At 68.4% G+C, this 57,671-nt stretch carries 41 protein-coding genes and 1 tRNA gene (2 of these 42 only partly in view); 15 read left to right on the forward strand and 27 right to left on the reverse strand.

Features of this window, described 5'->3' with window-relative positions; all coding sequences use genetic code 11:
• The 4 genes from ABD115_RS09850 to ABD115_RS09865 all read right to left on the reverse strand — a co-directional run.
• Positions 1 to 910 carry the 5' portion of a branched-chain amino acid ABC transporter ATP-binding protein/permease gene (locus ABD115_RS09850; protein WP_343960549.1) on the reverse strand. 833 nt of this gene lie to the left of the window's left edge, so the window shows 910 of its 1,743 coding nt (coding positions 1-910); it begins with the start codon at positions 908 to 910; the stop codon falls past the left edge of the window.
• Positions 911 to 913: 3 nt separating this feature from the next.
• Positions 914 to 1,789, reverse strand: a complete 876-nt coding sequence (locus tag ABD115_RS09855; protein ID WP_343960550.1) for a branched-chain amino acid ABC transporter permease — start codon at positions 1,787 to 1,789, stop codon at positions 914 to 916.
• A 27-nt stretch (positions 1,790 to 1,816) separates the two neighbouring features.
• Positions 1,817 to 2,995: an ABC transporter substrate-binding protein gene (locus ABD115_RS09860; RefSeq protein ID WP_343960551.1), complete on the reverse strand. Its 1,179-nt coding sequence runs from the start codon at positions 2,993 to 2,995 to the stop codon at positions 1,817 to 1,819.
• A gap of 213 nt (positions 2,996 to 3,208) precedes the next feature.
• Positions 3,209 to 4,774, reverse strand: coding sequence for an ATP-binding cassette domain-containing protein (locus ABD115_RS09865; RefSeq protein WP_343960552.1), 1,566 nt, complete (start codon positions 4,772 to 4,774; stop codon positions 3,209 to 3,211).
• Positions 4,775 to 4,942: 168 nt separating this feature from the next.
• Between ABD115_RS09865 and ABD115_RS09870 the strand changes: the two genes are divergently transcribed.
• The 6 genes from ABD115_RS09870 (at position 4,943) to ABD115_RS09895 (ending at position 10,692) form a co-directional block, all read left to right on the forward strand.
• Positions 4,943 to 5,737, forward strand: a complete 795-nt coding sequence (locus ABD115_RS09870; protein ID WP_343960553.1) for a helix-turn-helix transcriptional regulator — start codon at positions 4,943 to 4,945, stop codon at positions 5,735 to 5,737.
• Positions 5,738 to 5,860: 123 nt separating this feature from the next.
• Positions 5,861 to 6,874: an ABC transporter substrate-binding protein gene (locus ABD115_RS09875; protein ID WP_343960554.1), complete on the forward strand. Its 1,014-nt coding sequence runs from the start codon at positions 5,861 to 5,863 to the stop codon at positions 6,872 to 6,874.
• Positions 6,874 to 7,746 carry a siderophore-interacting protein gene (locus tag ABD115_RS09880; RefSeq protein WP_343960555.1) on the forward strand — a complete coding sequence of 291 codons (873 nt, stop codon included), beginning with the start codon at positions 6,874 to 6,876 and terminating at the stop codon, positions 7,744 to 7,746. Before ABD115_RS09875 ends, ABD115_RS09880 begins: the two co-directional genes overlap by 1 nt.
• Positions 7,743 to 8,744 (forward strand): iron chelate uptake ABC transporter family permease subunit, encoded by a 1,002-nt coding sequence (locus tag ABD115_RS09885; protein ID WP_343960556.1) that lies wholly within the window; start codon positions 7,743 to 7,745, stop codon positions 8,742 to 8,744. The genes ABD115_RS09880 and ABD115_RS09885 overlap by 4 nt, the downstream gene beginning before the upstream one ends.
• Positions 8,741 to 9,817 (forward strand): FecCD family ABC transporter permease, encoded by a 1,077-nt coding sequence (locus ABD115_RS09890; RefSeq protein ID WP_343960557.1) that lies wholly within the window; start codon positions 8,741 to 8,743, stop codon positions 9,815 to 9,817. The genes ABD115_RS09885 and ABD115_RS09890 overlap by 4 nt, the downstream gene beginning before the upstream one ends.
• A 26-nt stretch (positions 9,818 to 9,843) precedes the next feature.
• A complete protein-coding gene (locus ABD115_RS09895; RefSeq protein WP_343960559.1) occupies positions 9,844 to 10,692 on the forward strand; it encodes an ABC transporter ATP-binding protein in 849 nt (282 codons plus the stop codon).
• Here the strand turns inward: ABD115_RS09895 and ABD115_RS09900 are convergent.
• The 5 genes from ABD115_RS09900 to ABD115_RS09920 form a co-directional block, all read right to left on the reverse strand.
• Entirely contained in the window at positions 10,689 to 11,702 is a 1,014-nt protein-coding gene (locus tag ABD115_RS09900) for an aldo/keto reductase family protein (RefSeq protein ID WP_343960560.1), read from the reverse strand. The genes ABD115_RS09895 and ABD115_RS09900 overlap by 4 nt on opposite strands.
• A gap of 37 nt (positions 11,703 to 11,739) precedes the next feature.
• A complete protein-coding gene (locus ABD115_RS09905) occupies positions 11,740 to 12,570 on the reverse strand; it encodes an SDR family oxidoreductase (RefSeq protein ID WP_343960561.1) in 831 nt (276 codons plus the stop codon).
• Positions 12,571 to 12,820: 250 nt separating this feature from the next.
• Positions 12,821 to 14,716 (reverse strand): DUF5979 domain-containing protein, encoded by a 1,896-nt coding sequence (locus tag ABD115_RS09910; RefSeq protein ID WP_343960562.1) that lies wholly within the window; start codon positions 14,714 to 14,716, stop codon positions 12,821 to 12,823.
• 199 nt (positions 14,717 to 14,915) lie between these two features.
• Positions 14,916 to 15,932: a helix-turn-helix transcriptional regulator gene (locus tag ABD115_RS09915; RefSeq protein WP_343960690.1), complete on the reverse strand. Its 1,017-nt coding sequence runs from the start codon at positions 15,930 to 15,932 to the stop codon at positions 14,916 to 14,918.
• A gap of 119 nt (positions 15,933 to 16,051) precedes the next feature.
• Positions 16,052 to 17,311, reverse strand: a complete 1,260-nt coding sequence (locus ABD115_RS09920; protein ID WP_343960563.1) for a benzoate/H(+) symporter BenE family transporter — start codon at positions 17,309 to 17,311, stop codon at positions 16,052 to 16,054.
• Between the two features lie 81 nt (positions 17,312 to 17,392).
• On the opposite strand from ABD115_RS09920, the gene ABD115_RS09925 reads away from it, so the two are divergent.
• A complete protein-coding gene (locus ABD115_RS09925) occupies positions 17,393 to 18,781 on the forward strand; it encodes an aminotransferase-like domain-containing protein (protein WP_343960564.1) in 1,389 nt (462 codons plus the stop codon).
• 53 nt (positions 18,782 to 18,834) lie between these two features.
• Here the strand turns inward: ABD115_RS09925 and ABD115_RS09930 are convergent, their stop codons facing one another.
• Complete coding sequence (locus ABD115_RS09930) at positions 18,835 to 20,466, reverse strand: amidohydrolase (RefSeq protein WP_343960565.1); 1,632 nt, start codon at positions 20,464 to 20,466, stop codon at positions 18,835 to 18,837.
• 33 nt (positions 20,467 to 20,499) lie between these two features.
• Entirely contained in the window at positions 20,500 to 21,858 is a 1,359-nt protein-coding gene (locus tag ABD115_RS09935) for an MFS transporter (RefSeq protein ID WP_343960566.1), read from the reverse strand.
• Positions 21,859 to 21,980: 122 nt separating this feature from the next.
• On the opposite strand from ABD115_RS09935, the gene ABD115_RS09940 reads away from it, so the two are divergent.
• Together ABD115_RS09940 and ABD115_RS09945 are read left to right on the forward strand one after the other, a co-directional pair.
• A complete protein-coding gene (locus ABD115_RS09940) occupies positions 21,981 to 22,886 on the forward strand; it encodes a LysR family transcriptional regulator (RefSeq protein ID WP_343960567.1) in 906 nt (301 codons plus the stop codon).
• A 97-nt stretch (positions 22,887 to 22,983) separates the two neighbouring features.
• Complete coding sequence (locus ABD115_RS09945) at positions 22,984 to 24,693, forward strand: thiamine pyrophosphate-dependent enzyme (RefSeq protein ID WP_343960568.1); 1,710 nt, start codon at positions 22,984 to 22,986, stop codon at positions 24,691 to 24,693.
• Between the two features lie 8 nt (positions 24,694 to 24,701).
• Here the strand turns inward: ABD115_RS09945 and ABD115_RS09950 are convergent, their stop codons facing one another.
• From ABD115_RS09950 to ABD115_RS09960, 3 genes are all read right to left on the reverse strand, one after another.
• A complete protein-coding gene (locus tag ABD115_RS09950; protein WP_343960569.1) occupies positions 24,702 to 26,195 on the reverse strand; it encodes an L-lactate permease in 1,494 nt (497 codons plus the stop codon).
• Entirely contained in the window at positions 26,192 to 26,860 is a 669-nt protein-coding gene (locus ABD115_RS09955; RefSeq protein WP_343960570.1) for a non-canonical purine NTP pyrophosphatase, read from the reverse strand. Before ABD115_RS09955 ends, ABD115_RS09950 begins: the two co-directional genes overlap by 4 nt.
• A gap of 51 nt (positions 26,861 to 26,911) precedes the next feature.
• Positions 26,912 to 26,982, reverse strand: a tRNA-Cys gene (locus ABD115_RS09960).
• 53 nt (positions 26,983 to 27,035) lie between these two features.
• Between ABD115_RS09960 and ABD115_RS09965 the strand changes: the two genes are divergently transcribed.
• Both ABD115_RS09965 and ABD115_RS09970 read left to right on the forward strand, forming a co-directional pair.
• Entirely contained in the window at positions 27,036 to 27,890 is an 855-nt protein-coding gene (locus ABD115_RS09965; protein ID WP_343960571.1) for a glutamine amidotransferase, read from the forward strand.
• Positions 27,887 to 28,729 (forward strand): hypothetical protein, encoded by an 843-nt coding sequence (locus ABD115_RS09970; protein WP_343960572.1) that lies wholly within the window; start codon positions 27,887 to 27,889, stop codon positions 28,727 to 28,729. Before ABD115_RS09965 ends, ABD115_RS09970 begins: the two co-directional genes overlap by 4 nt.
• Before the next feature lie 61 nt (positions 28,730 to 28,790).
• Here the strand turns inward: ABD115_RS09970 and ABD115_RS09975 are convergent, their stop codons facing one another.
• Both ABD115_RS09975 and ABD115_RS09980 read right to left on the reverse strand, forming a co-directional pair.
• Complete coding sequence (locus ABD115_RS09975) at positions 28,791 to 30,719, reverse strand: VWA domain-containing protein (RefSeq protein WP_343960573.1); 1,929 nt, start codon at positions 30,717 to 30,719, stop codon at positions 28,791 to 28,793.
• Complete coding sequence (locus tag ABD115_RS09980) at positions 30,716 to 32,506, reverse strand: AAA family ATPase (protein ID WP_343960574.1); 1,791 nt, start codon at positions 32,504 to 32,506, stop codon at positions 30,716 to 30,718. The genes ABD115_RS09975 and ABD115_RS09980 overlap by 4 nt, the downstream gene beginning before the upstream one ends.
• A gap of 131 nt (positions 32,507 to 32,637) precedes the next feature.
• Between ABD115_RS09980 and serC the strand changes: the two genes are divergently transcribed.
• Positions 32,638 to 33,792 carry a phosphoserine transaminase gene (gene serC / locus ABD115_RS09985; RefSeq protein WP_382389413.1) on the forward strand — a complete coding sequence of 385 codons (1,155 nt, stop codon included), beginning with the start codon at positions 32,638 to 32,640 and terminating at the stop codon, positions 33,790 to 33,792.
• 18 nt (positions 33,793 to 33,810) lie between these two features.
• Here serC and ABD115_RS09990 read toward each other — a convergent pair whose 3' ends face one another.
• Entirely contained in the window at positions 33,811 to 35,664 is a 1,854-nt protein-coding gene (locus ABD115_RS09990; RefSeq protein ID WP_343960576.1) for an ABC-F family ATP-binding cassette domain-containing protein, read from the reverse strand.
• Between the two features lie 181 nt (positions 35,665 to 35,845).
• On the opposite strand from ABD115_RS09990, the gene ABD115_RS09995 reads away from it, so the two are divergent.
• Both ABD115_RS09995 and ABD115_RS10000 read left to right on the forward strand, forming a co-directional pair.
• Entirely contained in the window at positions 35,846 to 36,298 is a 453-nt protein-coding gene (locus tag ABD115_RS09995; protein ID WP_343960577.1) for a hypothetical protein, read from the forward strand.
• A gap of 82 nt (positions 36,299 to 36,380) precedes the next feature.
• Positions 36,381 to 38,153, forward strand: coding sequence for a lipase family protein (locus tag ABD115_RS10000; RefSeq protein ID WP_343960578.1), 1,773 nt, complete (start codon positions 36,381 to 36,383; stop codon positions 38,151 to 38,153).
• A gap of 227 nt (positions 38,154 to 38,380) precedes the next feature.
• Here the strand turns inward: ABD115_RS10000 and ABD115_RS10005 are convergent, their stop codons facing one another.
• The 10 genes from ABD115_RS10005 to ABD115_RS10050 all read right to left on the reverse strand — a co-directional run bounded on the left by ABD115_RS10005 (position 38,381) and on the right by ABD115_RS10050 (position 54,029).
• Positions 38,381 to 39,514, reverse strand: a complete 1,134-nt coding sequence (locus ABD115_RS10005; RefSeq protein ID WP_343960579.1) for a hypothetical protein — start codon at positions 39,512 to 39,514, stop codon at positions 38,381 to 38,383.
• Positions 39,511 to 41,013 (reverse strand): Ig-like domain-containing protein, encoded by a 1,503-nt coding sequence (locus ABD115_RS10010; RefSeq protein WP_343960580.1) that lies wholly within the window; start codon positions 41,011 to 41,013, stop codon positions 39,511 to 39,513. Before ABD115_RS10010 ends, ABD115_RS10005 begins: the two co-directional genes overlap by 4 nt.
• Positions 41,014 to 41,087: 74 nt before the next feature.
• Entirely contained in the window at positions 41,088 to 41,468 is a 381-nt protein-coding gene (locus tag ABD115_RS10015; RefSeq protein WP_343960581.1) for a hypothetical protein, read from the reverse strand.
• Positions 41,465 to 42,181, reverse strand: a complete 717-nt coding sequence (locus ABD115_RS10020; RefSeq protein ID WP_343960582.1) for a biliverdin-producing heme oxygenase — start codon at positions 42,179 to 42,181, stop codon at positions 41,465 to 41,467. The genes ABD115_RS10015 and ABD115_RS10020 overlap by 4 nt, the downstream gene beginning before the upstream one ends.
• Before the next feature lie 93 nt (positions 42,182 to 42,274).
• Positions 42,275 to 47,506, reverse strand: coding sequence for an Ig-like domain repeat protein (locus tag ABD115_RS10025; protein WP_343960583.1), 5,232 nt, complete (start codon positions 47,504 to 47,506; stop codon positions 42,275 to 42,277).
• Positions 47,507 to 47,559: 53 nt separating this feature from the next.
• Complete coding sequence (locus ABD115_RS10030) at positions 47,560 to 49,980, reverse strand: HtaA domain-containing protein (protein ID WP_343960584.1); 2,421 nt, start codon at positions 49,978 to 49,980, stop codon at positions 47,560 to 47,562.
• 14 nt (positions 49,981 to 49,994) lie between these two features.
• A complete protein-coding gene (locus tag ABD115_RS10035) occupies positions 49,995 to 50,894 on the reverse strand; it encodes a hypothetical protein (RefSeq protein WP_343960585.1) in 900 nt (299 codons plus the stop codon).
• A complete protein-coding gene (locus ABD115_RS10040; protein WP_343960586.1) occupies positions 50,891 to 51,784 on the reverse strand; it encodes a heme ABC transporter ATP-binding protein in 894 nt (297 codons plus the stop codon). The genes ABD115_RS10035 and ABD115_RS10040 overlap by 4 nt, the downstream gene beginning before the upstream one ends.
• Positions 51,781 to 52,983, reverse strand: coding sequence for a FecCD family ABC transporter permease (locus ABD115_RS10045; protein WP_343960588.1), 1,203 nt, complete (start codon positions 52,981 to 52,983; stop codon positions 51,781 to 51,783). The genes ABD115_RS10040 and ABD115_RS10045 overlap by 4 nt, the downstream gene beginning before the upstream one ends.
• Complete coding sequence (locus ABD115_RS10050) at positions 52,980 to 54,029, reverse strand: heme/hemin ABC transporter substrate-binding protein (RefSeq protein ID WP_343960589.1); 1,050 nt, start codon at positions 54,027 to 54,029, stop codon at positions 52,980 to 52,982. Before ABD115_RS10050 ends, ABD115_RS10045 begins: the two co-directional genes overlap by 4 nt.
• 308 nt (positions 54,030 to 54,337) lie before the next feature.
• Here ABD115_RS10050 and ABD115_RS10055 point away from each other — a divergent pair, with 308 nt between their 5' ends.
• Positions 54,338 to 57,671, forward strand: partial view of a S8 family serine peptidase gene (locus ABD115_RS10055; protein ID WP_343960590.1) — the 5' portion only. It continues 203 nt past the right edge of the window; only the first 3,334 of its 3,537 coding nucleotides appear in the window; it begins with the start codon at positions 54,338 to 54,340; its stop codon lies beyond the right edge, outside the window.

Genomic DNA, 57,671 nt, shown 5'->3' on the forward strand with positions numbered 1-57,671 from the left:
CCTTTGCCGGGTGCTCGCGCATCGCGACCGACTCGCCCGAGGCTTCGGCAAGGCCGAGCGCCGCGACGTCGATCTTCTGCTTGCGCCTCGGCACGAGGCTCGCGATGCCGCCTGGCAAGTACAGAATAACGATGAGTAGCAGCAGGCCCGAGATGAACGGGCGCAGCCAGCCGGCCTCGATGCCAACGGCACGCTGAATCTCGGGCAGCATGGTCTGGAAGCCGCTACCGAGAATCGGGCCGAAGAAGTTTGTCGACCCGCCAACGACCGCGGTCACCAGGCCGTCGATCGCGGTTGAGAAGCTGAAGTCTTCTGGCGCGATAATGCGCATGAAGTACGCCCAGAGCACGCCGTAGAGGCCAGCAATCGCACCCGCAGAGACAAATGCCGTCAGGCGGTGGCGGCCGACATCGATGCCGATCGAGCGCGCGGCGAGCTCGTCTTCGCGAATGGCTTCAAGGGCACGCCCGTAGCGCGAGCGCCCCTGGCGCCAGAACCAGTACGCGACAACAATGAGCAGCACCCAGGCGATCTCGGGCCCGACAATCTTCGGCACAGACATGCCCTGCGCGCCGCCGGTCCACGACTGGTTGAGAATAAAGATGCGGATGCCCTCGGCGAAGCCGAGCGTCGCGATCGCGAGGAACACGCCGCGCAGTCGCATCGTCGGCAGGCCGAGAATCACGGCGGCGAGCGAACCGACCACCATGCCGATGACGATCGCGACGATGAGCGTAGGGATCGGGCCCCAGTCGGTAGGGGTGGGCGCGAGGGTCGCCGCGACGAAGGCGGCAATGCCAGCGAAGCCCGCCTGGCCGAGGCTGAGCTGCCCGGCAACGAGCACGGCGTAGAACGAGTACGCGAAGATGCCGTTGAGGGCGATAAAGACGAGAACTGATTCGGTAAACATGGGTTAGACCTCACGCACCTTCCGCTTGCCGAAGATGCCCTGTGGCATGAGGAGCAGAATCACAAACAGCAGGGCGAACGCGATGAAGTCGCGCCAGCTCGAGCCGATGTATTGGATCGCGAACACCTCGGCGATGCCGAGAATGAGGCCGCCAACGAGCGCCCCTGGCAGTGAGCCCATGCCGCCAACAATGATCACCGCGAGGCCCTTCAGCTCGATGGCTGTGCCCATGCCGAGCTGAGCGCTGTTCACGTTCAACGCGAACAGCACGCCGGCAACGGCGCCGAGCGCCGAAGAGATCGAGAATGTCATCGCGGTGACGCGATCGACGTTGATGCCGAGCACGCGCGCCGCCGTCGGGTTTTCGGCGACGGCGCGCATGGAGCGGCCGAGCGAGGAGCGCTGCACGAGCACGTTGAGGGCGATCACCAGGCCGATGCAAATAACAACGATTGCGAGCTGCACGTAGGTCGCGCTCGCACCCAAGATCTCGACCTTGCCCTCGGGCGCGGTGCCCTCTGGGAAGCGCCGGGTCTGGGGGCCGAAGAAGGCCTGCAGCACCGCAACGATCATTCCGGCCATCGCGATCGACGCGATGAGGCCGGCGAAGTGGGCGTCGGGGCGGTTCTTGAGCGGGCGGAACGCCACCCGCTCAATCACCAGGCCGAGCACGGCCCCGAACAGAAATACCAGAACGAGAATCACCCAGATCGACAGTTCGAAGGCTTCGGCCAGGCCGATGCCGACAAAAGCCGACGCTGCGAACACGGCGGGGTGCGCCAGGTTCAGGCGATCAAGAATGCCAAATACGAGCGTAAAGCCGATGGCGAAGAGCGCGTAGATCGAGCCTATGAATAGGCCGTTAAGCAGTTGCTGCATGGGTGATCCTCGTTCGGGTGATGCGGGTTAGCGCAGAACGGCGAACTTGCCGTCCTTGACGATCTGCACGACCGCGGGGTGCTCTGCGTCGCGGTCTGCGTTGATGCTGACCGCGCCGAGCGGCGTTGCAACGTCTTTCAGCGAACCGATCGACTCGCGCAGGTCAGCGCGCTCTGCCGAGCAGTCGGAGCGCACGGCGCTGTCGATGAGGTAGAGCGCGGCGTATGCCTGAGCTGCGAACTGGTCGGGCTGCGCGCCGAACTTTGCCTCGTAGGCCGTGAGGAACGCCTGGTTTTCGGCGTTGTCTGACGCCGAGTTCCACGCTGCGCCAACGACGACGCCCTCTGCGGCGTCACCGGCGTCGGCCATGAGCTTCGGGTTGTTGAACCCGTTGCCACCGACGATCGGCTGCTCGATGCCGAGCTCGCGCGCCTGCGTAACGAGCGGGATGGCGGCCTCGATGAGCGCCGAAACGACGATCGCATCTGGGTTCTTGTCTTTCGCGGCGGTGAGGAGGCTGCGGAAGTCGGTGTCTGCCTTCGAGAAGGTGAGCGTGTCGAGCACCTCAACGTTGGTGCCCTCGAGGGTCTCTGCCATCACCTCGTAGCCCGACTCGGTGAACGCGTCGTCGTTCGAGTACATCACGACAACCTTTTTCAGGTCGTACTCATCGATCACGGCGTCGATGGTCTGCGGAATGACCTGCGCCTCGGTGAGCGAGTCGCGGAAGACGAACTCGCCGATATCGGTGATGCCACCGGCGGTCGTCGAAATGCCCATCACGGGCATGCTCGCCTCGTTGGCGATGGGCATCGCCGCGACGGCAGTGTTCGACAGCGTCGGGCCGAGCACGATGCTCGTGCCGTCGCCCGCGAAGGTCTCCATCACGCTGATGCCCTGGCGAGGCTCCGATGCGTCGTCTTCGATGCTGAGCTTGTACTCGATGCCGTCGGCAGCGTTGAGCTCTTCGAGCGCGAGCTCGAGGCCCTGCTGCTGCGACGCGCCGTAGCTGCCGGCGCCGCCGGTGAGGCTGAGCGCCGCACCGATCTTCACGGGGCTCTCGATGACGCAGCTGGCGCCGGTGCCGGTGCCGACAAGGCCACCGGTGCCACCGCCGGAGTCTCCCCCGTCACCCGTGCCACTGCATCCGGCAAGTAGCAGGGCCGATGCTGACACAACGGCGGCAGCGCGAAGCTTCATCTTCATTGAATTCTCCAAGCGGTGAGGGCACGCAAAGCGTGGACAGATTGACAGTTAGGTATCGGATAACGCTGGCACAGCGTGGAGGCGTTTGTCACGGACTCGCCGAGTCGCCCACCAAGATGTACCGAAATCGCAACATACGCAGTCTAGTGGGGTGCAGTCAGCAGCCGCAGCGCGGCACGCGTGCCACGGGGCAGCCGCGGCGCGGCCGACCCCCTACGCGGCGCAGCGCTCGGCGAGCGCGTCGGAGTCCCGCAGCTCGAGCCCCGCGTGCGGGTCGAGGTAAAGTTCCCTGCCGCAGTGCTCACGCGCGAGCCCAGCGTCGCTCGTGACCAGCAGCGTGGCGACCCCTGCCTCAGAGCGCACACGCTCGAACAGCGTCAGCGGCCCCTCGGCCCCCGGCTCGCCGCCGAGCCCCTCCCAGACGAGCACCCCCGGGTCGTGCGCCAGGGCCCGCGCGAGCGCGAGCCGCCTCGACTGCTCTGGGCTGAGCTCGCACAGGCGCATCAGCAGGAGCCCCGTGCTGAGTTCGACGAGCCCGAGCAACTCGGTGACCCTCGCACCAACGGCGCTCGACGTCGCGTGTGGGCGTGCCCGCCGAATCGCGCGCCGCAACTGGGTGCGCACCGTATGGGTCTCGCTCGAGGAGCGTTCGGCTCCGTAGCTCACGAGCTGGATCGCGCGGCGCTGTTCGGGGGTGCGTGCTGCCGCGCGCGGCGCCTGTTGCACCCCCCGCACAAACAGCCCCCCGGTGATGCGGAGTGCTGATCGAGGCGGGAGCCCACCGACCAGCGCGCGGGCGAGCATGCTCTTGCCGCTGCCGCTTGGGCCGGTGATTGCCAGCGCGCCGCCCGGTTCGACTGCGACGGAGATGGGTGGCGTCGCCTGGCCACCGTCGGGGAGCAGCACCGAGAAATCGCGCAGTTCAAGGGCCGCCGGTAGCCGCTCTGCGCCACCGGTTCGCTGGCGGTGTTGGGCCGCGGGGTCGCGGCGCGTCTGCCTGTGGAGCTGCGCCCGGGATTCGGCCCGGGCTGCTCGTCGCAGTGAGGGGCGGGGTTGCCCAAAAGACCGCTCCGGGCTGAACGTCTCGATGAGCTGCCCGCCCTCGAGCACCGAAATTTCATCAGCGAAACGCTGCGCGAGCTCGAGATCGCGCGTCAGCACGATGACGGTCGAGCGGAGCGCGCGCCGCATGCCCTGAAGTGCGGAGATCACCTCTGTCGCGACGCTCCGCTCAAGCCCATCAAACGGTTCGTCGAGCACCACCAGCTGCGGCGCCGGCGCGCCTGACGGTCGAACCAGCGCCTGAGCGAGCGCGACGCGCCTGCGCAGCGATGCGGGGAGCGTCAGCGGATCCTCCCCCAGCACCCGCGCATCGTTCACCCCGAGGCGCGCGAGCGCAGCACAGAGCGTGAGGTCGTCTGCTGGCGCTCCGGGAAACTCCGCCTCGAGGGCAGCGGCGAGCGCCGCCCGCACCGTCGGTTCTTGGAACAGACGTGACTCACAGTCGTGCCCGAGCCACGCCACGTGGCGGGCCGCCTCGTGCGGTGCGGCTGAGGCGCCCAACGGGTTGAATTCACCGACACGCACGCTGCCGGCTCGGCACAGCAACCCCTCACCGAGGGCCCCACGGAGCGCGGTGGCGAGCACGGTTTTCCCCGCCCCAGCACCGCCAACGACGGCGCGAACCCGCCCGTGTTCAATCCGGGCCGACACACCGCGCAGCACAGGGGCCCCGGGGCCAGAGGCCCTCCCAATGGTGAGTCGCTCACACGTGATCATGTTTCTCCCTTGATCGGCAGTACGCTGCCAAAAACCTCCCGACGCGAACCGAAGTTGCGCGGCGACCGAATTCATCTGATGATTGGTATAGGCCAGATGGTAGCACTCTTCTTAGGCCACCCTCACTCACATCTGATGTGATCCACCGAATCCGCAGAAAGCGACAGCGTGCCGCCGCCAGAAACGATGATCGTGCCCCGAGTCCCTCCCGGGTTCTTGCTCACGACGATCGACTACAACGTGTCAAACTCGACACAGTGGGAGGAGCACGCGCACCGGCAGCACGAGCTGCTGTGGTCAGAGGGCGGCATTGTCACGCTCGAGGCGGGCGGCAGGGTCTGGTCGATCCCGCCGGCGCTCGGCGTCTGGGTGCCGGCAGACGTGCCACACACTGCCTCGACGATTGGCGCGGCGCGGGTACGCGCCACATACTTCAGTGAGATCGATGAGCACCTCGGCCTGCTCCCAGCCGAGGTGACCGGCATCGCCATCAGCGACGCGCTGCGCGTCTTGCTCATGCACAACCTGCAGGCAAACATCGCCGCCGCCGCTCGGCTTCGCCTGCAGCGCGTCATTCTCGACCTGCTTGCACCGGCCCCGACCACCTCGTTCGATCTCAGCATGCCCGCGAGCACCCACCTACGAGTCATCGCCGACGAGGTGCTCGCCGACCCGGCCGACAAACGCACCACCGCCTCGTGGGCGAGCGCCCTCGGCATGCACGAACGCACACTCGCCCGGCAGTTCGAGTCAGAGACCGGCATCACGTTCACGCAGTGGCGCATCCTCGCTCGGCTACAGGTCGCGATTCGCGAGCTCATCAACGGCGAGCCCGTGGTGTCAATTTCCCGACGCCTTGGGTATCGCAACCCCTCGACGTTCATCGAGCACTTTCGAACACTCACCGGTCAGACGCCAGCGGAGTATGCGCGCGGTCGCCCGCCAGTGAGCGAGTGCGCGTAAGTACGAAAAACAGTACAACTTGTCGCCAAATGAGAGTCGCTTCGCCAGTACGGTTGCTTAGGTCAACCTAACCATCGTCCGATGTGGCCGTGACCAGGCCCGTCACTGTCTCCCAGGAGCCCCATGTTTTCCCTTCCCGCTGCCCGAACCACAGGCAGGGTCTTCGCCGCCGCCATCGCAGCAACCGCCGCGCTCGCCCTCACAGCGTGCGGCGCAACCACAAGCGCCACGGATGAGAAGTCGGGCACGCGGGTCTATGAGAGCGACTTCGGCGACGTCACCCTCCCAGAGAAGATCGAGCGCATCGTCTCCGTCGATTTCTACACCCCGGCCGCGCTCATGGACGTCGGCGTCATGCCCGTGGGCGTGGTGAACAGCTACTTCACCGACACGACCGGCGACGCCATTCCGCTCCAGTACAGCGAGCAGGTGCGCGAGGCCGACGTGGAGTCGATCGGCGAGTACTACGAACTCAACCTCGAAGCCATCGTGCAGGCGAAGCCCGATCTGGTCGTCGCGACCCAGGATTTCTTGCCGCTCGATTCCCCCATGCGCACCGAGATCGAAAAGATCGCCCCCATCGTGACCTTTAACGCGCGAGACGGTGAGGCCTGGCGCACGCGCTCGATCGAGCTGGCGAAGATCATGGGCAAGGAGGATCTTGTCGCGCCGCTCGAGGAGAAGTACAACACGCGCCGCGATGAGCTCAAGACGAAGTACGCCGATCTACTCGCCGAGAACTCGTTCACGCTGCTGTCGCCGATGGAAAAGGAGTGGGGCACCTACTCAGACAAGCACTTCATGACGCCGATTCTGCGCGACCTCGGCGCGACGTTCCGCGAGCAGCAGAGTGACGAGGTGACGAAAGACGGCTTCCCCGAGTGGTTCTCGTACGAGGAGCTCGGCCGTCTATCGAACGCCGACGTCGTGATGCTGCTCGTCAACACCCCGCAGGAGCAGCGTGACGCGCTCGAGCAGAACACACTCTGGCAGAACCTGCCCGCGGTGAAGAACGGCATGGTCGTCGACTACATCAACCTCGGCCCGACGGGCTCGTTTGGGTGGGCGATGCAGAATCTCGAGGGCCTCGACGCGGTGCTTGGTGAGGTTCAGGCAAAGATCGACGCGAAGGCGTGATGAGCGACCTCTTTCTTGCCGAGGTGATGCGCACTTCCCGGCTCACCCCCGGGATGGTGCGCGTCACCTTTGGTGGCGCGGGCCTGAGCGAGTTCACGACGACCGGTGTCGGCGACGAGTTCGTGCGCGTGCGGTTCCCTGGGCCGGACGGCGAGCTCCACCTGCCCACCCTCGACGAAGCCGGCAACTGGCGCGAGCCAGCACACGATTCACACATCGAGCCATACACGATTCGCAAGCACGACCGTGAGGCCGGCGAGGTGACGATCGACTTCGTCGTGCACGGACACGGCAAGGCCGGGGCCTGGGCGGCCAACGCGCTGCCCGGCGAGCGCGTCTCGTTCCACGCGCCGCGCGGGCTGTACGAGCCGCCGGCGAACGCGACCACCCAGCTGTTCGTCACCGACGCGACGGGCATTCCCGCGCTCGCACGGCTCGCCGAGCAGCTGCCCGCCTCCGTGCACGCGGTGGCCGCGGTCGAGGTCGCCGAGGAATCGCATCGCATCGATCTTGGCAGCGATCGCCTGCAGGTGAAGTGGATCGTCGGCCGCGGCAACGGCGTCGGCCCGAGCGCGATGACCGAGGCGCTGCGCGCGATGCCGATCTCGAACGACTGCTATGTCTGGGTCGCCGGCGAGGCCGGAGAACTCCGCGAGGCGAGACGCTACCTGCGGCACGAACGGGGGCTCAACGCGAAGCAGTACGCGGTAATTGGGTACTGGCGCGACAAGCAGGAGGAGTGGCTCGAACACTATGAGGCGCTTGGCGACGACACGCTCGCCGCGCTCGCAGCGATCTGGGATGCGGCGGGCGATGACGACGAGCTCAAGCGCGACCGCTACGACCTGAAACTCCAAGAGCTCGGCCTGTGAGCCAGGGAGCCCGCCGCTGGCTGTTCTTGTTCGCGCTCATCGCGCTCACCGGGCTGACGCTCGCGCTGAGCATGTGGGTGGGAGCGCGCACCATCGATCTCTCCGAGGTGTGGCGTGTCATGCGGCACCCCGACGGGAGCGAGGAGGCGTACATCGTCACCGAGATGCGCGCGCCGCGTGCGCTGCTCGCGTTGCTCGTCGGCGCAGCCCTGGGTGTCGCGGGCGCGCTCATTCAGGCGCTCACCCGCAACCCGCTCGCCGATACCGGAATTCTCGGCGTCGGCGCTGGCAGCAGTTTCGCCGTCGTCGTCGGCGTCGCATTCTTCGGCATGAACTCGCTGTCGCAGTACCTCTGGTTCAGCTTTACCGGCGCCGTCACCGTGACGGTGGTCGTCTACGCGCTCGGCTCGGTTGGATCGCTCGGAGCGACGCCCGTGAGACTCACGCTCGTCGGCGTTGCGCTCGGCGCGCTGCTTGCCGGGTTTACCTCAGCGATCACGATGCTGCACCCGAACTCGTTCGACGACCTCCTGCGTTGGAGCGCTGGCTCGCTCGCTGGCCGCGGCTGGTCGACGCTCGAGGTGGTGTGGATCCCGATCGCCGTGGGCCTCGCGCTCGCGCTCGTCGCGGGCCGCCCCCTCAACGCGGTCGCCCTCGGCGACGATGTGGCGAAGTCGCTCGGCGCGGGCGTCGTGCGCACCCGCGTGCTGGTGATCGTCGCGGTCACCCTGCTCGCCGGCACCGCTGCCGCCGCCGCGGGCCCGATCGGGTTCGTCGGCCTCATGGTGCCGCACGTCGTGCGCTGGTTCACGGGCCCCGATCAGCGGTGGATCATTCCGTTCTCGGCCCTCGGCGCAGCCCTGCTACTGCTCGCATCAGACGTCGTCGGTCGCGTCGTGCTCGCCCCGAAAGAACTCGAGGTCGGGATCGTCACCGCGTTCATCGGCGCACCCGTGCTCATTGCGCTCGCGCGCCGGAAGAATGTGAGCGCACTGTGACGCACCCACCGTCTCGTTCAGCAGCCACCAGCCCGGTAGATTTCGGGTACCCGGGCCTCGCCGTGCAGCACCCCAGGGTGTCGTTGCACGCATCGCGCCGGGCCATCACGGTCGTCGGAGTCGTCGCCGCGCTGACGCTCGCCATGGTGACCCTCTCCGTCGCAACGGGCACCTACACGCTCTCGCTTGCGGAGGTGTTCGGCGGGCTCCTCGGCACCGCCGACGAGGGGACCGTGCTCGTCGTGCGCGAGTGGCGGCTCCCCCGCGCCATGCTCGCAGCGATGTTCAGCATCGCCCTCGGCATGAGCGGCGCGATCTTCCAGTCGCTCACCCGCAACCCACTCGGCTCCCCCGACGTCATCGGGTTTGCCTCGGGCTCCTACACCGGCGCCCTCGTCGTCATGCTCGTCACCGGCGGCGGCTACTTCGCGGTCGCAGGCGGCGCGCTCGCCGGCGGCATCATCACGGCGTTCATCGTGTTCGCGCTCTCCTACCGCCGCGGCGTGCAGGGGTTTCGGCTCATCATCGTGGGCATCGGCGTCTCGGCGATGCTCGCCGCGGTGAACACCTACCTCATGCTCAGAGCGAGCGCGGGCGAGCAGCTCACTGCGGCGGTGTGGGGCAGCGGGTCACTCAACGGCCTCACGATCGCGACCCTCGGGCCTGCGGCAATCGTCTTCCTCGCGCTCCTCATCCCTGCGCTCGCGCTCTCCCCCGCGCTCAGGGTGCTCGAACTCGGCGACGACGCGGCGGGTTCCCTCGGCGCCCGACCCGACACGGTGCGGCTCGCAGCGATCCTCATCGGCGTCGCGCTCGTCGCGCTCGTCACCGCATCGGCGGGCCCCATCGCGTTTATCGCGCTCGTCGCCCCGCAGATCGCGCGCAGGCTCACCCGATCCGCGGGCGTCGGTGTCATCGCCGCTGGCGCGACCGGGGCGCTGCTCCTCGTCGTCAGCGATTTCATCGGCCAGCGGCTGTTCGCCCCGATGCAGTTGCCGGTCGGCATCATCACGGTCTCGGTCGGCGGCCTGTACTTCGTCTGGCTGCTCGTGCGCGAAACCCGCAGGCGCTAACCCCACCGCTTCAGCAGAAAGAACCTATGCCCTCCCCACAGCCCACCACAGTTCCCGACGCGGCGCCCAGCGCGGTGCCGGGCGCAGACGCCGCACGCCTGCACGCGACCAACCTCACACTCGGCTACGACAACCGGGTCATCTCCGAGCACCTCAGCGTGCAAATCCCCGATGACTCGTTCACGGTGATCGTCGGGCCGAATGCGTGCGGCAAGTCAACGCTCTTGCGCGCGCTCGCCAGGCTCCTGAAGCCCGCCGCGGGAGCGGTCGTGCTCGACGGGCGCGCGATCCACGATCGCAAGGCGAAGGCATTCGCCCGCGAGGTGGGCCTCCTCCCCCAGACCTCGCTCGCGCCCGACGGTATCGTCGTCGCTGACCTCGTCTCGCGCGGACGCTACCCGCACCAGGGCCTCGTACGGCAGTGGTCGAAAGACGACGCCCGCGCCGTCTCCGACGCGCTCGCGGCGACGAGCACCACCGGCCTCTCCACCCGGCTTGTCGACGAGCTCTCGGGCGGCCAGCGGCAGCGCGTCTGGGTGGCGATGGCGCTCGCGCAGGAGACGCCGATTCTGCTGCTCGACGAACCGACGACCTTCCTCGACATCGCCCATCAGATCGGGCTGCTCGAACTCTTCCGCACCCTCCACGCGAGCGGGCGAACCCTCGTCGCCGTGCTCCACGATCTCAACCACGCCGCGCGCTACGCGACCCACATCATCGCGATGAAAGACGGCAGGGTTGTCGCCGAGGGGCCTCCCCGCGACATCATCACCCCGGAGCTCGTGCGCGAGGTCTTCGACCTCGAGTGCGTGGTGATCGCAGACCCGGTGACCGGGAGCCCGCTGGTCGTGCCGCTCGGCACGGCGACCGTCTAGCTCAGGCGCGTCTTCGGGGAGACCGTATAGGTGTGCTCGGGGTCTCGGTTCACGGTGTCAGCGAGCGCGGCATCGATCGCGGCGAGAGTGTCGGCGTCGAGCGTCACACCCGAGGCCTTCACCGTGTCCGCGAGCTGCTCGGGCCGCGATGCGCCAACGAGCGCCGCGGCGACGTTGGGGTTCTGCAGCACCCAAGCAATCGCGAGCTGCGGCATGGTCAGACCGGCGTCAGCGGCGATGGGCTTCAGCCGCTGCACCGCCGTCAGCAGATCGTCGCGCAGGAAGTCTTGGATGAACCGGGCACCGCTGCGCTGATCGGTCGCGCGCGACCCCTCGGGCACGGGCTGCCCAGGCAGGTACTTCCCGGTGAGCACGCCCTGCGCCATCGGCGACCACACGATCTGCGAGATTCCCAGCTCCTCCGAGGTCGGCACAACCCGCTCCTCAATCACGCGCCAGAGCATCGAATACTGCGGTTGGTTCGAGATGAGCTGCACGCCGAGGTCTTGTGCGAGCGCGTGCCCCGCACGCAGCTGCTCCGCTGTCCACTCCGAAACCCCGATATAGAGCGCCTTGCCCTGCCGCACAATGTCGGCGAACGCCTGGAACGTCTCCTCGAGCGGTGTCTCGTAGTCGAACCGGTGCGCCTGGTAGAGGTCGACGTAGTCGGTTCCGAGCCGCTTGAGCGACCCGTTGATCGACTCGAAGATGTGTTTGCGGCTGAGACCTGTGTCGTTTGGCCCCTTCGCGCCGACCGGAAAGTAACACTTCGTGAAGATCTCGAGCCCCTCGCGGCGCTGCCCCGAGAGCGCCCGCCCGAGCACGACCTCGGCGGCCTGGTTGGCATAGGTGTCGGCGGTGTCGAACGTCGTGATGCCCGCGTCGAGCGCGGCGTGCACCGTCTGCACCGCTGCGGCATCGTCAACCTGCGAGCCGTGCGTCACCCAGTTGCCATAGGTGATCTCCGAGACCTTCAGGCCGCTGTTTCCGAGGTAGCGATAGTTGACCATGTGCTCACGGTAGTACCGCTACCCCGGAAGCGACACCCTAGTTCAGGAAGATGTCAGGGAAGAGCCGGTCATCTGGGGTGCCGGGCACCGCTGCGTACCCCGAGAAATCGGTGACGCCCTCGGCCGCGAGCACGTCTTCGGCGATCAGCGTGTGCCCGCTAAACGACGCGGCCGGCTTCGTCAGCACAGCGTAGGCCGCGTCGGCGTACACCGCCGGGGTGCGGCTCGCGGCCATCACCTTGTCGCCGCCCAGCAGGTTCTGCACCGCCGCCGTCGCGATTGTGGTTGCGGGCCAGAGCGTGTTTGCCGCGACGCCGGAGTCGGCGAATTCGGCGGCAAGCCCGAGGGTCACCATCGTCATGCCGTACTTGGCGAGCGTGTACCCGGTGTGCGCTCCGAGCCAGTTCGGCGTGATATTCAGCGGCGGCGAGAGCGAGAGAATGTGCGGGTTCTCGGCCTGCTGAAGCAGCGGCAGAGCCGCCCGCGAAAGCATAAACGTGCCGCGCACGTTCACGTCTTGCATGAGGTCGTATTTCTTCGGCTCGAGGTCGAGCGTGCGCGACAGGTCGATCACACTCGCGTTGTTGACGACGATATCGATGCCCCCGAACTCGGCCCGGGTCTGCTCGACGGCCGATGCAATGTCGTCATCGCTGCGCACGTCACCGACGATCGCAAGCGCGTTGCCACCGGCAGCGCGGATCTCCTCCGCCGCGGTGTGGATCGTCCCCTCGAGCTTCGGGTGCGGGGTGTCGGTCTTGGCTAGCATCGCGATGTTCGCGCCGTCTGCTGCCGCGCGCAACGCGATCGCGAGCCCGATGCCGCGGCTGCCGCCCGACATGAGGATCGTCTTTCCTGCCAGTGTCATAGCTACTCCTTTGTGCTGTGGGTTCAGCGCAAGTCTGACACGCGCGCGACACATTCGCGAACGTTGCGTGCAGTCTCGCACGCCGACCCGCCCTAGGGCGAGAATGCCTGTGAATAGCTACAGCTTCGGGCACTACGCACTGCGGCGGGAGTGAGAACAGCCACGGGGGGCGGCGCGCTTCTGCGCCGCCCCCCGTGCGGGCAACGCCACCCCGCAGCCGAGATGGGCGGTATGCCCGGGACGATCGCTGCTAGCGCTCAGCGCCCGCGCGCCGCGCCCCTCGAATCGCGAGGGTCGCACCCGCAGCGATCAGCAGCGCCACGGTCGCGACGCCAAGCGGCTGCAGCGGGCTGCCACCGGTGTGCGCGATGCCCGACTTTGGCGGGCTTACGGGCGGAACGCTCCTCGTGATGGTGTTTGTGACCGAGACGTCGAGCGCCTCACCGCTACCCACGGTCACGGTTGTCGCGCTGAACTGTGGGTCGTGCCAGTGCCCACCAGCGATCGCGGCGGGCTCGGCCTCCGCGAAGGTGACCTTCGCACCAATCGGCAGGAGCTCGGTGGCGACAACCGTGCCATCTGCCGGCAGCGCCACCGACCCCGACCCCGCCGCCCAGTGCTCCCCTGCCGGGTAGCTGTAGTTCAGGGTGTAGCTCGGAATCGCACTGAGGTCGAGCCCATCGGGGTTCTCCACGACCTTCTTCGCGTGAATCGGTGCGGCTACGAGCGTTGCCTCGTTCGTCAGCGTGAAGAAGCTCACCCGCGCGAGGTTGCCTGCGGCACGCGCAAAGGTGATGTCGAGTGTCTCTGTCGGCTGCGCCCCAGGCAGCGGGTTGCCCTGCGCGTCGGTGGCCACAAACTTGGGAGCGCTCCACGCGACGTTCGCGGGCTCGGTGGGAGTGACCTCGGTGAGCACGACGCGGGTGCCCTTGAAGAACTCGGGGCTCGTGAAGGTCTCGCCCGCCCTGATCGTCGCCGACCCCGGAGTGCCCGTCGTGTCGTCATCGCTCGCGTAGGCCACCCAGTTGAGCGTGAACGCCGGCGGGTCGATCAGGTCAGCATTGCCGACAAGTTGCTTGGTGACGGCGAACTTTCCGTGGTTCGTGCCGACAACCGTTCCAGAACCACTCTGGCGCACCACGGTGCCCTGGTGAGTGTGGCTGTCAACACCCTCGATCACCCACTCCGCCTCGTTCGTGTACGTGCCGGCCTCGCCCTCGTCGAGCACCTTGGTTTTCCACTTCACGACGTAGAAGGCGCCGGTGAGCTCTTTGTCGCCCGGGCGCAGCTCCCCGCCAGACACCCCCGCGCGCGAGGTGAACGACACCGAGAGATTGTCGGGGGCAATGGTGACCAGATCGGCCGGCATCTGCTTCCACACGGGCTCTTCACGGTTTGTCTGGGGGTTGACACGCACTGCGCCGGCTTCTTCCACCACGGGGGTGCCGATCACCTCAAAGATCGACAGGTCGAGAAAGTCGGTCACCGTAACGTTCTTCCCCGCGACAAGGCCATTCGGGTCTTCGGCGCGCACCCCGACCGTCCAGTCGATCACGTCGTCGATGTTGTTGTAGTTTCCGTGTTTCCACCCCCACGTGCCCTTGTATTCGCAGTCGCTCTCGCAGACCCCTGGGTTCGGAGTCACGGTGACGGGCGGCGTCGTCACACCACCGACCTCCCACGTGTGCTCCTCGGTTACGGTGTTGTAGACCCGAATATCGACGAGAAACCTGAAGGATCCGCTGATGTTTAGCGGGTTCGCTGCGACGTACTCATCATCGATCGTGCAGGTGATCTTCGTCGGGGTCACCGTGCACTCACCGACCACACTGCCGTCTGCTGCCGTCGCAGGGAATCTGTCGGTGTAGCCGCGTAGCTCTGGTGGGAGATCGATCGACACCGATAGCGGCGGCGTCGGGTTGTTGGCAACGCTCCACGTCACGTTGATCTCTTGCCTACTGCCGCCCGCGAATTCATCGTTCGTGAATTCGACGGAGGTAATGTCTCCGACCGTTGCAGCGGTGGCTGCGCCCGGAAGCGCGATGAGCCCCATCACGCCGAGCACTGCGGCCAGCAGCGCACCGAGCATTCGCCGCACCCCGGCTTGTACCTTCGATTGACTGCCGTGTGGCAGAGCCTTCTCCATCATTTCCCCTCTCACGCAGATCGCCGTTCCCTGGTCAGAGACAGCAATGAGCCGCCCTGCGTGATTGTGTGAATGAATCCAAGACACGGGCGGCTCTACACAAGAGGCTAGAAATATGCAGCGCCGCGCACTGTGATTTGCCAGCAATTCGGGCCGGCCTGTCACAAATGGACGTCACATTGCCGACGAAGGGCTCCCGCTAGGGCTGGGTGTTGCGCTCCGGCTCGGCGCTACCAAGAGTCGCATCGCGGTACTCGGTCGGCGAGACACCGTGCACCTTCTTGAAGCTGCGACGAAACTGGTCGCTCGAACCGAAACCGCTCTCGCGGGCGATCTCGGCGACCGACGCAGCCGTCGAACTCCGCAACCACTCGGCCGCGGTGGCGATGCGGCGCTGCAGCAGCACCTCGCCGACCGTCGACCCGGTGCCCTGAAAGCTCCGGTACAGGTGTCGCCTGCTGACATTGAGGGTCGCCGCCATCGTTTCAATGGTGACGCACGGGTTTCTGTGCTCCCACTCGATGAGCGCCATCGCCTTTTCGCGCAGCGGCGAGGGCGGCCGGGAGCCTGACGGCACGGCCAACAGCTCGCGCATGAGGCGCTCGTCGTGTTCGAGTAGCTCGCGCCCACTGAGCGATTCTACGAGCAAGGCCCGCCCGAGCTCGACGGCGGCGTTCAATCGCGAGATCTCACGTTCGGGCGGCGCGGGGTCGCCGCTGTCTGGAAACGGCAGCGAGACCATGATGGCCGAGAACGTGCCCCAGGTTTGCGCAACGAACGATTGCGTCGTGTCGATGGTGCCGAGCGCTGCGGCGTCTTCAACGCGACGCTCATCGTCGTACTGCACCTGCATCACGCCCGACAGCAATCGATAGACCCTCAGCTCTGTCGTGCCGACGTGGAGCGGCGCGAACCTGTAGCGGGCCGGCGAACCGAGAAAGGCGACAATACGCACGCCGCGCACGTTGACCCGCCAGGTCACAGCCTCGAACGGCTGCGACCCAGAGGGCTCAACGACGAAGCCGCTGCGCGACAACTCATCGGCACCCTCCTCGCCGTAGCGCCGCTGGAGCCGCAGCGATTGCTGTTCATCGGCCAGCAGCGGCCGCCTGGCAACCTCGTTCACCCACCTGGTCACCACAGGCGGGAGCAGCAGCGGCCCGGCGGGCGCCTCGAGGTCTGTGTGGCTGCGACGAACGCGCTCCCCTGGCACCATAGTTGTCACTGCTCCTCCCCACCCGGCCCATCCGAGATATGTGGTGTAAGGGTTGCAGTGGCGCGGGCCTCACTCGCTCAAGCAACGAGACTCACGGCCGAATACGTCTCAATCTGACGTCACACTCGCGCTCCACGACCTTCCCCCTGTGCTGCGGAGCCTACCCGAGGCTGCCTCCCAGCCCCCGCCGGCTCGCGCTCGCGGCGCGGAGCGAGCATGAGATAGACGAGACTCCCGGCGATGAGCGCCCAGAACGCCGAGCCGATGCTGAACAGCACGACTCCCGACATCGTCACGGCGAACGTCGTGAGCGCCGCAAGGCCCGTGCGAGTGTCGCCGCCCATCGCCCCCTTCAGCGCTGTGAGCGCCGAGGCGAGTAGCGCCACGGCGGCGAGCACCGACACGGTCTCGGCTGGAATAGCCTGGAACCCCGCCACGAGGATGCCCCCGAACGACCCGACGACCAGATAGGTCAGCCCGCCTGAGAGGCCAGCGATGTAGCGTTTGCGCGGGTCGTTGTGCGATTCGGGGCCGAGCGCGATCGCGGCGGTAATCGCGCCGAGGTTAATGCCGTGACAGCCAAACGGCGCGAGCACCGCCGAGACCGACGAGATCGTGCCCACGAGCAGCCGGTCATTCGGTCGATAGCCCTGCGACTGCAGCAGCGCCAGCCCGGGGGCGTTTTGCGAGGCCATCGTCACGATGAACAGCGGCAGCGCGATGCTCACGAGGGCCGAAAATGTGAACTCGGGCGCGGTGAACACGGGGCCGCCAAGCGTGAGCGCGGGCCTCACCTCGTGAAACGAACCCGTGAGCCAGGTCACGAGCAGCCCGGCGACCAACGCACCGAGCACCGCGTACCTGTCAAAGAATCGCTTGCCGAGAAAGAACGTGGCGACGATAGTGCCAGCGATGAGCGGCGCGCTGGCGAACGCTCCAGCTGCTGTCACAACGAACGGCACGAGAATTCCGGCGAGCAGCGCCTGAAGCACCGGCGCGGGTACCTTCGCAAGCAGCCACCCGAACAGCCCGGTAAAGCTGACGATGGCCGCGGCGACCGACGCGACGAGGAAGGCTCCGACGGCCTCCGCAAAGCTGAACCCGCCGAGCGAGGCGATAAGCAGCGCGGCGCCCGGGGTTGACCATGCGACGATCACCGGAATTCGGGTGAACAGGCTGAGCGCGATGCTGCACACGCCGTTACCGATAGCCAGCGCCCACACCCACGACGCCGTCTGGGCCTCGTTCAGCCCGAGGGTGCGCGTCGCCTCGAGCACGATGAGAAACGGCCCGGCGAAGTTAATGAGGGCAGACAAAAAGCCCGCAACGATTGCCGAGAGCGATAGGTCACCCCAGACAGACGTTCGCTCGGCGGTCATGAGCTGGCCCCCCACACTCGGCGCGGGCACGAACAGCGTAACGGTGTTGCGAAAAAAAGAGTAACGTTATTGACTAGCTTCATGAACAATAGTAACAGGTCGGCGCGGGTTGCCGCGGCGATCCGCGAGCGCATCGAGGCGCTCCAGCCCGGCGACAGGCTGCCGGGCGTGCGCGATCTTGCCGCAGACTATCGGGCCAGCGCAGCAACGATCTCCGCGGCCCTTGCCGAACTCTCCGCGCTCGGGCTCGTGGTCGCCGAGCCCGGCCGCGGAACGTTTATCGCACGGCGCGAGACAATCGCCGAGCCAGACTACTCGTGGCAGTCGCAGGCGCTCGGCCACACCAGGGTTGACGCCGCGCGCGCCTCGCGGCTCGGCATGTACGGCGACGCCGACAGCATTCGGCTCTCGTGGGGGTACCTCGCCCCCGAGCTCCAGCCGCACGAAGACCTGCGCCGCATCGGGGCGCAGGCCGCGCGCAGCACCAGGGCGTGGGCCATGACCGCTCCAGCTGGCTCGAGTGAGCTGCGGCGTGTCATCGCGGCGGAGTATCGCGCCGACCCCAACGACGTGCTCATCGTCTCGGGCGGTCAGCAGGGCCTCGTGTTCGCGCTGCGCACGCTCGCAGAACCGGGCTCGACGGTCATCACCGAAAGCCCCAGCTACCCCGGCGCGATTCTCGCAGCGCAGAGTGCGGGGCTGAGGCTCGCGGCGGTGCCCGCAGACCGCGGGGGCATCGTTGTCGAGCGCCTCGCCGACGAGCTCGCACGCACGCGGGCACGCGTGGTGTACCTGCAACCGAGCTATGCGAACCCGACGGGGGCCGTGCTCAGCGCGGAGCGCCGTGCCCAGGTCCTCGAACTCGCCCACTCCCACGGAGCGTTCATCATCGAAGATGACTGGGCGCGCCATCTCAGCTTCGACGGCCAGGCCCCGAACCCGCTGTTCAGCGAAGACCCGCACGGCCACGTAGTCTCACTTCTCACGCTTTCGAAGCCAGCCTCTCCCGGGCTGCGGCTCGGCGCGGTCATCGCGCGCGGGCCGGCCGGCGAGCGGCTGCGCACGGCGCGCGTCGCTGACGACCTGTGCGTGTCACCCATCGTGCAAGAGACCGCGCTCGGGCTTCTCACATCACCGGCGTGGCCGCGACACCTCAAACGGCTGCGCGCGGCGCTCGGCGCCCGCCGAGATCTCATGCTCGACACCCTGCGCGCGACGCTCCCGGGAGTGCGCGTGCCCAGCATTCCGCGTGGCGGGCTGCACCTGTGGGCGCGGCTGCCGGCCGGCAGCGATCCCACCGCGATAGCGGCGGCCGCAGCCGCGAACGGCGTCATCGTCGGCGACGGCCAGCACTTCTTCGTCGACGAGCCGCCCGCGCCGTTCCTGCGGTTCTCGTTCGGCTCGGCCACGCAGGCCGAGATGGTCGAGGGGCTCAGACGCCTCGCACCCGCGTGCCCTGAGCTGCAATAGCCGCGATTGCGCGCGCTGCGGCGGCACACCCCAACGCGCGCAACCGACAACGGCTACGAGGCAAACACGAGCTGCCCGCCGATGAACGTCTGAGTGACGGTAATGTCGCGGATCCGCATCGAATCGACCGAAAAAATGTCGTCGCTGAGCGCGACGAAGTCAGCAAGCTGCCCGTCGACGATGCGCCCCCGCTCGTGTTCGGCGTTCACCGCATACGCGGATCCGTAGGTGTACGCAGACACCGCCTCCGCGACACTCACCCGCTCGTGCTGACCGAACGGCCGGCCCCCGCTCGTGACACGGTTCACCAGATCGTGAATCGAGACGAACGGGTTGGCGTCTGACACGGGCGAGTCCGTCGACCCTGGCACGACCATGCCGGCGTCGAGGAACGAGCGCATGCGATACGTACCCGCAGACCTGCCCTCACCGATCGCCGCGAGAATACCGTCGCCGAAATCAGAGATGAACACGCCCTGCGGCACAGGAATCAGCCCGAGCGTCGCCGCGCGCGCGACCTGCTCGTCGCTCGCAATCGCGAAGTGCTCAACCCGGTGGCGCACCTCACGGGGCAGCTCGCGCTGCGCCGCCTCGACGGCGTCAAGCACGTGGTCGATGGCGCGATCACCAATCGCGTGCGTCGCGACCGCCCACCCCGCGCGGTGATAGGCCAAGATCGCCGCGCGTAGCTCCTCGGGGCCGAGCTGGAGTACCCCGAAATTTTCTGGTTCGCCGCAGTAGCAGTCGTGCACGGCGGCAGAGCGGCCGATAAGCGACCCGTCGGAGACGATCTTTACCGGGCCGATGCGCAGCCGTTCGTCGCCAAGCCCCGTGCGAATGCCCCAGTCGAGCGATTTCACTCCCTCAGGGCCCTCGGCAATGGGGTGCAGCGCCGCATGAAACGGCATGACCGTCATGCGAGGCAGAATGGTGCCATCGGCGACCGCCCGCAGGTAATGATCCATCTCGATGGTGCCGGCACCGATCGCGCCGTCGATGGCGACACCCGGCTCGGTAACGCTGGTGAGCCCATAGCTGACGGCCTGCTCGCTCGCGAGCCGCAACGCCTCGGACACGACGCGCGGGTCGCGCGCGGCGACTGCGGCAGCATCGCGAATCGGGTTCATCGCGGTCTCTTGCAGCAGCCCCTCGGCAAGCCCACCGCCGTCGCGAAACACCCTGCCGCCCTCGATATCGGGGTAGCCCGCCCGCCCCGGGTGCCCGGCGTGCGCGAAGGCCGCGGTATTCGCGACGATCATGTGCCCCGAAACGTGCTCGACGATCACGGGGCGACCGCCAGAAACCGCGTCGAGGCCCTGCGCTGTCGGGTGCTCCCCGCCCAAGAAGTTCTGGTCGTACCCGCTCGCGAGCACCCAGGCACCCGCGGGCGACTGCGCGGCCCGCTCGGCGATGCGCTCGTACAGCTCGGCGAGCGAGCGCACCGCCGTCGGCCGAACGTTCACGTTCAACAGCCGGCGACCCGTGAGGCCGAGATGGTGGTGGGCGTCGTGCAGGCCCGGTATGACCCGGCTGCCCCCGAGATCGATACGATGCTCGCTGTCGAGCCCCGTCACGTCGCCGACGCCGACGAAGCGGCCGTGCAGCACCGCAAGTTCAGTCACCTCGGGGCGCCCGGGGTCGCCCGTCCAGATTCGGCAGTTCTCGATAATCGCGTCAACGCGCACGATAGTTTCCTCTCGGTTGTCGGTTGAGTTTTGCTAGTTGCTGCGAGACGGAGCCGCGCCCTCGTTTACCGCTTCGCTGTCAACGGCCTCGGTGTCGACCTCTCCCGTGCGGGCGAAGTAGCGCGCACGGGAGCGAACCGCCCCCCAAATGCCGAGGAGCGTGAGGGCCGAGATCGCCAGGTAGAACGCGGCGACGCCCCACGGGCCCGCTGCGGTGAGAATGGCCTGCGCGATCACCGGGGTTGAGCCGCCGATGAGCACGGCACAGAGCCCGTTCGCGAGCGCGACGCCGGTGTAGCGCACGTTCGGCGGGAACATCGAAGACAGGAAGCTCGCGAGCATCGCGTAGTACGCTGCGCCGCCCATCATGAGTACAAACATCGTGACGACGAGGAACACCATGTTGCCGCTGAGAATCGCGAAGAAGTAGGGAACCGTGACAAGAATCGACAGCAGCACGCCGAGGTACATCACCCGGTTGCGCCCGATCTTGCCGGCGATAAGGGAAGAGATCGGCTGCCACACGAACTGGCCCACCGCCATGATGAACACGAGTAGCAAGATCTGTTGCCGGTCGCCCTGCAGCTCGTTTGTCCACCACGACACCAGGAAGGTGTTCTGGAAGAACGCGGCGGAAATGCCGAGTGAGCTCGCGAGCACCCCGAAGAACACGATCGCCGGGGTCACTCGGAACACCTCGACGAGGGGCACCTTGACGATCTGCTGCTGCTGTTTGGTCTGCGCGAAGTCTTCCGACTCCTCGACGCGGGAGCGGATCACGAGGGCCACGATGAGCAGCACTGCCGACAGCAGGAACGGCACGCGCCAGCCCCAGCTCATGAAGGCGTCGTCGGGCAGCGTTCCGACCGCGAGAAAGACGAGCGTCGCGAGAATTGAGCCGGCTGGCGAGCCCTGTTGCACCCACATTCCGGCGCCTGTGCGCTTGCCACCCTTCGCGCTCTCGGTCGCCATGACCGTCGCCCCAGCCCACTCGCCGCCGACAGCTAGGCCCTGCATCGCGCGGAGCAGAATGAGCAGGATCGGAGCGAGCACGCCGACCTGCGCGTAAGTCGGGAGCAAACCAATGGCAGTCGTGCCGATGCCCATGAGAAACAGGGTCGCGACAAGCACCTTCTTGCGGCCGATTCGGTCGCCGAGGTGCCCGAAGAGCACCCCGCCAATCGGTCGGGCGAGGAACCCGACCCAGAACGTCGCGAAGCTCGCGAGAATTCCGACCGCCGGGTCGGCGACCGGGAAGAACACCGGACCAAACACGAGCGCTGCTGCGGTGCCAAAAATGAAGAAGTCGTACCACTCAATAGCGGTGCCGACGAAGGCACCAACGACTGCTCTGCGTCGTTTCTGGTCTGCGGTGAGCCCTGCTGTACTCATGTGTCCCTCCGTTGGGTCTAGGGTGCTGGCGGCCTCGCCAGTGCTGCAGACCAGAATCCCGCGACGATGCCATACTGTCTACGACCACTTATGCATGCCCGCTATACCGAAATGCGATACCTATGCTGCACCTTCGACGCCTCACCTATTTTCTCGCTGTTATCGACAACGGCACGCTTATGGCCGCCGCCGACGCCCTACACGTGGCACAGCCGGCGCTCAGTCGGCAGATCCGCACACTCGAAGACGAGCTCGGGCTCCACCTCTTCGATCGCGAGCGCGGCAGGCTGCGCCCAACGCCGACCGCGCACCAGCTCGAGGCTATCGCCCGCACACTCCTCGACCAGGCGAGCCTTGCCGAGCGCGCGACCCAGAGCCTCCGCGCTGGCAGTCTCGAGCGCGTCGTGTGCGCGACCACACGCGCGACCGCCGACAGCCTCCTCGCGCCCTTCATCCGATCACTCCCTTCAGCGGCCCCGCTCGTGCTGTGCCGAGAGGTGGCTCACGGGGAGGTCGAGGGCGCGCTGTTCTCGGGAGCCGACCTCGCGATCACCCCTGCGCCACCGTCAGAGCTGGTCGCCTCAGTGCACCTCGGCTCGTTCCCCGTGATCGCTGCGGCCCACCCAGACCACCGCATCGCCGCCGGAAGCCCGAGCACGATTCCGATCTCCGAACTCGCGCGGGAGTTTCTCATTCTGCCGCCACCCACCAGCATGAGCCGGCAAGAGCTCGATCGCGCCTATCGCCGAGATGGCCTGCCGCTCGGGCCCCACGTCGTCGAATCCTCCGACACCACGAGCCGCGCGCTCGCCGCGGCCGGCCGCGGGGTAATTGTCACAACGTCGGTGCTGGATGCGCAGCTGTGGGTAGCCCCGATCACAACTGCCGACGGCGCCGAGCTGCGCATGAGCCTCTATGCGTGCTGGCAGCGCGAGCACTACGCCGCCGAGCAACTCGCTCTGATCGCGGCCGAGCTCTCCCAGTTCATGCGCAATCAGGTGTTTCCATGGCATAACAAAACCGCATAAGAAGGTAACCTTTCTGGTCGTTGTGGATATGGTGGTGGGCTTTTAGGCTCCTCCGTATCAGTGCACTCCGTGCAAGAGAACGACCGAAAGAAGAGCAATGCCGATTTCCGAGCGCAGTGGCGCACCGAGCACACCCGGGGCCGAACACGTCGGCCTGGCAATAGCCCGCTCGCTCGAGCGCCACGGCGTCGACCGCGTCTTTACGGTGCCGGGAGAGAGCTACCTCGCCGTGCTCGACGGGCTCTACGACACAGCGATTCACAACGTCGTGTGCAGGCAAGAGGGCGGCGCGGCGTACATGGCAGACGCATACGGGCGGGCCACCGGCAGCGTTGGTGTCGCCATGGTCACCCGCGGCCCTGGCGCAGCAAACGCCTTCGTTGCCGTGCACACCGCCTGGCAAGACGCCGCTCCGCTCGTGCTCTTCGTGGGCCTCATACCTGCCCCCGACCGCGACCGCGAGGCCTTTCAGGAGTTCGATCCGAGGGCGTGGTTCGGCAGCCAAGCGAAGCGCGTGTTCGTGCTCGACGCCCCCGAGCGAGCGAGCGAGGTCGTCGCTGAGGCATTCCATGCGGCGCGCAGTGGCCGCCAGGGGCCGGTGATCGTTGGCCTGCCGGAAGACATCGTCGCGAGCGGGTTCGCCGGTGCCATTGTCGACCCCTACCCGGTCGCCGAGGGCGCCGTGTCGCCCGATCAGCTCGCGGCGCTCGAGGAGCAGCTCGCACAGGCGCGACGCCCGCTAGTGTTCATGACGGGCGAGGGGTGGGACGCGGAGTCTGTCGCCACGCTACAACTGGCCGCCGAGCGCCTCGAGCTCCCGGTAATGGCCGACTGGCACGCCACCTGGCGTATCGCGACGTCGTCGCCGGCCTACATCGGCCAGAGTGCCTTCGGAGGCCCGCCGCACGCGGTGCGGGCGCTCGGTGAGGCCGACCTCGTCGTGTGCGTCGGCGGCGGCCTCACCGACACCGCAACCGACTCGTACCGCGTCGCCCACGCCCCCGGCTCGCGCACCGTCGTGCTCAGCGGTGACGCTGCGCTGCGCGGCCACCATGGGCGAGTCGACGAGCACCTGCTTGCCACACCCCGGGTCGCGGTGCAGGCACTGGCACAGCTCGCGGCACGCACGACACCGGAGGCGTCGGCACCCGCAGCGGCGCACGATGCCAACGGATCCGCCCCGCGCGCGGCGTGGAGCACCGAGCTCCGCGCCGACTTCCTCGCGAGTCGGGCGGTGCTCGCGCCGAGCGCGCCCGCCGGCGTCGCAAGCATGACACGCCTCACCGCGCGCATCGCCGATCTATTCCCAGACCCCATCATCGCAATGGGTGCGGGCAACCACGGCGCCTGGGGAGCCCTCTTCGACTCCACCAGTTCGCCCTCGGAGCTCGCCCCGCGCAACGGGTCGATGGGGTACTCGATTCCCGGAGCAACCGCCGCCGCGCTCGCTCACCCGCACCGCAACGTGCTCGCCCTCGCGGGTGACGGCGAGTTTCTGATGAACGGCCAAGAACTCGCAACGGCCGTGCAAGAGGGTGCCGCCTTCCTCGCCGTCGTCATGGACAACGGGCAGTTCGGCACCATTCGCATTCACCAGGAGCGCGAATACCCCGGCCGCGTCTCTGGCACTCAGGTCACCAACCCAAGCTTCGCCGGGTTGGCTGCTGCCTACGGTGCGCACGCAGAGGAGGTTTCGAGCGATGACGAAATTGAGGGGGCGGTGACCCGAGCGCTCGCCGCGGTCGCCTCAGGGCAGGTCGCGCTCGTGCACGTGCACGTCGACCCGGCGGTGCTGCTCCCCGAGTAGCGCCGCGGCTACAGCACGCCGAGCGCGAGCAGCGCAAAGCTCAGCGCGGCGATTCCGACGCAGCTCGCCCCGACGGTAGCGAGCATCGTCGCCATCACCCGGTTCCGCTCGCCGGGCACGCGGGCGAGCTGGGCGGCAAGCTCGATGCGCGCGGGGGCAACCATCACCGAGGCCGACGCCGCGGCGTTGTGCGCCCCCATCGCGAGCGAGACATCGAGCGCGAGCGCCCGGGCCACCTCCGCCTGCGACGCTGCGGCGAGCGCGTTCGCTCCCGTATTCGAGCCCGCGATAAAGCCACTGCACGCCGCGAGAAACGGGAGCACCGCGAGGTAGCCGATGCCGAGCGAGGCCAGGCCAACCGCGATCGCGTGCGAGAGACCGGCGGTGCTCATAAGCACGCCGAGGCCCATGAACAGCGCCGTCGGCGGGGCGACCCGCCCCCACATGCGCAGCGCGGTCGCCACGACCTCCCACCGCGGCACCTCTGCCGTCAGAAAGATGTACGCGATGGCACACCCGAGCCACCAGGCTGGTGAGCCGAGCACCGCTGCAAGCAACTCCGGGGCTCCCGGGGCGAGCCTGAACGCGGTCGTCGCCACCAGCATGCCGCCGAGCACGATGGCGTAAGGCACCACCGCGGCGATGAGGGCCGGCGCGTCGCGGCCCTCATCGCCGCGGCCCACACCGGCGCCGCGGCCCACACCGGCGCCGCGGCTCGCACCGGCGCCGCGGCCCACCGCGACAGCGCGCACGCCCGCGTGCACCAGCAGCGTGAGAATGGCGCCAATCGCACCGGCCGGCGGCGTGCCAACGAGCAGATTCGCCGCGAGAATGCTCGCGGCCAGCAGCGCCCCCGACGCCGCGCCGAGCGTGGCCGCACGCAGGCGCCCTCCCCGATCAGCGATGATCCAGGCCGCGGCGACGCCGGCTGCGATCGTCACGGGGAAGGTGAACACCGCGCTTGCGACGCCGAGGGCGCCAAGCGGCACCCCGCTGAGCTGCGCGGCGATGAGGGTGCCCGGCCCCATCGACCCCCACGGCACCGTGCACAGACCGCACAACCCGATGACAGCGGCCCGCCGGCCGTCGACGCCGAGGGCGAGCACGAGGGGAATCGCGATGGCCGCCCCAACTCCGTAACCCGTAAGGCTCTCGGTCAGCGGGGTGAGACCGTGCACGATCGCAAGCACGGCGGCGAGGCCCGACCCGAAGGTGCGCTGCAGCCACCCCGAGATTGCGGCCTGGATTCCGGCCGCCCGGCCTGCCTCGGCGAAACATATTCCGCCTGCGAGAATGAGCATCACCGCGAGCGCGGTCGGTGCCCAGGTCGCGGCCGCGGCGGCGAGCGCAGCGGGCGGTGTCGGGAACCACAGCGCTGTCACCGCGGCCGCGACCGCCAAGCCGATGAGGGCGGCGGTGCGCGACTGCAGCCTGCACGCGATACCGATGACGACGGCAAGAATCGGGCCGGCCGCAAGCAGCGCGGCGACGGGCGCGCTCACTCCGAGCGCTGCTTCGCGAAGACCCCGACGAGCCGCCGAAACGCGAGCGCACGGTGCGAGGCGAGGTGCCTGGTGCGCGAGTCCCACTGCGCAACCGTGCGGGCGTCACCGCCGCGCGCGGCACCGCCAGCCAGCCCCGCGCCAGCCAGCTTCGCGCCCGGTGGCGCCACGGGTGTGAGCGGCACGAAGATTGAGTCGTACGGAAAGCCGTCGTCGCCCGCGGGCGCAACGGCAAGCCGGCCGTGCCACTTTGCCTCGGCAATGTGCTCGGTGCCGTCTGGCTCGATGAGTGCGAGCGCCGAGGCGAAGTGGGCGCCCCGGTGCGGCGCGGGGATATCGGCGAGCTGTTCGAGCAGCACCCGCCGGTTGACCGCCGGGTCCTTGGCCCGCCCGCCCCAGTAGGCAGAAAAAATGCCCGGAGCGCCGCCGAGCACGTCGACACAGATTCCGGAGTCGTCGGCGAGGCACAGCCCGCCCGCGCCCGCGTGTGCCGCGCGCGCCTTGATCAGGGCGTTCTCGGCGAAGCTCGTGCCGGTCTCGGCTGGCTCTGCACCGCTCGGGGCGATCGCAGCCCACCCCGGGGCATAGTGGCCGACAATGTCGGCGTACTCGGCGATCTTCGCGGCGTTGTGGGTCGCAAGCACATATTGCAGGGGGTGTGACATCGCGTTCTCCACTGATCACTGGCGCAGCGGGTTCGCCGCGTGCGCGCTGAGAGGTGGGGGCAGGAGTCGAACCTGCGTGCGCAGCCTTGCGGGCTGCTACCTAGCCATTCGGTCACCCCACCGGGTTCCCTCGGCGACCGTTGGTCGCGTCATAGACCATGTTATGGTTTGTCCTATGACAAGTCAAATCGCCGAGCACACGCCGCTCACCAACGCCCCGATTCGGCCCCGGCGCGGCGTCGCCTACCTCATTCGCCACGTCTCATTCGAGGGGCCAGGTCACCTCGGCGGCGTGCTTCGTGAGCTCGGCTACGAGGTGCGGATCCGCGACGCTGGCACCGATTCGCTCCACCCGGGCGATCTGGCCGACGGCGACCTGCTCGTCATTCTCGGCGGCCCGATCAGTGCGACCGACACTGCCACCTACCCGTTTCTCCACGAAGAAAAACGCCTCATTCGCCGCTGGCTCGACAGCGACAGGCCGCTGCTCGGCATCTGTCTCGGAGCGCAGCTCATCGCCGAGGCCATGGGCGGGCAGGTCACCCAGCTCGGTCGGCCAGAAATCGGGTATGCGCCCCTCACCCTGACTCCCGAGGGCGCGCAGAGCGTGCTCGCGCCCCTTGCCAACAGGTCGGTGCTGCACTGGCACGGCGAGCACGTTTCACTGCCGCCCGGCGCGCGCCACCTCGCGCGCTCCTCGCGCACCCCGGTGCAGGCCTTCAGCTACGGTCAACACGTGCTCGCACTGCAGTTTCACCTCGAGGCGGAGCACACCGCGATCGAGCACTGGCTCGTCGGCCACGCGGTCGAGCTGCGTGCCGCGGGGGTGGATCCGCACGCCATCAGACACCAGGCCGCGCATTTCGGCCCAGCCCTCCAAACCGCCGGGCGCGCGGCGCTGCGCGGCTGGCTCGGCCGCCTCCCCGGCGCGGCGACGGCTGGTTTCGGCAACCGAGAGGCCGCCGCCCGGGGCGGCTCCCAGGCCGGCTCCCTGGTCGGGCCCCAGGCCGACCCCCAGGTCGCGCAGTGAGCGGCGCGCCCGCTCACCGACCCCTCGCCGCATCGAGCCGCAGCGCTCGCCCGCGGGTGCCGGGTGCTGGTGATCTGGGCGACACCGCCAGCGCGCTCGTGCCGGAGGCCGCATTTCTCGGGGCGGGCGAGAGCCCGGCAGCCGATGCCGCCTCCGAGCGGCTCGCCAGGCTCCGAGGCGGCGAGTGGGGGCAAGCGTTCCAGACCACGCCGCACCCCGCGCACAACGCCCTGTTCGCGACCGCGCACGCCTCAGCCCGCGCGATCGGCAGCGCGCTCAGCGCCCCAGTGCCAGCGCTCGAGGAGTTCTTTGCGCGCGGAGCCGCCGAGGGCCCCGGCAGCGCTCCGGCGAGCGAGCTCGTGCCGATTCTCGCCCCGCACGGGCTCGGGCTCCGGGCGTGGCAGCGCGCCGCGGCCCACACGGCGCTCCTCCCCGCCATCGCGTGCGCGACCGAGCTGCGCAGGTGGCTGCCGGCGCTCGATCGCGCTCCCGCGGCGAGTGTGGGTGCGGTGCGCGCGCGAGCTGCGCGCGGCCCCGTCACCTGGACCCTGCGGTGGATATCTGCCGCGGCAACGCCCGGGGGCCTCGGCGAACCCCTCACACCCGAGGTGGCCGCCGCCGCGCCATCGCTCCCCGAAATGCTCGCGCTGCAGGCGTCGCTGCGGTTCGCCGGGCTGCCGCTCGTCGATGAGCACAGCTTTACCTGGCTTGCCGGCGCACTGCCCGACCCGGCGCTCGCGGCGCGCCACACGTACGACGCAGCAACCGACGCGATCCGCTTGAGCGCACGGGTGCGCGCCGACCGCGGTGCACACGTCGGTTCGCGCGGCGCGCGATAGGCCCGGCGCGCGGCAGGCGCGGCGCTGCGGGTGCCCACGGCTGCCGCCCAGGGGCGGCCAGCTACCCGCGCCGCGCCGTGTCGACGAGCAGCCGCGCAATCGCGTCGGGGAGCTGCCTGAGCGAGGCAATCGACTGCGCGTGCGGCGCAAACAGCTCCATGCCGCCCAGACCGCCGATTCCGATGCCCCAGGTGTCGACGCCGTCACGCCGCAGCCGAGCGATCGACGCCGCTGCCGCCGTGGCCTCGGCGTCGTGGGCCTGGCTCGAGAACCCGCCGTCGCTGATGCACACCAGCACCCGCCGCGGCGCGCCGCGCCCCGGGGTCGCACGGTGCACTGGAACGGTGGCGCCAGCACCCTCGCGCTTCGCCACCCGCAGCTCCCGCTCCGCGAGCTCGAGCGCGAGCCGCAGATTGGTCTCGCCCTCCGCAGCACTCACCGTGTGCCGCAGCGCCGCCCGGTGCCCGTCGGTGAGCCGCTCTGCACAGCGCTTCACCACCGCCGGCTCGCGGTCGAACACGATGAGCCCAGAGCGCACGAGGCTCGCAGAGCGCACGCGGTGCCGCGCGTCGATGTCGCGAATGTCTCGCGCTGCCGCCTCGAGTGCCTCGAGAAACACCATGCCAGCGTCGGCGCACAGCTGCGCCGCACCGCCCTGCATCGAGCCCGAGCGGTCGAGCACGAGCAGGTAATCGGTGCGGCCGAGCCCGGGGCCCGGCTGCACAACCGCGCGTCTGCCCCGGTAGGCGTGCGGCCGCGGGTTCCCGCCGCGCGCCTCGGCGACCGTTGCGGCGAGCCGCTCGGTGTGCAGCGTGCCGGCCTCAGGGCTCGCCCGCCGCGCATCGCGCTGCCGCGTGCGCAGCTGCGCCTGGAGCAAGCGGCGCCACACCTCTCGCACCGCACGCACCTCCGCACCGTGGCCGCGCAGCCGGTACCGATACTCCGCGAGCGACGCACCGCCGTCTGCCGGAGCCCAGCGCCGCGTCGGAGCCTCGCTCGTGCCGGGCTCGGTCGACGATATGGCCGGCGGCTCGGCCGACGGTGCATCGAGCGAGGGCGCGGCCAAGAGCCCGGCACCGCGCGGGCGCTCGGCAGGCACTGGCGTGTCGCTCAGCACGCTCGGAAACTTGGATGAGTTAGTTTCGACCGCCGCATCGGCATCGATCGAGGCGGCAGCCTCGATGTCGGGCTGCTCAGGCTCGTCGCCGCCGAGCTCGGGCTCCCGCGGTGCCTCAGCATCGCCCGAGGCGTCGGCATCCGCGCCTTCCTCAGCCTCGGTAGCCCCCGCGCCCTCGGCGCGGTCGCCGGCACCCAGGTCGATCGCCGCTGCCTCGCCGTTTTCGGGGCCGGCTGCGGCTCCGGCTGCCCCCTGCTCTGCGAGCCCCGAGCCGCTCGCCAGCGCAAGGTAGCCGGGCAGCACTGCGGCGAGCAGCCTGTCGAAGGCCGCCACCGCCTCGGGGCCAGCTGAGCCCGCGAGCGCCAGCCGCACCTCGGGCGTGAACTGCTCGGCGACCGGCGCGGCAGCGACCGTGTCGAGACCAAGCGAGGCGCGCAGCAGGAGCCCGAGCCACTGCGCGGCCGGCGACCACTCCAGCAGGTCTGCGGGGATGCCGCGCCCTGTCGCCGCGATGAGCGGATCGAGCTGCCCCGGCATCGCCGAAAGCAACAGCCGCTGCGATTGGAGCCTGTCGACCGTGATGAGGAGCGTGGCGAGGTCGGGCCGCGCCGCAAGAATGCGTGAGCGCCGCAGCTCACGGCCCTGCGAGTTTCCGCCGCCCGCCGGCAGCCACAGCTCGCGCAGCGTCAGCGCCGTCGCCTCGCGATCGTCGTGCCCGCGGCTCGCGAAATAGTGGGCGCCGACGCGCACCCCGCCCGCCTCGAACTGCCACTCGCACCCGTCGACGAGTGTGAGCCGCACACCGAGCAGCCGCCCGGCAGCGGCGAGGTGCGTTGCAAGCCGGGGCTCAGGCGACGCCTCGCCGGGCCTCATTCGAGCAGCCCCTGACTCGAGAGAATCAGGCGCAGCACGGCCCGGTCGTCGGCGTGCACGATTCCGTCGGCAAAGCGCTCAAGCGCGCCGGGCAGCGCGCTCGCACCGCCCTGCAGCATCACCCCGTCGAGTAGCGCCGCGAGCGTGCGTGGCGCGATCACGGTTTCGCTCAGCCCCGGCAGGTCGTCGAGGTCGCGCTCGGTGCCGATGTAGTCGGCGAAGCCGTCGCCGCGGTTGCCCGTAAACACCTGCTGGCTGATAAACGCGGCCCGGGCCAGCGGTTCGAGCTCGGCGATGCCGAGCCCGGGCGGGAGCGAACCCGACTCGTCGGCGACCACGGCTGCCGCGAGCAGCAGGTTCTCTGCAGGCACGTCGCTCGCGCTCAGGCCGGCGTCGGGGTAGTGCACGCGGTAGGTGTTGGCGCCGAAGCGGTTCACGAGCTCGGCGCTGAGCGGTTCGATGCCCCGGTAACGCTCGGGCGCGTACTCGTTCGCCGTCGCGATGACGGCGAACCCGGGGGCAATCGTCACGGAGTGGCCCGGCTGCTCCTGCACCGCAAACGTCGCCCCGGGGCGCAGCTGCAAGATGCGGTTGAGCCGCTTCAAGAACTCGGGCGGCATCGCGTTGATTTCATCGAGAATGATGGGCACGCCCCGCCGCATTGCGCGCAGGAGCGGACCGGGCTCAAACGCGGTGGTGGTTGCGCCGTGCTCCGCGCGCAGTTCGTGAGAGCCGAGCACCTGCGCGCTCGTGATGTCGCCGTAGCCCGAGACGAACTCGTGGTCGGGAGATCCACCCACCGCCGCGAGGCGCTCGGCGAGCGCGGTCTTGGCCCCGCCAGTCTCGCCGATGAAGAGCACCGGTGAGCCCGCGAGCAGCGCCGGAGTCGTCGCGGCGATGAGCTCCCGCATTGGCTCGCTCAGCATGAGCCCCGAGGCGAGCTCTCGCCTCGCCTGCCGCACGCGAATCTCGAGCGCCGCCGCGAGCGCGCCGGCCGGGGCGCCCCCGCCGGGTGCGACGTTGGGCGTGTTGGTTTGGGCGGCCACGGGCGCCCAAGCGCCCGGTGCGTCGGCGCCCGGCACCACCGCCACCTGCTCCGCGGCGCTCAGCCTCCTGCGCTGGCGCGCCGCGTGCCGCACGAGAGCCTCGGGCGCCAGCGACCGCGAACCCTCGCCGAAGGCTTCGCCGGGGCTCCCAGCACCGCCCGCCCGCTGAGCGGTCGCGGCGAGCGCCGCTCGCAGCGCCCCCGCACGGGCAGAGCTGGCGGCACCGAGCACCCGAGCGTGGCCGGGGTCTGCGAGCAGCTCGCGCCAGCGCTCCTCGGCAGCCAAGAGCGAGGCGACGCCGAAGTCGATCGCGGCAGCGGCGTCGGCAGCGGCAGCGTCGGGTTCGCGCGCGGCCTCGGTCGCGGGCGGCCGCCAGCCAGGCTCGGCCCTGAGCCTCGCGAGGTCGCACGGCTGACCGTAGGCGCCGAGCCAGTCGGCGCGCAACGCTCGCCTGAGCCCCCGGAGCGTCGCGCGCAGCTCTTCGGCCTGGTGGGTCACCGATGCCCCGAGCGGGTCGGCAGGCGCGGCGTCGACACGCACGCCCGCGGTGTCACTCACCGGGCCCGCGATGTCACCCGCCGGGTCGGCGCTGTGGCCTCCCAAATCTCGGCCGAGGTCACCGGCGGCGGCCGGGTCTTCGACTGCCTCGCGCCCCGTCACACCCGGCCAGGGCACGCGCTGGGCCGCCTCAGCCTCCGCGCTCACGCGCTCGTGCGTCGCCGATATCCCGGGTGATGTCATCTGCCCTGCCCCCATTCAGCGCCACAGAGAGCGCCGTCAAAATACATACAAGCCAATGCTACACTTTGTCATAGGACATAAGTTACCGCGGAGTCGCATCGGCTCAGCTCACCCGACCCAAGCAAAGGACGCTGCCCGTGACCACTCCCTACCCACGCACGCTGCCGAGATTTCCGCTCGAAGACGGTCGACTCGGCAGCGGGCCGGCCAAGATTCGTCGGGAGCAGCTCGACAGGTTCGTCGCCGACCCCGACGGCGTGCTCGGCACATCGCACCGAAAGGAGCCCGTGAAGCGCCTCGTCGGCCGCATTCAACGCGGCCTGCTCGAGCTCTTCGGCGCCCCAGCCGGGTACGAGATCGTGCTGGGAAATGGTGGATCCACGGCTTTCTGGGACATCGCCGCAGCCTCCCTCATCGAGCAGCGCGCCCAGTGCCTCGATTTTGGCGTGTTCGGCAACCGCATGGCGCGCGCGGCAGCGGCGCCGTGGCTCGCGACGCCTGACGTGCGCACCGCGCCGCACGGCGAGCTCGTGCTCGCCGAGCACGCCCCCGACATCGACACATACGCTTGGGCCCACAACGAGACCTCCACTGGTGTCGTCGCACCGGTCTGGCGCGTTGGCCAGGCAGACGGCGCCATCACGCTCATCGACGGCACGAGCGCGGCGGGCGGCATCGGCTTCGACGCGGCGAACGCCGATGTCTACTACTTCGCGCCGCAGAAGAACCTCGGCTCAGACGGCGGGCTCTGGGTCGCGCTCGTCTCGCCGGCAGCAGCCGCGCGGGCGGAGCGCATCGCCGCGTCGGGCCGCTTCATCCCCGAGTTTCTCAACCTGCACCTCGCCATCGAGCAGTCACGCAAGCAGCAGACGCTGAACACGCCGGCAATTGCCACCCTCATGCTGCTCGACAGCCAGCTCGAGTGGCTGCTCGCGCAGGGTGGGCTCGGCTGGGCGGCCTCCCACACGCGCTCGCTCGCAACGAAGATCTATGACTGGGCCGATCAGTGCGAGCACGCCTTCCCGTTCGTCGCGAACCCGGCGCTGCGCTCGCCGACAAACGCGGTGATCGAGTTCGACAGGCGCGTCGACGTGAAGGCCATGAGCGCCATGCTGCGCAGCTGCGGCATCGTCGACATCGACGGCTACAGCGGCGTGGGGCAGAACCAGCTTCGCATCGGCACCTACGTCTCGGTCACCGAAACAGACATCGACCAGCTGCTGCGCAACTTCGACGTGCTCGTGCCGCACCTGCTCGCCGGCAGCGAGGCGACCGCGGCCCGCTGACGGGGTGCCGGCCGAGTGTCAGCCGAGCAGCTCCGAGAGCTCCAGCCAGCGCAGCTCGAGCTCGTCGACCTCTGCCTCGAGCGCGGTGATCTTCGCCATTTCGGCGTTGAGCAGCTGGTAGTCGCCCTGGTCGAGCGTGGCAAGCCCCTCGCGCCCGGTCTTGATGTCTCGCTGCATGCGCTCGATCTTCCGCTCCACCGAAGCCAGCTCCTTCTGAGCGTCGCGCAGCTCGCGCCCCGAGAGCTTCGGCTGCGCGGGCTGGGCGGCCTTCGAGGCTTGCACCCCGCCGGCGGCGCCCGCCGATCCGCCCCCCGCCACCGCGGCCTCTTTCGCGCGCTCCTCGGCCTGGCGCAGCTTGAGGTACTCGTCGACGCCCCCTGGCAGGTGCCTGAGGCGCCCACCCAGAATCGCGTACTGCTGGTCGGTGACGCGCTCGAGGAAGTATCGGTCGTGCGAGACGACGATGAGGGTGCCGGGCCACGAGTCGAGCAGGTCTTCCATCGCGGCGAGCATATCGGTGTCGAGGTCGTTGGTTGGCTCGTCGAGAATGAGCACGTTCGGCTGATCGAGCAAGATCAACAGCAGCTGTAGGCGGCGCTTCTGCCCGCCAGACAGGTCTTTCACCGGTGTCGAGAGCTGCGCGCTCGTGAAGCCCATGCGCTCGAGCAGCTGGCCCGGGGTGAGCTCCTGCGCCTTCGAACCTGAGCCGACGGTGAAGCTCGTGCGCAGGCGCCCGATGACGACGCGCACCGGCTCGTTGAGGTGCTGTTCGAGCTCGTCGAGGCGCTGCGTGAGCTGGGCGACCTTCACGGTCTTGCCGGTCTTCACGGTGCCGCTCGTCGGCTCGACCGCCCCCGAGATGAGGCCGAGCAGCGTCGACTTGCCCGCACCGTTCACTCCGAGAATGCCGGTGCGCTCGCCGGGGGCGAGCCGCCATTCGATGTCTGTGAGCACCTCTCGCGGTTCACCCGTTGCTGGGTCGGAGTATGAAACGTCGACGTCGAGGATGTTCACGACTTCCTTGCCGAGCCGGGAGACCGCCATCGACTGCAGTGACACCTTGTCGCGAATCTCGGGAACGTCGGCGATGAGCTCGTTTGCGGCGTCGATGCGAAATTTCGGCTTCGCGGTGCGCGCCGGTGCGCCGCGACGCAGCCAGGCGAGCTCCTTGCGGGCGAGGTTTTGCCGCTTCTGCTCGATGACGGCCGCCTGCCGGTCGCGCTCGACGCGCTGCAGAATGTAGGCGGCATAGCCGCCCTCGAACGGCTCGACGATGCGGTCGTGCACCTCCCAGGTCGCGGTGCACACCTCGTCGAGAAACCAGCGGTCGTGGGTCACGACGAGCAGTGCGCCCTGGTTCGCTGGCCAGCGCCGCTTCAGGTGCTCGGCGAGCCACGCCACCGCCTCGACATCGAGGTGGTTCGTCGGTTCGTCGAGAAACAATACGTCCCAGTCGCCGACGAGCAGGCGCGCGAGGGCGACGCGGCGGCGCTGGCCGCCCGAGAGCGATTCGAGCTCCGCACCCCACGAGAGATCGGCGACGAGGCCGGCGATGACGTCTCGCACCTTTGGGTCGCCAGCCCACTCGTACTCGGGGGTGTCGCCAACGATCGCGTTGCCGACGGTCTCGCCGTCGTCGAACTGATCAGCCTGGTCGAGCACGCCGATCGTGGTGCCGCCGCGGTAGGTGACGCGGCCGGAGTCTGGCTCGCGCCGCCCGGCGAGCATCATGAGCAGCGAGGATTTACCGTCGCCGTTTCGGCCGACGATGCCGATGCGATCGCCCTCGTCGACGCCAAGCGTCACTGAGTCGAACACCGTCTTCGTGGGCACCTCAAGATGCAGGGCCTCAGCCCCGAGAATATGCGCCATACCTGCCTCAATAGTCGCGTGGATCCCCCGACGCAGTCGATCGCCACGGGCGTCGCCGCCCGATACGCGGCGCGCGTCGGAAGGAGTACCTATCGAGAATAGTCGACTGGCCTGTGTGCCGGGGGGCCGGAGCTTCAGGGCTCGGCCGATGGATGCTGTGCACCGCCGGTACGCTTGCCGTATGACCGCGCACCCAGACGTCACCCACCCGATCCTTGGCACGCTGAGCCGCTCATCGTTCACGCTCACCGACGGCGATGTCCACTTCATGGACAGCTACGGCGGCGAGATTGAGGTCGCCGGGGCAACCATCGAACTGCTCGTCGAAAGCAGTGATCCGAAGGTCGTGGAGGCCCTCGCCGAGCGGCTCGCCTCCGCCCTCGCGCAGCTGCCGGCGCTCGTGCGGCGCTCCACCGACGCGATCGTCACCGAGTTCAGCGATGAGGATCCCACGGACTCAGACCGCGAGGAGGCGGCCAGAGGCCTGGCGCTGCAGACCCTCGCGGCAGCGCAAGGCGGCGGACTGGTGCTGCACTTTGACGACACGACCGGCGAGCACTTCCCCGAGGGTTACTGGCCCGCCGTCTATCTCGGGCCTGACAACGAGATTCTCGATGTCACCGTGGAGGCGTGACCACACGGTATTCTAAACGCGTCATATCGAACGTATTGTCCGCTCACCCCAGGGCGTAGCTGAACCAAGTGAGGGCAACGAAGTGCCGCTGAAAACCACGATCACCGCCTCGCTCTCGTCGTTTGTTGGCCCGGTTCGTGCGCTCATCGGTATCGCCGGTGTCGGCCTCGGCGTGCTGCTCGTGCTCGCCCCACTGACGACGCACCAGATTGCTGTGGTCACGGGCATCGGCCTGGCGCTCGCCGGTATTGCCGCAGCGCTGCTGCCCACGATCGACGGCTTCACCCGCGTCTCCGCGCGCGTGTTCGGCGCGGTGCTCTTCGTGCTCGGCGCGATCATCGCCGTGTGGCCTGCGGGCGGAGCGCCGTGGCTCGCGTTTCTCGTTGGCGCGTCACTCATCGGGCACGGTGTGTTGCAGACGGTGCAGGTGATCCGCCACGGCGGCGATCAGCGCGCGACGAGCATCGTCATCGCGCTCGCCAGCATCGTGTTTGGCGTCGTCGCGCTCGCGTGGCCTGTGCTCACGCTCACCTTCTTCCGGCTCGGGGTCGGCACCTGGTTCGTATTCTTCGGGCTGCAGCTCGTGATGGCGGCGATGTATCGCCGCGCACCGCGCACCGACCGACCGCGCGGCAGGGTGGCGCGCTGGTCGCGCACGATCGGCGCCTCGCTCGCCCTCGTGCTCGCCGTCGGCGTGGCGCTCGGCTCGGGCTGGGCGCTCGGCGGCGTTCCGCTACCCGAGCCAGGTAGGTTCTACGTGCCGCCCGCGGAGGTGCCGAGCGAGCCGGGCCGCCTGATTCGTTCTGAGCCGCTGCGCACGGGCATTCCGAAGGGCGCCGAGGGGTGGCGCATTCTGTACACGACAACGACCTTCGACGGCACCCCAGCCGTCTCGAGCGGCACGATCGTCGCGCCGAAGAACCGCGCAGACGGGGAGCTCCCGCTGCTCTCCATCGCGCACGGCACGACGGGGGTCGCCGCGAAGTGCGCGCCCTCGCTGAGCGCGACGCCGCTCGCCGACGGGGCGGGGGCGGCCCTCGAGACGATGGTCGTCGAGCACGGCTGGGCCGCGGTCACCTCCGACTACATCGGGCTGGGCACTTCGGGCACCCACCCCTATCTCATCGGCGACGCCGAGGCGCGCAACGTGCTCGATGCGACCCGCGCGGCTCGGGAGTTCGCCGAAATCAGTGTCGGATCCGAGACTGTCGTGTGGGGGCACTCTCAGGGCGGGCAGGGGTCTCTCTGGACGGGCCAGGTCGCAGCCGAGTACGCGCCGGAGATCACGCTGCAGGGCATCGCCGCCTTCGCACCAGCGGCAGATCTCTACGGGCTTGCCGAGGTGAATAAGACCGAGGCGACCGGAAAGACGGTCTCTGCGTACATCGCCTCGACGTGGAGCGAGCTGTACCCAGAGCTGCAGCTCGCGTCGCAGCTCACCCCCGGCTCTGCCCGCGGCGTCGACAAGATCGAGAGCCTCTGCTTCAACGGGAAAGACGCGCTATCGGCGATCTTGCACGGCACCCAGGTGCCCAACCAGATCTTCCCAGACGCGGTGCTCGACGGCGCCTTCGGCGAGCTGCTGCGCGCCCAGACGCCGACCGGCCCGTTCGCCGCCCCCGTGCTCGTCGCGCAGGGGCTCGCCGACCCGCTCGTGAAGCCCGACCAGCAGCTCGACTGGGTGCGGGCACGCTGCGAAGACGGCCTCGAGATCGACTACCGCCCGTACGCTGGGCTCGACCACCTGTCGCTCGTCGCCGCCGACTCGCCGCTGACGCCGCAGCTCGTTCAGTGGACGCTCGACCGCGCCGCGGGGGCGCCGGCGACTCCCAACTGCGACGCCGTGGCGAAGTAGGCGCTGTGCGGGGGCGGTGCCGAGGCGGTGCGGGGGCGCGGTGCGGGGGCGGCGGGTGACCGCGGCCAGGGCCCGGGGTTGAGCAGCCCGTGGGCCGGAGATCAGCACTCCCACGGTCAGAGACCCGCGGTTTCTGCCGATCTACTGCAGATTACCTATCGAACGCAGGCCCGGTGGCGGTCGAGAATCCGCGCAGGCGGTGCGGCGGGGCTCGCGGGGCGGGGCCGTTAGCCGAACCGGCCGTAGAAGTCGGCGGCCTCGGCGACATCGTTGTTGTAGGCGATGCTCGAGTTGTAGCCGTCGATTGCCGCGATCCACGCGCCGGCGTCGCGCAGGTCGGTGCCCGCGCTGCAGAGCAGTGAAGCGGCGGCGAGCGCTGCATCGTCGATGCTGTCGATATTGGGCCGCTGCTGCGGGTTCGCGCTGCGACCGAACTGAGCCCACGTCGCGGGGAGAAACTGCATCGGGCCGACAGCCCTGTCCCAGGTAGCGTCGCCGTCGAGCACTCCGCTGTCGGTGTCGGGCACCGCCAAGAACTCGATGCCGTTGAGCTGCTCCCCCACGATTCGAGGCAGGGCCCGGCCGCTGCTGTCGAGCGCGGCCCCGTTCATGCGCCCATGGTCAGATTCGACGAAACCGATGGCGGCGAGTGTGTTCCACCCGAGCCCGCACTCCGGTTGCTCGCGTGCGAGCCGGAGCGCAGCGGCCGCGTAGCCTGTCAACGCGCGCTCAGGAATGCCGGTGTCTGCGGCAACATCGGCGACCCAGCGCGGGTCGACGCCCGTTGGAACCACGCGCGCGGGCTTCGATGTCTCTGGCTTCGGTGTCTCTGGCTTCGGTGTCTCTGGCTTCGGTGTCGCCAGCCGCGACCCCTCAGGTGCGTGCGCAGGCGGTGGCGTTGGGGAGTCGGCGGCCGCGAGCACGCGCTCTGCGGCAGCGCGTTGGCGCTCTCCGATCTGCAGCACCGCCCCGGTGCCGACGACGCCGACACCGAGCACGAACGCGAGGCCGAGGGCGGCCCCGAGCACGCGCCGCCCCATGATTGCGCTGCGCACGGACCCCGCGCCGGGGCGGGAACGGCCTGCGCGGCGGGAACGGCCTGCGCGGCGGGAACGGTCGCCTGTGGTGTCGTGAGCTCCCGGGTCTCCGGTGTTGCCCGTCTCACCACCTCCGGCCGTGGCACCGGAGCCACCGATGGCGCCACGCACAGTGCCGGCATCGGCGGCATCGGCGGCATCGGCGGCCGCGCCCGCGGATCGGAGCAGCTCCTCGAACCCAGTGAGGCCGCTGTCGTCTGGTGCGTCGCCCGAGCCTCGGAACGACGAATCTGGCGACGGGCCTCGCTCCACGACGCCCGTCACCTCGGTGTTGCCCCTGTCGGGTTCGGCCCCCGACGTCGAGCAGCGAAGGCGCCGGCGAGCAGCGCGCCGCCGCCAAGCATCACCGTGGCCACGACCGCAGCAGCGACTGCGGCACGGTGGTTGCCGTGCTGGCCAGCCGTTGAGGTGCCGGTGCGCGCAAGTTCGCGAGGCGTATTGGCCGTGCCGGCGGCAGCTCCGCGATGCTCGCCGCTTGGCTGGGTTGACGTCTGGCCGCCCGTGCCACCCGTGCCGCCCGTGCCGCCCGAATTATCGGGGCCGTCAGTCCCACCCGGGCCGTCAGTCCCACCCGGGCCGTCAGTCCCACCGGGCCCACCGGGCCCACCTGGGTCAGCGAGTGGGTGCTCTGTGAACCCGACGCGAATAGGGTGCGGGGCCTTCGACGCATCGGTCGACACCCCAGACCCGGTGAAGAAGAGGCTGATACCGGGGTTCAACACGGCAACAAACTCATTGGGAAACGAGCTGTCGAAGCCGCGCGCCCAGCTGCCCATCGCTCCCGCCTGCCCCTCCCAGTTGAGGGGAATATCGGCCGTGAGGCGATCCGCCCCCTCCCTGCCGAACTCGGCCCCGGTGAATGTCGCGATCGTCAGTCGCTGCTCCGGGTACTCCTGCAGGCCACCGATATGGTAGAAACCGCTGAACAGCGCGGTGATGTACCCGTCTCCGGCCGCGTTTACGTGTAGTCGCGGGTCGACGAAGTCCCAGCGATTGCCGCTCCCCGAGGTCAGCCTGGCCGAGCCGCTGAATTCAATCACGCGGTTGCCCGCGCTATCTCGCGTTCCCGTGCCCGCGGTGAAGCTGAACGGGCGAAAGTAGTACGCCTGTTTCTCTGCGATCGTTGAGCCAACCTCTGCCGCCGGGAGGCTCGCGTTCCCGCCGAGCACCTCGCGGTCAAACCCGACCGCGAAATTGCTGAACCAGATATTCGCAATTGTCCAGTCAAGCTGTGCCTCCGTGATCGTCGCGGCGCGCGTCGCCCCGAGCTCGATGTCTGGCACCACGCGTGCGAGGTCGACGACCCGGTACGTCTGTGGCGAGCTTGTCGAGCCCGCAACGGGCGCACCTGGCGCCGGGGTGAACGTCGCGGTAATCGCGCGTTCGCCGGCGGCCGGCCACAGCGCCGTCTCGAGCGAGGCGGTGCCGGTTGCGTCAACCGGAGCAACGCCAAGCGACACAGCGCCGTCGAAGAACTCGACCTTGCCCTCGGGCGCAGCCACGGGCGCAGCGTGCGCCGAGCCACCGGTGTCGCCGGTGTGGGCGCTGACCGCGGTCACCCGCGCGCTCACGGGCGCTGCCCGGCCAAGCAGGTAGTTCGCCTGCCTGGCCGGAACAGGGAAGGCGACGGTGACCTGCGTCGCGGCGACATCGGTAGCGGCGATCTCGACCTCAGCAGACCCATGGGGCACCGTTGCGGCTAACGCGGGGGCGGCTGGCCCGAGCGCTCCCGCGAGGAGCGCCGTCGTGGCCAGCACCGTCACGGCTGCCGCCCTCGCGGGCGGCTTTCGAGAGGCGGCCCCGCGGGGGTGCGGTGAGGCGGCACGCATGCCCACCCCTACCCCTTCCCCACGGTCACGTGAAGCTCGTCGCGGGCCTCGGCGTCGCCGCCGTCGAATACGATGTCGGCGGCGCCCTCAGCAACCGCGATCAGGCGCACAACTCCGGGGTTCTTGTCGGTGTCGGCGAGCTGCACCACAGCGGGGTCGCTGCTCGTGATCTCCCAGTCGATGTCTGGGGTGTCGACGACGACCTCGATCTCCTCGCCAACCGCCAATTGCCCGGGTGCCCCACCGAGCTCGCCGACGGGGAGCATCGCAACGACCGGTGATACCTCGGCTGCCTGCGGTCGAGCCCCGTCTTCTGCCGACGTACAGCCAGCGAGCAGCACGGCCGCAGCGAGGGCCCCCGTCAGGGTGATCGCTACTCGCCGCCTCATGCGGCGTACTCCTTGTACCGGCGTTCGAGATCTGCCGCAGCGTTGTTGTTGAGATCGTAGGCGAGCGCGACCTCTCGGGCGATCTCGGCCTGCTCGGCCGCCGAGAAGCCCGCGTTGTCGAGCCGCTCGCGATAGGCGGCCTTGTACGCCTTCGGGTCGGAAATCTCGTCGAAGGTGTAAAACCGCGTACCGGTGTCGCCCTCCATACCGTAGCTCTCGCGGAAGGCCCGCGCGATCATCAACCCGCCAGACAGATCCGCGAGGTAGCGGGTGTAATGGTGGGCGACAAAGAGCGGCAGCGAGGTGCTGGCGACCGCGTTCAGGCGGTCAACATACGCCGCGATGCCTGCCGTGTTGTAGCGCTCGCGCACGAGCGTCTGCCAGCTCGAGCCAATCCAGTGCTCAAGATCTGCGGTGAGTCTCGGCAGTCGATGCAGCTCTGGGAGCCAGAACTCGAAGCTGTCGCCGAGCCGTTCGTGGTGCAGTTCGGCGGCGCGTTCGAGCGCCTCGTACATGAGAAAGTGTTGCGCGGCCTGAGCCGCAATGCCCTCGCGGTTCAGCCCGCCTCGCATGTATGCCTTTGCAAAACGAGGGTCTTGCTGGCCGGGGCCGTCGCCCGACCAGTTCTTCCCGCCGCCGTGGCCGCCAAATGATACTTCTCGCAAGCGCGCGGAGAGCGACCCGGCTGGGTCGCGGTGATCGGATGCGCTCATCGTGTCTCCTTCTGGAAATAACTATCGAAACGGGTGGCCACTCGCTGAACGAGTGGCCACCCGGCTGCGGGGGCGTCGCCCCCGCAGCATCGGTTACTGGGCCCGGTGGCCTGCGCGTCGCCGCGCGGCTGCAACCGTCACCAGACCGGCGACAAGCAGCAGCGCCGCCCCGCCCACAAGGGCGAGTGGGGCAACATCTGCGCCCGTCTTCGACAGCGGCTGGTTCGGGCCGTTTGGAGCACCGCCGGGCTGCTTGCCCCCGTCGGGCTTGTCGCCTGGGGGCGTGACTTCGCCCGACCCGAGGGTCACGGCGACCCAGCCGATCGTGTCGCCCGCCTCAGTGACGAATGACAGCTGATGCTTCCCAGAGGCGTCTGCCGGCATATCTGCCACGAGCCTGCCCGTGGCATCGGCGAGGAACCACCCGAGGAACGTCGGCGTCGAGTGCAGCGTGACCCCGACCCACGTGTTAGCGTGCTCGGCGCCGACGTCGACGGTAACCCGGCGGCCGTCGATCGACACAAGCTTCAGGTTACCGGCGTTGTCGGCCGTGAGCGTCGGAGCGGTCGGAACGGTGCCCGGCTTCGCCGGCAGCACGGTGAGCGCGACAGCGCTCGAGGTGACCGAGCCGAAGGCGTTCGTCAGCACCGCGCGGAACTGACTGCCGGTGTCTGCGCGGTCGACGCTCTCGAGAGCCAGCTCCGAACCGGTCGCGCCTGCCACGTCGCTCCAGTCAGTGCTGCCTGGCGCGAGTCGCTGCCACTGCGCGGTCGGTGCCGGGGTGCCGGTTGCGGTTACCGCGAACGCGGCTCCCTCGCCAGCGGTGACCGACACGGCCTTGGGCTGCGCGGTGATCGCGGGTGCGCTCCCCGCGGTGAAGGCGAGCGTGATCGGTTGCGCGGGCTTCGTCAAGTTCGCTCCGGTCGTACCGGTCTGGTAGAAGAACGAGCGGATCCCCGAGTGCAGCAGCGAGGTGAACTCGGCCGGGAACGACCCGGTGAACTCCCCCGCCCAGGTGCCGGCTGCGACCTGTCCCTCCCACATGGGGGCGACGGTGAGCTGCGCGAGCCCATCGGTCTGCTGCAGCTGCCCACCTGTGAAGGTTGCGACGGTCACACGCTTGGGCTCGTAATCAAACTCACCAAGCCCAGCGAGCTTGAAGTACCCCGAGAATTCGGCGGTGACGTAACCGTCGCCGGCCGCGTTCAGGTGCACCTGCGGCTGTGCGAAGTTCCACTCGCTCGCCTCGCCCGATGTCAACCGGGCGGCGCCGGTGAATTCAATCACGCTGTTGCCCGCGGCATCGCGCGTTCCAGTTCCATTCGAGAACGTGAACAACCGGTTCGAGTTTGCCTCCTTGTCGCCGGGAATCTCGGCGGGAACGGTGACGTTGTCGCCAACCGCCTCCTTACCGAAGGCATACCCGAAGCTGCTGAAGTAGTTCGCAATCGACCACCCGAAGTTCGCACCGGTGATCTTCTCAACGGGTGCCCCGACGGTGATATCTGCCACGGCACGTGTCGTGTCGACGACTCGGAAGGTCTGCGGAGCGGAGACGGAGCCCTCGTAGAGCTCGGCATCGGCCGGAGTGAAGACCGCGGTGACCTCGTTCGCGCCGCCGCGCAGCGCGTCAGAGGTGAGCGTCGCGGTGCCATCGGTCACCTCTACGGTGCCGAGCGATGCGTCGCCCGCCACGAACTCCACGGACCCGGCAACCGCCGGGGCCACCTCAGCGGTGATCGCGATCGGCTTCCCCGCGAAGTCGGTTGGGAAGTCGCCCAGCGCTTGCGGCGTCACGTTGGTGACCGTCGACTGTGCCGGCGCAAAGGCCACGTCGATGGCGAATTCGTTCATCGCCTGCTTCACTCCGCCTGCTCCCAGCGAGAACACCGCGAGGCGGTAATCTCCTGTCGCGGGCTTCTTTGCAAGCACGTCGGCGTACGAGACGTCTGAGAACTCGAACTCGAAGCTCGCGCGACCGAGTGCGTTCTTCGTCCACTTGATGTACTGGTCGCCAGTCTCCTCGCTCTCCTGCACCCATCGCGTTGCGACGGCCGCACGGCTTCCAGAGGCTGCTCCCTCAGACGGCTTCCAGCCGTCGTTCGAGACCCACCCGAGCGAGACGTACACGCCGGCGGGAGCGTCGGGCGCGCCCGGGTAGCTCGGCTTACCAGAGGTGTCGAAGTCGGTGCCGGTGACCCGCACCGTTGCACCTGCGCGGTCGAGATCGGTGATGGGGCTCGCCTCGAGCAACGGGGCAGGAATCTCCCGCTCCGAGAACTCCATGGCGATCGGCCGTGCGGCCTTGCTCGGGTCGGAGCTCGCTCCCGACTGCACGAAGAACGACCGCACTCCGGCGTGAATGTGCCGCAGGAACGCACTCGTGAACGTCGCGCCCGTGTAGTCTCCGGTCCAGGTGCCAGCAGCGACCTGGCCTTCGAACAGCGGGGTCGCGCTCAGCTCAATCGCGCCTGCTGAGCCGCCGATGTCGGCGCCAGTAAACGTCGACACCGTGACGCGGGTCGGGCCGTAGCTGGTGTCGCTGCCGCCCACCATGCTGCCGCGGTATTCCCCGTCGACAACTGCGGTGATGTAGCCGTCGCCTGCCGCATTCACGTACACCTTCGGGTCACGGAAGTTCCACTCTGGCATGGTGCCTGAGGTCAGGCGAACTTCGGCCGCGAACGAGATCACCCGGTTGCCCGCGGCGTCTTGCACACCGCGACCGTTTTCAAACCAGAAGTCGCCGTCGGCGGCCAAAATGGCGTCGCCCCCGAGAACCGACTTCTTCGGCCCGGAGCCGAAGCTCACGAAGTTCGCGACCGACCACTTGAGCATGCCATCGGTAATCTCCTTGACGGGAGCCCCGATCGCGAACTCTGCGACAGCAGGCGCAAGATCAACGATGCGGAACGTGCGCGGGGCCGAGGTCGACCCCTCGAATGCCTTCGCATCGGTCGGTGTGAACACCGCGGTTACCTCGTGCGCTCCGCCGACAAATTTCTTAGTCTCGAGTGTCGCGGAACCGTCGGCGACAGGGGCGGCCCCGAGGCTGGTCTCGCCCGCGAAGAACTCGACCGACCCGGTTGCTCCCTTGGGCTCGAGGCTCGCTGTGACGGTAACCGCTTCGCCGGCGAAGTCAGTTGGGTAATCGCCGAGAGGCTGGCCCGCGAGCTCGGTCGCTGTTTCCACAGCCGGCTCTGGTTGCGGCTCCGGAGCGGTCTGCCCCGCGAAGTACACCGGAGTGTAGGCCTCGTTTTGCGCCTTCACCGCTCCGTGCGCCCCAAAGGAGAAGACCCCGCACTGGTTGTCGACGCAGTCGATCGTGTCACCGAAGAAACTGGGCACCGATGAGCCTGGAACGGTGAGCTTTGCCGTCCAGCTGCCGTCGGCATTCATGACGCCATCGGCCACGCCACCGTCACCGGTGTTCTGGTGTGCGACAAAGATCGGTGCACCGTAGGTGTAGTCGCCGAACCCGACGGGGCCGCTCTGGCCGCCCTTGCTTCGACGCCACTTCTCGGTATCCTGCTGGTCTTTCATCGTGCCAAAGCCAACGTAGATCCCGCCCTGGCCCGTGCCCGGCTCGACCGCGGGGCCCGGGTCGAAGCCATAGCCCTTCACGGTGAGTTGCGTCGCCGCTCCGACGCGCAGCTGCTCCCCGGGCTCGACGACGATGTACGACGATGTGCCCTCGAGTGGGGTGCCTGTCGACGAGCCGGTCGGCTCGGGGTCGGGCTTCACAGCTGTCGAGGTGTAGCTCACCGAGATCGCACGTGGTGCCTTCGCCTGCTGCGCCGATCCGCTGCCACCCTGGTAGAAATCTGGCCGGAGTGCGGCGTCCAACCGCACGACGAACTCGTTCGGGAACGACGCGGTGAAGTCACCGGCCCACGTGCCCGCGGCTGTCTGCCCCTCCCACAGTGGTGTGACGGAGAAGCTTGTCTTCCCGCCATCGGTCTCAGCGGTCACACCGCGCACCACGGCGATCGTCACGCCAGCCGCCTCGGCGAGCTGCCCGCTCGGAGCGCTCCCCGAGAGGTCGGCGGTGATGTAGCCGTCGCCCGCAGCGTTCGCCCGCAGCACGGGGTTCGTGAGCACCACACGCTGCGAGTCGTTCGTGCGGGAGGCAAGCTGAATCGAGCCGGTGAAACGAATCTCGGTGTTGCCTGCCTCGTCGCGCTCGCCAGAGCCGCCAGTGAACACGAAGTCGCGCTCGGCGTCAGCTGCCGCTTCGGTGAGGGTGACGTCACCAGAAATCACAGACTTCTTGTGCGCGTTGACGCCGGTCGCCGCGATGTTGGTTACCGACCATGCAAGCTCAGCGCCCGTGATGTTCTCTGCCGCAGCGCCAACGTTGATGTCAGCGACAGCGCGCGCCGTATCGATGACACGCACGGTTCGCGCGGGGCTGTCGCTTGACTGCGAGGCGGCAAACTCCGAGTCGTTTGCTGGCACGAACCGCGCCGAGAGCACGCTCGCTCCCGCCGGCAGATCTTTCGTGACGAGCTTCGCGGTGCCTGACTCGACGGCTGCAGAGCCGACTACGGCCTCACCCGCAAGGAACTCGACGGTTCCCGCCGCGGATTCGGGCGATACCGTCGCCGACAGCGCTACCTCAGTCTCGCCCTTGATCGCGCCCGTTGCTGGGGCCGCGGCCGCGAGGGTTGTGGTGGTCTGTGTTGCCGGCGCGCCGGGGGTCGCAAACGTGACGGGGGTGAAGACCTCAACACCCGCCTGCTGCGCCCCGTGGGCACCGATCGCAATGACGCCGCACTGCTGCACGAGGCAGTCAATGGGGTTGCCGCCCTGGCTCGTAAACTGCGCTCCGGGAATCGTCAAAGAGCCCGCCCAGTTCCCGCTGCTATCCATCATGGGTGAGCCTGGCTCCGAGGTGTTTCCCGGGTAACTCACCATCGACTGGTTGATACCCGCGCCCGGCGCGTAGTCGTAGTTCGCGCCGCTCGCGCCGCCCTTGCTCGGAGCCCAGCTGCCCGGGTCTGCGGGGTTCTTCGGGTTGACAACGCCAAAGAGCAGGTAGGCGCCACCGAAGTTCTGCCCCCAGCCGTTGACCGTCGCGAAGTTCGTTCCGCTCAGCTCGAGCGTCGTTTCGGTGTCGGGGTTCAGCCCCTCACCCGGGGTCACACTCATCGTGATTGTGCGACCCGACTGATTTGTGCCGGTGCCCGTCGCCGTGCCGCCGGGTGCCGCGAAGGCTGGGCTTGTCACCAGCCCGCCGAACGCGAGCGTCGCCGCGGTACCGAGCGCGGCGCCCGCGACAAGCCGCCTGCGCAGCCCACCCCCGGTTCCTCGAAGTCGATTCATGATCTTCCTTTGCTTGTGTGTTGGTTCAAGAATGTTGTGCGTGAGCAAGGTGCTCAGCGCTCGCACAGCGTGCCGGCGCGCAGCGCAGATGCCTGTTCAGCACGGGCGCGCTCGCGCCTGAGCAGGGTGGCCCCGAGCAGCCCGAAGCTCAGCAGCAGCACGCCAGCGATGAGCGCCGTGCGGCCGTCAGACGGCCCGGCCGAAATCGCCGCGAGGCCGCCGTTGACCGCGGCACCGCCGTTCAGCTTCGGGTCGTTCAGCGCGTTCGGGTTGTTCTGCACCGGGGGTTTGTTCGGCTGCTCTGGGCGTGTGTTCGGGTTGATGTCGGTGTTTTCATCGAAGTAGACGGGCGTGAACACCTCGGCGTCGGCGTTCACCTTGCCGTGCGCCCCGAGCGTGAAGACGCCGCACTGTACCTTGTAGCAATCCACCGTTGCACCGTTGGCGCTCGTGAACTTCGAGCCGTAGACGAGAAACTCCGACTCCCAGTTCCCGTTCTTATCCATGGTCGGCGCTGTCGGCTCAGTCGTGTTGCCCGGGTAGTTCACCATTTGCTGGTAGATGCCAGCCCCGTCTGCGTAGGCGTAATCTCCCTGCGCAAACGAACCGCCCTGGCCGGGCATCTTGTCGACCCACCCGAACATCAGGTAAACGCCGCCGAAGTTGTCACCGCGGTTACTCGTCGGGAAGCCCTTGCCAGTCAGGGTGACCTTTTGGTCGCGGTCGGCAAGCGACTTCGCGGGGGTCACCGTCATCTCAGCACCCGAGCTCGGGTTCTTGCCCGTGCTCGTGCCGTTCGGCTTGCCCTTGCCGGTCTCCGTCGGAGGCCGCGGGTCGTCTGGCACGGTGCTCAGCGTGTAGTTCGCCCACCCAACAAGCGCCGACTCGGCGTCGACGACCGCGAGCGAGTACGCCCCGTCGGCGATATCGCCCGGCAGCGGTACGCTGATGCGCCCGTTCGTCGGTACGAGGAACCAGTCGAGGAAGCGGGGGTCGCCGTACGTCGCGACGCCTACCCAGGTATTCGCGTTCTCGGGCCCAACGTGCACGGTGAGGGTTCGCTGCGCAATGGCCAGCACCTGCACCTCGCCGCGGTTGCCCTCCGTCAGCTCTGCTTTCTTCGGCAGCGTTGGCGGGGCTGTCGGCCGCTCTGGCACGCCAGGGATGACGACTGTGCCGTCGTCATCGTCGCGATCGGGCCAGTTGGTTTCGTCTTGACCGGTGAAGAAGACCGGAACATATGCTTCGTTCTGCGCCTTCACCGCGCCGTGCGCCCCAAACGAGAAGATGCCGCACTGCGTTTCGAGGCAGTCGATCGAACCCCCGAAGAAATCAGGTATCACGCTGCCCGGCAGGCTGAGTTCGAACGACCACCGACCGTTCGCATCCATCATCGCGTTCGCGACGTCGCCGTCTTTGCTGTTCTGGTTCGCAACGAACGCGGGGGCACCGTAGGTGTAGTCAGCGACACCGACCGGGCCGCTCGAGCCGCCCTTGCTGCGGCGCCACTTCTCGGGGTTGTCTTGGTCTTTCATCGTGCCGAACCCGACATAGATGCCGCCCGAGTTCGTGCCCGCCTCAGCCGGCGGGCCCGGGTCAAACCCAAACCCTTCGACAAGCAGCGTTGTCGGAGCGTTCGCGTTGACAGCGTAGCCCGGGGTCACCCTGATAGTGGCCGGCGTGTCTGCGTATGGCTTGCCCGTGCTGGTGCCATACGGGCCGCTCTCGGCCCCAGGGCCACCCGGCTCACCCGGCCCACCGGGCTCGCCGGGGCCGCCCGGTTCGCCGGGCCCTCCGGGTTCGCCGTCGGTCGCGAGCGTGAGGTTGAGCGTGAACGGGTCGGTCCAGTCGTTCGGCGCAGCATACGTGGGGCCGCCGTACGACGGCAGGTGCACCGTCGCGATGTCTTCTGGGAACTTACCCTTTCCTGTCGTGAGCGTGAGCTTGCCCGATTCGTCAACCTTCAGCGCGTTTGGTTCGAGCTGAAATGTCGCAAGGGTGATGTCGTCAGTTCGAGTCTTCACGTTGTAGCTCTCGATGAGATCCACCACGACATTTGCTGTTCCGCCCGCGACCTCAAGCCGCACGTCTTCGAAATACAGCCAGTCCTCGCCAAACCCGTACATTTCGAACTGGCCTGCGAACGACAGGTTTGCAGTGCCAGCGGCGGCGTCGACCGTTCCGCCCGCCACCGCGGGGAAGGTGGCGTAGCCGTCTTTCGCGGAATACGAAGCGCCCGAGTAGGCCGCAACCCACCCCGCGGTGTGCCCGAAGGTCTCGAGATAGTTGCGAATCGAGCTGCGCACGCCCCATTTGAGGTCGCCGCCTGTCACCTGGGCTGTCGTCGCCGGCGCCGGTTCTGCGGCGATCGCGGGCGCTGCCTGCGCCGCTACAGCTGCCGGCAATAGCAGCGCGGCGAGCGCTCCCCCGGCCAACCACCGGCGCACCGGCCCCGCTGTCCGTAGTCGTGTCATTGCGTCTACGCTCCTCACTGTTGTATCGATTCTGAGAGTGCTTCGGCCCCTGCGCGCCTGCGTCGAACGACGACCACGACGATTGTGCCGAGCAAGATGAGCAGGGCTCCGCCGAGCACGGAGAAGACCGCGATTGTGCTCCCGGTAACGGCTGGCACCTGCGTCTCACTGGTTCCGGAGCCCCGCGGGTTCGCCTGAGACTGCTCCGGGGTCGGAGCGGGCGCTGCCTCGTTCGGCGCACCTGCCTGGGTGTCTGCCCCGAGATCGAGCACCGTCGCATCGTCGGTAAAGCTCTGCGCGCCGGTACCCGAACGCACCTCCCCGCTTGCTGTGCGGAAGCCGACCGGAGTGAACGACTCGTTGTTCGCGTTGAGCATGCCGTGCGCACCGATCGTGATGATGCCGCACTGCACGCGCAGGCAGTCGATCGTCGCGCCCTCGACGGCTTCACCCTCGTGCGGGTTGCCTGAGCTCGAGCTGAAGCTGCTCCCGGGAATTGTCATCTGCGCCGACCAGGTGCCGTCTGGCAGAATCATCGCGTTCGCGGCCTCCGCGGAGTCGCCGCCCTGGAACGCGACGAGCAGTGTTGATCCCGGGGTCGAGGCGTACCCGAAGCTTGTGCCAGATTTTCCGCCCTGGCTGGGGGTCCACGAGTTCGTCGCCGGGTCAGCCACTGCCCCGAAGAACACGTACACGCCTCCCGGCGCGTTGGGCTGGTACTGGAAGCCGCTGCCAGAGATTGTCACCGTGGTGGGTTCGCCGGCGTTGGGGCTCTGCGACACGTCGACCCTCGCAGCAGCGTGGGCCGGTTGTGCAAGCAGCACGATTGCGCTCGCGGCGAGCAGAAGCGCCGCCGCGATGCTTGCGAAGACACGCCGACCCGGGCCGGGCAGCACAATCTGGGGCGCGTTCATGGTGAAGTCTCGCTTTCTGCGGTTGTCTCGGGGGGTTGCTGGGTTGGGTCGCCCGGTGGTTCGTCTGCAAAGCGCACTGGCACGATGAGGAGAGACCCGTCGTGCTCGGGCAGCACTCGCACCGGGTGACGGTAGACCTCGCTCAGCCGCTCGGCGGTCATTACCTCGCCCGGGGTGCCCGCGGCCTGCATCGCACCGTCTGCGAGCAGCAGCACCTGATCTGCGTATGCAGCGGCGGCGCCCAGATCGTGCAGCACAACGATCACGGCGTTGCCGCGCCTGGCAGACTGTCTGGCGACCGCGAGCACCTGCTCCTGATAGTTGATGTCGAGGGCCGCGGTCGGTTCGTCGAGCAGCAACAGGGTTGTGCGCTGCGCAAGCGCGCGGGCGAGCGACACTCGTGCTCGCTCGCCGCCAGAGAGCGACGTGAAGTTGCGATCTGCGAATCGGAAGGTGTCGCTGCGCAGCATTTCTTGGGCGATCACCCTGTCGTCTTCTGCGACCGAGGTGATCGACTGCCACGGCGCGCGCCCCATCTTTACGACGTCGACCACGTCAAACGGAAACGCGATCGTGCTGGTTTGTCGGAGCACCGCACGTCGCAGGGCGAGCTCCCTGTTCGGGTAGTCCTTGACCTCGCGGCCCTCCAGCTCGATCGAGCCGCCGTAGCTCAGGTCGCCCGCGAGCGCGCCGAGCAGCGTCGATTTTCCGGCTCCGTTGGGGCCGATGATCGCGAGCACTTCGCCGGCGCGCACCTCGCAGCTCACCCCGCGTACGATCTCGGTGCCGCCGAGCGCGATCGACACGTCGACTGCGCGCACGACAATCTCGCCGAGAGCGGGGCGCGCTGGCGCGGTGAGTGAGCGCCCGAGGCGCTGCAGCGCGCTCACAGCCAGCCACCGTTCTTCGTGCGCGAGCGCTTGATGAGAATGAAGAAGAAGGGCCCGCCGATGAGCGCCGTGATCATGCCGAGCGGCAGCTCTGCGTAGGGCACAGCGGTGCGCGCAAAGGTGTCAGCGAGTACGAGTAGCAGCGCGCCGCCGAGCGCGCTGGCCGGCACGAGCACCTTGTGGCCTGGCCCAACGAGCATGCGAATCAGGTGCGGCACCACGAGCCCGACGAAGCCGATAATGCCAGCGAACGCAACCGCAGCCGCGGTGAGCACCGCAACAATCGCAATGGCGTAGATGCGCAGCCGCTCGATGTTCACCCCGAGATGCCGTGCGGCGTCGTCTCCCAGGCTGAGCAGATCGAGCTTGCCCGCGATGCCAAACGCCAACACGAGGCCGACGACGAGCAGCGGTAGCACGGTCGCGACCGCGTCCCAGAGCGCGCCGGCGAGACTGCCCATCTGCCAGAAGACGATCTGTTCGCGCTGGTTCATATCTGCGGCAAATGTCATGAGCGCGAGCGCTGCGCCGCAGAACGCGTTCACTGCGACGCCAACGAGAATCAGGGTGACCACCTGGGTGCGGCCGCGCGAGCGCGCCATCGAATAGATGAGCATGGCGGTCAGCGTGCCTGTCACAAATGCCCCGATCGGGAGCGCGAAGCTGCTCCCAGCCGCGAGCCCGGTCACGATCATCAGGCTCGCACCCATCGCGGCGCCCGACGAGACGCCGACGATGCCGGGGTCTGCGAGCGGGTTGCCGAAAACGCCCTGCATGATTGCGCCCGCTGCGGCGAGCGCGGCGCCGACGAACACGCCGAGCACGACGCGCGGGAAGCGTACCTCCCACAGGGCAGCGTCGGCCAACGGGTGGCTGGGTGCCGCGCCGCAGCTTAGCCCGGCTCGGCGGCAGAGCGAACCGATGACCTCAGTGACCGGTATCTGCATCTGGCCGAGTGCCGCCGAGAGCAGCGTCACCACGACAAGCCCGGCGCCGAGAGCGATGAAGAGCACCGCGACCCTGCGCTTGCGGGGCTTCGGCAGGGCAGCTGGCTGTGCGTCGTAGTCAAGAACGCGGGGCAGTTCGGCTGGCGCGCCAGCCGAACGCGTGATGTCTGCGAGGCGTGGCTGCTCCGGTGGCTCCGGGAGTTCCGGGCTCGGCCGATGCGCCCCCGGCGGCGCGGTGTGCTGCTGACTCATGAGGCCCGCACCTCCTCGAGCGGTGCGCGATAGATCGCTTCCGCGAGCGCTGCGAGCACCTCTGGTGTGCGCGGGCCCCACGTGAACATCTCGTAGTCGCTCATGTCGACGACGCGTTGGCGCTGACCCGCCGGGGTCTGCGCGACGCCAGGAACGGTCATCAGCCCATCGACGCCGCCGACCGATTCGAGACCGAGAGTAAGCATGAGGTAGAGGTCTGGTTCGAGCCGCATGAGCCCTTCCGCGGTCAGGGATCCGCTCACCCAACCGAGCTCACCAGCAACATCGATGCCGTTGAGTTCTTTGATGAGCACGCCGGCGATGCCGGTCGACCCGTCTGGGTCGTTGCCATACATGTAGTACACGCCAGCCCGGCCGCGCATGTAGAGAAACACCATGCGCACCCGGTCAGCTTCGTCTGTTGGTGCGAGCTCCGCGATCTGCGCGCGCGTGGCCTGCAGGCGCCGGTCGAAATCGAGCACGTACTGCTCACCGAGCTCGGAGACGCCGAGGGCCGTCGCAACGTCTCGAATCTGCCGCGGAATGTCGTCGATGCTCTTCGCTGGGTCGAAGAACACGACGGGAATGCCAGAGTTGCGCATCTGCAATTGCACGTCGTACGGGCCAACGCTGTAGTCGGTGAGAATGAGCGTCGGCGCGAGCTCGAGAATTGACTCTGCGTTGAGCGCGTGGCCGTTCATCACGAGCGGCAGATCTTTCGCGGAGTCGAAGCCGGTGGTGAGGTCTCGGCCGACAACTTGCGGGCCAAAGCCGAGCCCGAACACCACCGAGGCGAGGCTGCCCGTGCCGTCGAGCGCGAGAATGCGGCTAGTGTCGGTGATCTCTACAGCGACGTCATCGAGCCCCGTGAAAGTCACCGGCAGCTGCGGCTTGGGCTCGGTCGTAATCGGGGTGATGTCGCCAGATTTCAGCAGCGCCGTGTCGGGCCCTTCGAACAGACGCGGGCTCTCTGCCGACGCCGCGGCGCTGTCGATAATCTCGGGGTTCTCGCCGACGAGGAGTGCGCACCCGGCAAGCGATACCACGAGAATCCCACCGAGAACCAGGCTGAACAACGATCTCGGGCGGGGCAGATGCGCGCGGCAAACACCGCGCTCAATTCGTCTCATGAAGGTAAGGCTAACCTTATTTAAGGGTCGAAATCAAGACTTCATCTGATGTAGGTTAGGTTCTACTTACTTAGATCTGATGATTATGGTTCGGGGCGCTGCCGCTGAGCCGCTATGTGGCCAGCGCTGGCTCGCGAGTCGCTGTCGCGCACCACACACCACCCACCATCTGGAGAAACGTGACTTCCTCAAAGCCAGGCACACACCGCCCCCGAGGGGCCCTCATGCGACGGCCCCTCGCCCGCTCTGCTCTCGCGGCGATGCTCGGCTGCGCCGTGCTGCTCGGCCCGCTCTCCGGCGTGTCGGTACCGGGTCAAGCCGGCGCCGCGTTCGTGGGAGCCGGTGGCGCCCAGGCACTCGCGGCCGGCGCCGATTCGGCCCCAGCGTCGGTCGACGAGGCCATCACCTCAGAGGTCGCTACGCTCCTCGCCCCCTCACCCGAGAGCGCGCCAGCGGGCACAGCAGAGAGCGAGCCCGTCGCCGACTGGGTCGACCCAGCAGCCCGCACGGGCGAGCTCCTCGTGCTCTTCGACGACCCCGGCGTGCCTCGGGAGGCGCAGGGCTCCCCCGAGCTCGCGGCCGAGGCGCTGCAGCAGCAGGCAGACTCTCGCTGGAGCAGCGTCGAGGCGGCCCTCGACAGGCTCGAGCGCGCCGGCTCTGTGCGGGTGCTCAACCGCTTCTGGGTCACCAATGCCGTGCTCGTCGAAGCCGAGCTCACCGACGCAACGATGCGCACCCTTGCGGCGCTGCCCGGAGCGACAGAGGTGGTGCCAAACCACACGGTCGAGGGGCTCGCCGAGGAGGGGCCGACCCCGAGAGAGGCGCCAGCTGTGCCAGCCGCGACGACGCTCGCCGAGGGGCCGCAGCTCACGTACGGCCTCGAGAAGATTCGCGCGCAAGAGGTGTGGCGAGATTTTGGCGCCAGGGGGCAGGGCGTGCGCGTTGCGGTGCTCGACACCGGCGTCGACGCGACACACCCAGATATCCAGGGTCGGCTTGTCGGGCGCGACACGGGAGACCCAAGTTACCCCGGCGGGTGGATCAATTTCACCCGCTCGGGCACACCGGTCGTGAGCAAGCCGAGCGACCCCGGCTCGCACGGCACCCACGTCGCCGGCACGATCGTTGGCGGGGCCGCCTCTGGCACCCAGATCGGCGTCGCCCCCGAGGCAGAACTCATGGCCGCAAACGTGCTCAGCGGCGGCGGCAGCACCGCGAAGATCTTCGCAGCCCTCGAGTGGGTTGTCTCGCCATACGACGGCACCGGCAAACCGGCGGGTCGTGCGGCCGATGTCATTAACATGTCGCTCGGCTCTGGGGCGTACGACAGGACCCTGATCAAGCCGATCCAGAACGTGCGCAAGGCCGGCATTTTCCCCGCCATCGCAATCGGCAACGCGCCCTGCGGGCCCAACGGCACCTCGAGCCCCGGAGATATTTTCGAAGCCTTCGGCGTCGGCATGACCGACGCCAACGATGTCGTCGCAGCGGGGTCGTGCGGTGCCACAACGAACTGGCCGGCTGCCGTAGCAGCCGAGCACGGGTGGCCTGCAAACTTCATCAAGCCCAATGCTTCGGCCCCCGGCGTGGCAGTGTTCTCAGCGATGCCCGGCGGGTTGTGGGGCGACTCCACCGGCACGTCTATGGCGACACCGCACGTCGCCGGAGCCGTCGCGCTCATGCGCTCCGCGCAGGCGGGTTTGAGCGTCACCGAGCTCGAGCGTGCCCTCGAGTCGACCGCGTGGCACCCTGACGGCGCCACGCAAGACTCACGCTACGGTTTCGGCCGCATCGATGTGCACCGCGCCGTCTCTCAGGTGATCGGCACCTCGGGTGTCATCGGTAGCGTCGTCGATGCCAGCACAGGTGCCCCGGTACCGGGGGCCTCGGTGAGTTTTGGCGAACACGGCGAGACCTGGGTCACCGACGCAGACGGCATCTTCACGGCGACGCTGCCTCCGGGAAGCTACCGCTTCAGCGTCGAGCGGTTTGGGTTCGAAAGCGCCGTCTCAGAACACATCGCCGTGACAACCGGCGGGTACGAGAAGCTCGCAATACCGCTCACCCCCATCACCGTCGGGAGCATCTCAGGCCTCGTCGTCGACCACGCCACCCAGCTTCCGATCTCCGGCGCAACGGTCGCCCTGCTCGGCCAGCCCATTTCTGTCACGACCGCCGGCGACGGCAGCTATCGATTCGACGGCCTGCCGCACGGCGAGTACCGCGTTCGCGTCAGCGCAGACGGCATGCAAGATGCGACGTCGGCGCCGGCCCAGGTGAAGGCAGCGCTCGATACCCGAGTGAACTTCTGGCTAGCCGCGAAGTCTCGCGTGCTCGTACTCGGAGACAGCGGGGGCCGCACAACAGCGCTCCTCGCAGACAACGGCCTCGTCGCAGACCGCGCCGACGGGCTTCCCGCCGACGTCGGGCTGCTCGCCAGTTACTCCGCTGTCGTGTGGGACACGCCGGCGGAGCTCAGCCAGGCCGAACTCACCGCCGCGCGAGCAGCGGCAGCGAAGGCCCACACTGGCATGGTATGGCTCGATCTCGGTTCGAGCGAGCTCAGCGGCATCGCTCAGCTGCAGCGAATCGAGGCAAACCCGCGGGTCAGGGAGCACGCCAACGACCGCACCCTCACGTCGACGGGGTACAGCGTCACCGCCCCGCACGCGATCTTTGCCGGCGGCGCGCTGAGCCCCGACCCGCTGCAGCCCGGCGCACTGCTGCTGCAGAACACCGCTCAGGGTGGCCCAAAGTTCACCGCCTGGTTCTCGGAACTTGCGGGCGAGCAGGTCACCACACTCGCCGAGGCAGTCGGCGTGCGGCAAGACGAGACCGATGCACAGGCCCCACGGGTGGTCGAGCCCCTCGGCACCGGCATTGCTGTCGACGAGCGCGAAGACAGCAGGCAGGTGTACCTTTCGCTGCACGCAACCACCTCGGCAGCCGATGCGCGAACGTGGTCTGCCGCCTCGCAGCAACTGCTGCTGAACTCGGTGGTCTGGGCCGGGCCGGCCGCGTCTCAGGCGCCCGAGCCTGAGATCACCGTACCGACCGAGCCCACCGTCACCCCGCCGACACCGGGCGGCACCGGCCCGGCGAAGCCACCCGCTGCCGTTCTGCCGCCCGCCCAGCCAGCGCTCACCCCCGCACGCGCGTCGGCGACCGCCCCGGCTGCCCAGGCGCAACCGAAGCCCGAGCACACCCCGAAGCTGCCTGTCGCAGCCGCCAGCCTGCTCACCCAGGCGAACGCCGGCGGTGTCACGGCCGAGGTGAAAGACGGCATCGCGCACGTCACGATTCCGGGCGCGAAGCCCGGCGATTGGTTCTTCTTGCACGTCTACCCGCAGCGGCTCCCTGTTGGGTGGATTCGGGTCAACGACGAGGGTGTGCTTCGCATCGACATCACGCGCCTCGGTGCCGGAGAATATCGCTTCGCCTTCACCAACGCCGACGATGAGTTCGTCGGGTGGGCAGCCGTCACCGTCGCCGGGCAGGCGGCCTCCGAGGCTGCCGCGATCTCGGCACTGGCGCCGCCGCGGGTCGCCAACGAGCCCG

The organism is Leucobacter albus (genome assembly GCF_039528015.1).
In the GTDB taxonomy this organism is placed as follows: Bacteria; Actinomycetota; Actinomycetes; order Actinomycetales; family Microbacteriaceae; genus Leucobacter; species Leucobacter albus.

Excerpts from the sequence above, each read along its gene's own strand:
- ABD115_RS09855 (WP_343960550.1), bottom strand. The coding sequence starts at position 1,789 with ATGCAGCAACTGCTTAACGGCCTATTCATAGGCTCGATCTACGCGCTC.
- ABD115_RS09860 (WP_343960551.1), bottom strand. The coding sequence starts at position 2,995 with ATGAAGATGAAGCTTCGCGCTGCCGCCGTTGTGTCAGCATCGGCCCTG.
- ABD115_RS09865 (WP_343960552.1), bottom strand. The coding sequence starts at position 4,774 with ATGATCACGTGTGAGCGACTCACCATTGGGAGGGCCTCTGGCCCCGGG.
- ABD115_RS09875 (WP_343960554.1), top strand. The coding sequence starts at position 5,861 with ATGTTTTCCCTTCCCGCTGCCCGAACCACAGGCAGGGTCTTCGCCGCC.
- ABD115_RS09880 (WP_343960555.1), top strand. The coding sequence starts at position 6,874 with ATGAGCGACCTCTTTCTTGCCGAGGTGATGCGCACTTCCCGGCTCACC.
- ABD115_RS09895 (WP_343960559.1), top strand. The coding sequence starts at position 9,844 with ATGCCCTCCCCACAGCCCACCACAGTTCCCGACGCGGCGCCCAGCGCG.
- ABD115_RS09900 (WP_343960560.1), bottom strand. The coding sequence starts at position 11,702 with ATGGTCAACTATCGCTACCTCGGAAACAGCGGCCTGAAGGTCTCGGAG.
- ABD115_RS09905 (WP_343960561.1), bottom strand. The coding sequence starts at position 12,570 with ATGACACTGGCAGGAAAGACGATCCTCATGTCGGGCGGCAGCCGCGGC.
- ABD115_RS09910 (WP_343960562.1), bottom strand. The coding sequence starts at position 14,716 with ATGGAGAAGGCTCTGCCACACGGCAGTCAATCGAAGGTACAAGCCGGG.
- ABD115_RS09915 (WP_343960690.1), bottom strand. The coding sequence starts at position 15,932 with ATGGTGCCAGGGGAGCGCGTTCGTCGCAGCCACACAGACCTCGAGGCG.
- ABD115_RS09920 (WP_343960563.1), bottom strand. The coding sequence starts at position 17,311 with ATGACCGCCGAGCGAACGTCTGTCTGGGGTGACCTATCGCTCTCGGCA.
- ABD115_RS09925 (WP_343960564.1), top strand. The coding sequence starts at position 17,393 with ATGAACAATAGTAACAGGTCGGCGCGGGTTGCCGCGGCGATCCGCGAG.
- ABD115_RS09935 (WP_343960566.1), bottom strand. The coding sequence starts at position 21,858 with ATGAGTACAGCAGGGCTCACCGCAGACCAGAAACGACGCAGAGCAGTC.
- ABD115_RS09940 (WP_343960567.1), top strand. The coding sequence starts at position 21,981 with ATGCTGCACCTTCGACGCCTCACCTATTTTCTCGCTGTTATCGACAAC.
- ABD115_RS09945 (WP_343960568.1), top strand. The coding sequence starts at position 22,984 with ATGCCGATTTCCGAGCGCAGTGGCGCACCGAGCACACCCGGGGCCGAA.
- ABD115_RS09955 (WP_343960570.1), bottom strand. The coding sequence starts at position 26,860 with ATGTCACACCCCCTGCAATATGTGCTTGCGACCCACAACGCCGCGAAG.
- ABD115_RS09965 (WP_343960571.1), top strand. The coding sequence starts at position 27,036 with ATGACAAGTCAAATCGCCGAGCACACGCCGCTCACCAACGCCCCGATT.
- ABD115_RS09975 (WP_343960573.1), bottom strand. The coding sequence starts at position 30,719 with ATGAGGCCCGGCGAGGCGTCGCCTGAGCCCCGGCTTGCAACGCACCTC.
- ABD115_RS09980 (WP_343960574.1), bottom strand. The coding sequence starts at position 32,506 with ATGACATCACCCGGGATATCGGCGACGCACGAGCGCGTGAGCGCGGAG.
- ABD115_RS09990 (WP_343960576.1), bottom strand. The coding sequence starts at position 35,664 with ATGGCGCATATTCTCGGGGCTGAGGCCCTGCATCTTGAGGTGCCCACG.
- ABD115_RS09995 (WP_343960577.1), top strand. The coding sequence starts at position 35,846 with ATGACCGCGCACCCAGACGTCACCCACCCGATCCTTGGCACGCTGAGC.
- ABD115_RS10015 (WP_343960581.1), bottom strand. The coding sequence starts at position 41,468 with ATGAGGCGGCGAGTAGCGATCACCCTGACGGGGGCCCTCGCTGCGGCC.
- ABD115_RS10020 (WP_343960582.1), bottom strand. The coding sequence starts at position 42,181 with ATGAGCGCATCCGATCACCGCGACCCAGCCGGGTCGCTCTCCGCGCGC.
- ABD115_RS10025 (WP_343960583.1), bottom strand. The coding sequence starts at position 47,506 with ATGAATCGACTTCGAGGAACCGGGGGTGGGCTGCGCAGGCGGCTTGTC.
- ABD115_RS10030 (WP_343960584.1), bottom strand. The coding sequence starts at position 49,980 with ATGACACGACTACGGACAGCGGGGCCGGTGCGCCGGTGGTTGGCCGGG.
- ABD115_RS10035 (WP_343960585.1), bottom strand. The coding sequence starts at position 50,894 with ATGAACGCGCCCCAGATTGTGCTGCCCGGCCCGGGTCGGCGTGTCTTC.
- ABD115_RS10045 (WP_343960588.1), bottom strand. The coding sequence starts at position 52,983 with ATGAGTCAGCAGCACACCGCGCCGCCGGGGGCGCATCGGCCGAGCCCG.